This window comes from Rhodobacteraceae bacterium LMO-JJ12 (assembly GCA_021555075.1).
In the GTDB taxonomy this organism is placed as follows: domain Bacteria; phylum Pseudomonadota; class Alphaproteobacteria; order Rhodobacterales; family Rhodobacteraceae; genus JAKGBX01.
Genome location: JAKGBX010000002.1, coordinates 111,523 through 169,193 on the forward strand (window position 1 = coordinate 111,523; position 57,671 = coordinate 169,193).

General features: G+C 58.9%; 49 protein-coding genes (1 of these 49 running past the window's edge). 24 read left to right on the forward strand and 25 right to left on the reverse strand.

Annotation, left to right across the window (positions count from 1 at the left end; translation table 11 throughout):
- Positions 1-3: 3 nt before the first annotated feature.
- The 3 genes from LZG00_12595 to LZG00_12605 all read left to right on the forward strand — a co-directional run bounded on the left by LZG00_12595 (position 4) and on the right by LZG00_12605 (position 2,240).
- A complete protein-coding gene (locus LZG00_12595) occupies positions 4-819 on the forward strand; it encodes a trypsin-like serine protease (GenBank protein ID MCF3594836.1) in 816 nt (271 codons plus the stop codon).
- Entirely contained in the window at positions 816-1,637 is an 822-nt protein-coding gene (locus LZG00_12600; GenBank protein ID MCF3594837.1) for a trypsin-like peptidase domain-containing protein, read from the forward strand. Before LZG00_12595 ends, LZG00_12600 begins: the two co-directional genes overlap by 4 nt.
- Before the next feature lie 126 nt (positions 1,638-1,763).
- Positions 1,764-2,240, forward strand: a complete 477-nt coding sequence (locus tag LZG00_12605) for an Hsp20 family protein (protein ID MCF3594838.1) — start codon at positions 1,764-1,766, stop codon at positions 2,238-2,240.
- 126 nt (positions 2,241-2,366) lie between these two features.
- Here the strand turns inward: LZG00_12605 and LZG00_12610 are convergent, their stop codons facing one another.
- The 3 genes from LZG00_12610 to LZG00_12620 form a co-directional block, all read right to left on the reverse strand.
- On the reverse strand, positions 2,367-4,403 hold the full coding sequence (locus LZG00_12610; GenBank protein MCF3594839.1) for a VWA domain-containing protein: 2,037 nt from the start codon (positions 4,401-4,403) through the stop codon (positions 2,367-2,369).
- Positions 4,400-4,936: a sigma-70 family RNA polymerase sigma factor gene (locus LZG00_12615; protein ID MCF3594840.1), complete on the reverse strand. Its 537-nt coding sequence runs from the start codon at positions 4,934-4,936 to the stop codon at positions 4,400-4,402. The genes LZG00_12610 and LZG00_12615 overlap by 4 nt, the downstream gene beginning before the upstream one ends.
- A gap of 99 nt (positions 4,937-5,035) precedes the next feature.
- Complete coding sequence (locus tag LZG00_12620; GenBank protein MCF3594841.1) at positions 5,036-6,514, reverse strand: NAD-dependent succinate-semialdehyde dehydrogenase; 1,479 nt, start codon at positions 6,512-6,514, stop codon at positions 5,036-5,038.
- Between the two features lie 100 nt (positions 6,515-6,614).
- Between LZG00_12620 and LZG00_12625 the strand changes: the two genes are divergently transcribed.
- Positions 6,615-7,406 carry an alpha/beta hydrolase gene (locus LZG00_12625; protein MCF3594842.1) on the forward strand — a complete coding sequence of 264 codons (792 nt, stop codon included), beginning with the start codon at positions 6,615-6,617 and terminating at the stop codon, positions 7,404-7,406.
- A 57-nt stretch (positions 7,407-7,463) separates the two neighbouring features.
- On the opposite strand, the gene LZG00_12630 is transcribed toward LZG00_12625, so the two are convergent.
- The gene (locus LZG00_12630; GenBank protein MCF3594843.1) at positions 7,464-8,453 is read right to left on the reverse strand and encodes a P1 family peptidase; all 990 of its coding nucleotides are present in this window, start codon (positions 8,451-8,453) and stop codon (positions 7,464-7,466) included.
- Between the two features lie 153 nt (positions 8,454-8,606).
- Between LZG00_12630 and LZG00_12635 the strand changes: the two genes are divergently transcribed.
- Complete coding sequence (locus tag LZG00_12635) at positions 8,607-9,815, forward strand: aminopeptidase P family protein (protein ID MCF3594844.1); 1,209 nt, start codon at positions 8,607-8,609, stop codon at positions 9,813-9,815.
- A 310-nt stretch (positions 9,816-10,125) separates the two neighbouring features.
- Here the strand turns inward: LZG00_12635 and LZG00_12640 are convergent, their stop codons facing one another.
- Positions 10,126-10,941: a cyclase family protein gene (locus LZG00_12640; GenBank protein ID MCF3594845.1), complete on the reverse strand. Its 816-nt coding sequence runs from the start codon at positions 10,939-10,941 to the stop codon at positions 10,126-10,128.
- Between the two features lie 227 nt (positions 10,942-11,168).
- Between LZG00_12640 and LZG00_12645 the strand changes: the two genes are divergently transcribed.
- The 10 genes from LZG00_12645 (at position 11,169) to LZG00_12690 (ending at position 22,510) form a co-directional block, all read left to right on the forward strand.
- Positions 11,169-12,245 (forward strand): hypothetical protein, encoded by a 1,077-nt coding sequence (locus LZG00_12645; protein ID MCF3594846.1) that lies wholly within the window; start codon positions 11,169-11,171, stop codon positions 12,243-12,245.
- A gap of 82 nt (positions 12,246-12,327) precedes the next feature.
- The gene (locus LZG00_12650) at positions 12,328-13,476 is read left to right on the forward strand and encodes a hypothetical protein (protein MCF3594847.1); all 1,149 of its coding nucleotides are present in this window, start codon (positions 12,328-12,330) and stop codon (positions 13,474-13,476) included.
- Between the two features lie 75 nt (positions 13,477-13,551).
- Positions 13,552-15,486 (forward strand): ATP-binding protein, encoded by a 1,935-nt coding sequence (locus LZG00_12655; GenBank protein MCF3594848.1) that lies wholly within the window; start codon positions 13,552-13,554, stop codon positions 15,484-15,486.
- 133 nt (positions 15,487-15,619) lie between these two features.
- Positions 15,620-16,966, forward strand: a complete 1,347-nt coding sequence (locus tag LZG00_12660) for a hypothetical protein (protein ID MCF3594849.1) — start codon at positions 15,620-15,622, stop codon at positions 16,964-16,966.
- 4 nt (positions 16,967-16,970) lie between these two features.
- Positions 16,971-17,246: a hypothetical protein gene (locus tag LZG00_12665; protein ID MCF3594850.1), complete on the forward strand. Its 276-nt coding sequence runs from the start codon at positions 16,971-16,973 to the stop codon at positions 17,244-17,246.
- 18 nt (positions 17,247-17,264) lie between these two features.
- Positions 17,265-17,927: a DUF1523 family protein gene (locus LZG00_12670; protein MCF3594851.1), complete on the forward strand. Its 663-nt coding sequence runs from the start codon at positions 17,265-17,267 to the stop codon at positions 17,925-17,927.
- Between the two features lie 286 nt (positions 17,928-18,213).
- Positions 18,214-19,029, forward strand: a complete 816-nt coding sequence (locus LZG00_12675) for a class II fructose-bisphosphate aldolase (GenBank protein MCF3594852.1) — start codon at positions 18,214-18,216, stop codon at positions 19,027-19,029.
- Complete coding sequence (locus tag LZG00_12680) at positions 19,026-20,570, forward strand: FGGY-family carbohydrate kinase (protein MCF3594853.1); 1,545 nt, start codon at positions 19,026-19,028, stop codon at positions 20,568-20,570. Before LZG00_12675 ends, LZG00_12680 begins: the two co-directional genes overlap by 4 nt.
- An 18-nt stretch (positions 20,571-20,588) precedes the next feature.
- A complete protein-coding gene (locus LZG00_12685; GenBank protein MCF3594854.1) occupies positions 20,589-21,728 on the forward strand; it encodes an iron-containing alcohol dehydrogenase in 1,140 nt (379 codons plus the stop codon).
- Positions 21,729-21,790: 62 nt separating this feature from the next.
- Positions 21,791-22,510 carry a phosphocholine cytidylyltransferase family protein gene (locus LZG00_12690; protein MCF3594855.1) on the forward strand — a complete coding sequence of 240 codons (720 nt, stop codon included), beginning with the start codon at positions 21,791-21,793 and terminating at the stop codon, positions 22,508-22,510.
- A 172-nt stretch (positions 22,511-22,682) separates the two neighbouring features.
- On the opposite strand, the gene LZG00_12695 is transcribed toward LZG00_12690, so the two are convergent.
- The 8 genes from LZG00_12695 to LZG00_12730 form a co-directional block, all read right to left on the reverse strand.
- Positions 22,683-23,870 (reverse strand): LicD family protein, encoded by a 1,188-nt coding sequence (locus tag LZG00_12695; GenBank protein MCF3594856.1) that lies wholly within the window; start codon positions 23,868-23,870, stop codon positions 22,683-22,685.
- A gap of 308 nt (positions 23,871-24,178) precedes the next feature.
- The gene (locus LZG00_12700; protein ID MCF3594857.1) at positions 24,179-24,577 is read right to left on the reverse strand and encodes a hypothetical protein; all 399 of its coding nucleotides are present in this window, start codon (positions 24,575-24,577) and stop codon (positions 24,179-24,181) included.
- 256 nt (positions 24,578-24,833) lie between these two features.
- Positions 24,834-26,057: a glycosyltransferase gene (locus LZG00_12705; protein ID MCF3594858.1), complete on the reverse strand. Its 1,224-nt coding sequence runs from the start codon at positions 26,055-26,057 to the stop codon at positions 24,834-24,836.
- The gene (locus LZG00_12710) at positions 26,054-27,043 is read right to left on the reverse strand and encodes a glycosyltransferase (protein MCF3594859.1); all 990 of its coding nucleotides are present in this window, start codon (positions 27,041-27,043) and stop codon (positions 26,054-26,056) included. Before LZG00_12710 ends, LZG00_12705 begins: the two co-directional genes overlap by 4 nt.
- Entirely contained in the window at positions 27,033-28,334 is a 1,302-nt protein-coding gene (locus tag LZG00_12715; GenBank protein ID MCF3594860.1) for a hypothetical protein, read from the reverse strand. The genes LZG00_12710 and LZG00_12715 overlap by 11 nt, the downstream gene beginning before the upstream one ends.
- A gap of 347 nt (positions 28,335-28,681) precedes the next feature.
- Positions 28,682-30,457, reverse strand: coding sequence for a sulfoacetaldehyde acetyltransferase (gene xsc, locus LZG00_12720; protein MCF3594861.1), 1,776 nt, complete (start codon positions 30,455-30,457; stop codon positions 28,682-28,684).
- A gap of 64 nt (positions 30,458-30,521) precedes the next feature.
- Positions 30,522-32,042 (reverse strand): PLP-dependent aminotransferase family protein, encoded by a 1,521-nt coding sequence (locus tag LZG00_12725; protein ID MCF3594862.1) that lies wholly within the window; start codon positions 32,040-32,042, stop codon positions 30,522-30,524.
- 354 nt (positions 32,043-32,396) lie between these two features.
- Positions 32,397-33,791, reverse strand: coding sequence for an aminotransferase class III-fold pyridoxal phosphate-dependent enzyme (locus LZG00_12730; protein ID MCF3594863.1), 1,395 nt, complete (start codon positions 33,789-33,791; stop codon positions 32,397-32,399).
- A 374-nt stretch (positions 33,792-34,165) separates the two neighbouring features.
- Here LZG00_12730 and LZG00_12735 point away from each other — a divergent pair, with 374 nt between their 5' ends.
- From LZG00_12735 to LZG00_12745, 3 genes are all read left to right on the forward strand, one after another.
- Entirely contained in the window at positions 34,166-34,474 is a 309-nt protein-coding gene (locus LZG00_12735; protein ID MCF3594864.1) for a hypothetical protein, read from the forward strand.
- A gap of 126 nt (positions 34,475-34,600) precedes the next feature.
- A complete protein-coding gene (locus LZG00_12740; GenBank protein MCF3594865.1) occupies positions 34,601-35,863 on the forward strand; it encodes a glycerate kinase in 1,263 nt (420 codons plus the stop codon).
- 211 nt (positions 35,864-36,074) lie between these two features.
- The gene (locus LZG00_12745) at positions 36,075-38,432 is read left to right on the forward strand and encodes a Hint domain-containing protein (GenBank protein ID MCF3594866.1); all 2,358 of its coding nucleotides are present in this window, start codon (positions 36,075-36,077) and stop codon (positions 38,430-38,432) included.
- A 43-nt stretch (positions 38,433-38,475) separates the two neighbouring features.
- Here the strand turns inward: LZG00_12745 and recR are convergent, their stop codons facing one another.
- From recR to LZG00_12775, 6 genes are all read right to left on the reverse strand, one after another.
- Entirely contained in the window at positions 38,476-39,069 is a 594-nt protein-coding gene (gene recR, locus LZG00_12750) for a recombination mediator RecR (GenBank protein MCF3594867.1), read from the reverse strand.
- 91 nt (positions 39,070-39,160) lie between these two features.
- The gene (locus LZG00_12755) at positions 39,161-39,505 is read right to left on the reverse strand and encodes a YbaB/EbfC family nucleoid-associated protein (protein ID MCF3594868.1); all 345 of its coding nucleotides are present in this window, start codon (positions 39,503-39,505) and stop codon (positions 39,161-39,163) included.
- Between the two features lie 33 nt (positions 39,506-39,538).
- Entirely contained in the window at positions 39,539-40,006 is a 468-nt protein-coding gene (locus LZG00_12760; GenBank protein ID MCF3594869.1) for a hypothetical protein, read from the reverse strand.
- A 32-nt stretch (positions 40,007-40,038) separates the two neighbouring features.
- Positions 40,039-40,581, reverse strand: coding sequence for a cytochrome b (locus LZG00_12765; GenBank protein MCF3594870.1), 543 nt, complete (start codon positions 40,579-40,581; stop codon positions 40,039-40,041).
- A 163-nt stretch (positions 40,582-40,744) separates the two neighbouring features.
- On the reverse strand, positions 40,745-42,496 hold the full coding sequence (locus tag LZG00_12770) for a DNA polymerase III subunit gamma/tau (protein MCF3594871.1): 1,752 nt from the start codon (positions 42,494-42,496) through the stop codon (positions 40,745-40,747).
- Positions 42,497-42,597: 101 nt separating this feature from the next.
- The gene (locus LZG00_12775; protein MCF3594872.1) at positions 42,598-42,975 is read right to left on the reverse strand and encodes a DUF202 domain-containing protein; all 378 of its coding nucleotides are present in this window, start codon (positions 42,973-42,975) and stop codon (positions 42,598-42,600) included.
- A 136-nt stretch (positions 42,976-43,111) separates the two neighbouring features.
- Between LZG00_12775 and LZG00_12780 the strand changes: the two genes are divergently transcribed.
- The 6 genes from LZG00_12780 to LZG00_12805 all read left to right on the forward strand — a co-directional run bounded on the left by LZG00_12780 (position 43,112) and on the right by LZG00_12805 (position 50,904).
- On the forward strand, positions 43,112-43,954 hold the full coding sequence (locus tag LZG00_12780; GenBank protein ID MCF3594873.1) for a neutral zinc metallopeptidase: 843 nt from the start codon (positions 43,112-43,114) through the stop codon (positions 43,952-43,954).
- 91 nt (positions 43,955-44,045) lie between these two features.
- Positions 44,046-44,567: a protein phosphatase gene (locus LZG00_12785; protein MCF3594874.1), complete on the forward strand. Its 522-nt coding sequence runs from the start codon at positions 44,046-44,048 to the stop codon at positions 44,565-44,567.
- Between the two features lie 301 nt (positions 44,568-44,868).
- Positions 44,869-45,954 (forward strand): TRAP transporter substrate-binding protein, encoded by a 1,086-nt coding sequence (locus tag LZG00_12790; GenBank protein ID MCF3594875.1) that lies wholly within the window; start codon positions 44,869-44,871, stop codon positions 45,952-45,954.
- 118 nt (positions 45,955-46,072) lie between these two features.
- Positions 46,073-47,071 (forward strand): TRAP transporter small permease subunit, encoded by a 999-nt coding sequence (locus tag LZG00_12795; GenBank protein ID MCF3594876.1) that lies wholly within the window; start codon positions 46,073-46,075, stop codon positions 47,069-47,071.
- Between the two features lie 16 nt (positions 47,072-47,087).
- Complete coding sequence (locus LZG00_12800; protein MCF3594877.1) at positions 47,088-49,748, forward strand: TRAP transporter large permease subunit; 2,661 nt, start codon at positions 47,088-47,090, stop codon at positions 49,746-49,748.
- Positions 49,749-49,809: 61 nt separating this feature from the next.
- A complete protein-coding gene (locus LZG00_12805) occupies positions 49,810-50,904 on the forward strand; it encodes a CoA transferase (protein ID MCF3594878.1) in 1,095 nt (364 codons plus the stop codon).
- Positions 50,905-51,020: 116 nt separating this feature from the next.
- Here LZG00_12805 and LZG00_12810 read toward each other — a convergent pair whose 3' ends face one another.
- From LZG00_12810 to LZG00_12835, 6 genes are all read right to left on the reverse strand, one after another.
- Complete coding sequence (locus LZG00_12810; GenBank protein MCF3594879.1) at positions 51,021-51,368, reverse strand: RidA family protein; 348 nt, start codon at positions 51,366-51,368, stop codon at positions 51,021-51,023.
- Positions 51,369-51,457: 89 nt separating this feature from the next.
- Positions 51,458-53,734 (reverse strand): NADP-dependent malic enzyme, encoded by a 2,277-nt coding sequence (locus LZG00_12815; protein ID MCF3594880.1) that lies wholly within the window; start codon positions 53,732-53,734, stop codon positions 51,458-51,460.
- A gap of 175 nt (positions 53,735-53,909) precedes the next feature.
- Positions 53,910-54,875, reverse strand: a complete 966-nt coding sequence (locus LZG00_12820; protein MCF3594881.1) for an ornithine cyclodeaminase family protein — start codon at positions 54,873-54,875, stop codon at positions 53,910-53,912.
- A gap of 32 nt (positions 54,876-54,907) precedes the next feature.
- A complete protein-coding gene (locus LZG00_12825) occupies positions 54,908-56,071 on the reverse strand; it encodes a DSD1 family PLP-dependent enzyme (GenBank protein MCF3594882.1) in 1,164 nt (387 codons plus the stop codon).
- 14 nt (positions 56,072-56,085) lie between these two features.
- Positions 56,086-57,051: a pyridoxal-phosphate dependent enzyme gene (locus LZG00_12830; GenBank protein MCF3594883.1), complete on the reverse strand. Its 966-nt coding sequence runs from the start codon at positions 57,049-57,051 to the stop codon at positions 56,086-56,088.
- On the reverse strand, positions 57,051-57,671 hold the 3' portion of the coding sequence (locus LZG00_12835) for an aminotransferase class V-fold PLP-dependent enzyme (GenBank protein MCF3594884.1). It continues 570 nt past the right edge of the window; only the last 621 of its 1,191 coding nucleotides appear in the window; the start codon falls outside the window, past its right edge; the stop codon is at positions 57,051-57,053. Before LZG00_12835 ends, LZG00_12830 begins: the two co-directional genes overlap by 1 nt.

Here is a 57,671-nt window from a genome sequence, read left to right on the forward strand (position 1 = left end):
ACCATGCTGCGCCTGTTTCTGATTGCCCTGTTTGCCACGATCGCGACGACTGCCGATGCTGAAGACGCACGGTTGAAGAGGCTGGCGACGGGTGATGACAATCGCGGTTGGGAAGCGGTTGGGCGGCTTGATATTGACGGAAAACGGTTTTGCACCGGCGCGTTGATCGCACCTAATCTTGTACTGACTGCTGCACACTGTCTGTTTGAGAAAGAGAGCGGTGTGCGTATTAACCATGAAAAGATCGAATTTCTGGCGGGTTGGCGAGATGGCCGAGCTTCGGCCTATCGTTGGGTAAAGCGCGCGGTGGTTCACCCGGAATATTCTTATTCGGCTCGGCTTGATGCTGTCCGTGTGGGTAATGATGTGGCGCTATTGGAGTTGCATCATCCGATCCGCAACACTCGCGTCGTTCCGTTCGAAACGGACAGTCCGCCGCACAAGGGTGACAAAATCGGCATCGTGTCTTACGCGCGGAACCGGTCCGAGGCGCCGTCGATGCAGGAGGTGTGTTGGGTCAAGGATTGGCAGACGGGCGTTCTGGTAATGACCTGTGATGTCGACTTCGGATCGAGCGGCGCACCGGTGTTTGTATTCGACGAAGCAGGAACGCCGCGAATCGTGTCGGTCGTATCGGGCATGGCGGTTGTCGATGGTGAGCGGGTGTCCTTGGGAACCCAGCTTGAAGAGCCGCTGGCCTTGCTCAAGGCCGAACTGGCAGCGAACAATGGCATGTTTACCTCTGCGAGCCGCCCGAAAACCAAGCGGTTGAACGTGGGCGCGCGAGGGGATACGGGCGCGAAGTTCGTCAAGCCATGAATCGGTGGGCAATCAAGACGCTGGCGCTGGTTTTGCTTTTTCAGCCGGTGCAGGCGATCGCAGACAACAGCAGTTTGATCCGCCTCAACCAGCGCGATGCGTTACTTGGCTGGGAAGCAGTCGGGCGCGTTGCGATTGGCGATGATGGATATTGCACCGGCGTTCTAATCGCGACCGATCTTGTTTTGACGGCCGCGCATTGTGTTGTTGAACCAACGACAGGCACATTGCGCGACGCCGAAAGCCTGACCTTTCGTGCGGGTTGGCGCGAGGGTGCTGCGATTGCCGAAAGCAGAATTTCAAGAGTTGTGGCGCATTCAAACTATGTTCCCGCCAAGGGAATGAGTTTTGAAAATATTCGGTTTGATGCTGCTTTATTGCGGCTGGAGAAGCCAATACCGTCGGCAACGGCAGCGCCGTTTGCCTTGCACGGTCCGGCAAAGACCGGTCAACGTGTGAGCGTGGTGTCTTATGGCAGAGGACGTGACTCTGCCCTTTCCTGGCAGCGTGTTTGCGGGTTGTTGGGGCGTCAGAGCGGAATAATGGCCTTCAATTGCGACGTGACCTTCGGGTCGAGCGGTGCGCCGGTTTTCGTAACCGACGGGCGGCGCGCGCGCATCCTTACTTTGGTTTCATCTGGTGGATCGCGCGATGGCATGACCATTGCCTATGGCATGGAACTGCCCGAAGTGGTTGCGCAATTGAAACGAGACCTGCGTACGCTCGGGCCGATACGCCCGGCTGTCACACCTGTGAGGCGTATACGGGTGGGGGGATCGAACAGTGCCGCAAGTGGTGCGAAATTCGTCAAACCCTGAGGGCTTGAAATCACCTTCCGATGATCCCAAATCCTGACTATCGGGGCGCCTTTCGGGCCCCGGCAACCAGAGGCCTGTCCCAGATGGGAAGGCGAAAACTTGTTATCGCTCAATGGAGGATGACCCATGCGTAACCTAGATTTTGCACCGCTTTACCGCGCCACTGTCGGCTTTGACCAAATTGCAGACATGTTCGACCGGGTGTTATCCGGCGAAGTGGCACAAACCACCTATCCACCCTACAACATCGAAAAGACCGCCGATGATGCCTATCGCATTTCCATAGCGGTCGCCGGATTCTCTGAGTCTGACCTATCGGTCGAGCTGAAGGACGGCGCGCTTATCGTTTCGGCACGCAAAGCTGAGGACGCCGAGGAAGGTCGCACCTTCCTGCATCGCGGGATTGCGACCCGTGCGTTCGAACGTCGTTTTCAACTGGCCGATCATGTGCGCGTGGTAGGTGCAGCCCACGCCGATGGCATGCTGCATATCGAATTGGTAAAAGAGATCCCCGAGGCGTTGAAACCGCGCCGGATCGAGATCGCCAAAAGCGACAGCGTCGACGTCGACAAGGACGTGGTCGACGCAAAAGCCGTCAACTAAGGCAGTGCCTGTTTCCGGGGTTGACCCGGAACCAGCGGCTAGAAGCAGTGAGGCCCCGGATTGATCACCGGGGCCTTTATTCATGTCGGGGTATGAAACTCGGCCGTGCGGCCAAAATCATCCATTCTAGTGCGCGAGGCTTGCGGCCAGGCGCATCAGACGAACCGCTTCGGCGCGATAGCCGAACGGATCATCTCCGCGAGAAGCGGTGGCAAGGGCGATGGCGTCGTCAAAGCTCCAATCGCCGGTGTAGGCGCTATCTTGCAGAAGCTGACCAAAGCCAGCGATGGTCGTTGCAAAGCGCATATCGTCCGTAGCCTGCCTCGCGCCTGGAAGGATTGGCGTTTCAATTAGCTGACTGGACGAGGTGCCCGGCGCCTTGTAGCGCAGTTTCAGGAAGCCAAGCTCGGCAGAGGGTTTGGCGATGCCCTCGGCGGTGGTGGTGCCATAGCGCAGCGGATCGGTGAGCCGGGCAGGCGAGTCTGTCGGCGTAATCTCGTAGATGGCCGTGACAGAATGGCCAGCGCCGATATCACCGGCATCGACTTTGTCATTGTTGAAGTCCTCGCGCTTGAGGGCGCGGGTTTCATAGCCGATCAGCCGGTATTCCGAGACTTGCGCCGGGTTGAATTCGACCTGGATCTTCACATCGTTGGCGATGGGGAAAAGCGCGCCTGCAAACTGATCGACCAGAACTTTCTGCGCTTCGCTGAGCGTGTCGATATAGCTTGCATGGCCGTTCCCGTTCTGGGCCAGTGCCTGCATCGTGGCATCATCGAGATTGCCGCGGCCAAAGCCCATCACTGACAGGTAGGTGCCGCTGTCACGTTCTTCGGCGATGTAGTTTTTCAAGGCGTCAGGGTTGGACAGCCCGACATTGAAGTCGCCATCGGTGGCAAGGATTACACGGGTGACTTCGCCATCCTGCGCCATGCCTTCGGCCACGGCGTAGGCCTGCTGTAACCCGGCTTGCCCGGCGGTGGAGCCGCCTGCGCGCAGATTGTCGAGCGCGGCGAGGATGGTTTGGTGTTCGCTTGCCGGGGTGGGGGCCAAGACCTGCCCAGCGCTGCCCGCGTAGGTCACGATGGAGACCTGATCGGCTTCATTCAGACGCGGCAGCATCAACGCGAGGCTTTGTTTCAACAGCGGCAGCTTGTTGGCTTGGTCCATCGAGCCAGATGTGTCGATCAGGAACACCAGGTTGAGCGGCGGACGATTATCGGTTGCGACCGCGCGGCCCTGAATGGCGATATGGACCAACTCGGTGCCTTGGTTCCAAGGCGTTGGCATCACCGTGACGGTGGGTTTGAACGGCGCTTCACCGGCGCCGGGTGCAGGATAGTCGTAGGGGAAATAGTTGATCATTTCCTCGATACGCACGGCCTCATGTGGGGGGAGATGCCCGGCCATGATCGATGATCGCACCACGGCATAGGAAGCGGTGTCGACATCGATCGAAAAGGTAGAGACCGGGTTTTCGGCAGTGATCTTTAGCGGGTTCTGGTCGGCCTCGGGGAAGGCTTCGGTGTTTGCTTCAAGCGGTGGCGCAACTTGATCGCTCGGGGCGGGCGCGATGGCGCCGGAGGGATAGGGCTGCTGGATGTAGTCGTTGGTGTAGCCATTGTTCTGCGCGCTTTGCGCGTTGCGTTCAAGCTGACGCGTGGATGTCGGCTTTGACGCAAGTCGACCGATTGCGGCGCCTTCGCCGTCGGGTGCGGCGCTCAGCGGAGCATCGGCCAACGTCTCGCGCTCTTCGACCGGTTTGGGCAACGGCGGGGCGGGCTCGGCATCGGATTTCGCTTCCCTTTCGTCGCGCAGGGGCGTTGCGACCGGTTTCGGTGTGGTTGTGCCTTCGGACGTGCCCAACAGGTCGGGAAGGGGGCGGTTGGTCATCTGCGGCAAGGCGATCACGAGGCCGAGCGCGACTAGCGCTGTGGTCGCGGTAAGGGCGCCACGGGTGGTAAGATTGGCAAACATACGGGTCACTCCTCTGAAAAGCCCCGTTGCAGGGCGTTCAGAAGTAGGACGCGTGCGGTTTGCAGATTCTTGGAAACGCGCGAAATTTTTTTGCGCCAACGCCAGATGTTCGGCCTTTTTCGCCGGGTCAGGGGGCGGCGTGGCCTCGTTCAAAAGGCGTTTCAGATCTTCAAGATCGTCGGTCATGACTGATCCTCGCTCATGCGCAGGGTGCGCAGGTGTGTCTTGGCTTGCGATATGCGCCAGCTGATGGTGCCTTCGGAGACGCCGAGGATTTGCGCAGTCTCGGCGTGGGTGCGCTCATCAAGCACCAGCGCCAGCGTGTCGCGCAGATCATCGGGCAGGGCTCGCATCGCCTGCGCCAGCCAGTCCGCGGCCTCGGCGGCCTCGGTATTGGCGGCGCGGCGATTGAGCTCCCAACTGCCCCAACCGTCCGCGTGGCGCGCATGGGTGGCGGCGCGGCGGCGGCGATCATGGGACGCGTTCACAACCACACGCCAGAGCCAGGTGGTGAATCTGGCGTTGCCCTTGAAGTTGCTCAGTTTCGCGGGCAGCGCGGCGCAAATATCCTGGGTCAGGTCTTCAGCCTCGGCGCGTGCGCCGGTGAGGCGAAAGGCGAGACGGAATAACCCGTCGTAATGCCGCTCGATCAAGGACGTGAAAGCGGCGGCATCGCCAGCGGCGGCCGCAAATGCCAGACTTTCATCGCTTGTTCCCATACGCATCACAATTGATATGACGCGCGGCATTCGTCAATCCTTGGGCGCGATGCAAATATTTTTGGCCCCGGCGCAGAGCCGGGGCCAAAAAGACGACTTTTACACCGACAGGCAGACGTATTTCAGTTCGCAGAATTCATCGAGGCCATAGTGGCTGCCTTCGCGGCCCAAGCCGGATTGCTTGACGCCACCAAAGGGGGCAACTTCGGTCGAGATGATGCCAGTGTTTACCCCGACGATGCCATATTCCAGCGCCTCGGCGACCTTGTAAACGCGGCTGAGATCCTTGGCGTAGAAATAGCTGGCCAAGCCGAAGATCGTGTCGTTTGCCATGGCGATGACTTCGTCTTCGTCTTCGAATTTGAAGAGGGGCGCCATGGGGCCAAAGGTTTCGTCTTGTGCGACCTGCATGTCTTGGGTCACGCCCTTGACGATGGTGGGTTGAAAGAAGGTGCCACCGAGATTGTGCTGGCTACCGCCAAAGACCACTTCGGCGCCTTTTGATGTGGCGTCTTGGATGTGTTCGCGCACCTTTTCGACGGCGTCGGCATTGATCAGCGGGCCAAAGGCGGTGTCGTCTTCAAGTCCGTCTCCGACTTTCATTTGGGCCAGTTTTGCTGCCAGTTTCTCGGCGAATTCATCGTATACGCCGGATTGCACGTAGATGCGATTGGCGCAGACGCAGGTTTGACCGTTGTTGCGGAATTTGCACATGATTGCACCATCGATGGCGGCGTCGATATCGGCGTCGTCAAATACGATGAAAGGCGCGTTGCCGCCCAACTCCATTGAGCATTTCAGCACCTGGTCGGCGGCTTGACGCAAAAGGATGCGGCCGACTTCGGTCGAGCCGGTAAAGGTGAGTTTGCGGATGGTTGGGTTCTCGCAGAACTCTTTGCCGATCTCGGAGGCGCTGGACGAGGTGACGATGGAAAGCACGCCATCGGGGAGGCCTGCACGCGTGGCCAACTCGCCCAGAACCAGTGCCGAGAGCGGTGTTTCCTTGGCTGGGCGCGCAACTACGGCACAGCCTGCGGCCAGCGCCGGGCCGACCTTGCGGGTGATCATCGCGTTGGGAAAATTCCATGGTGTGATCGAGGCGACAACGCCGATGGGTTGCTTGATGACCATGATCCGTTTGTCACGCTGATGGCCGGGGATCATGTCGCCATAGTTGCGCTTGGCCTCTTCGGCGAAGAATTCGATGAATGACGCACCATAGGCGATTTCGCCACGGGCTTCGGTCAAAGGTTTGCCCATTTCGGCAGTGAGAATCTTGGCCAGATCTTCCTGGTGCTGCATCATCAGGTCGAACCAGCGGCGCAGCACGATAGCGCGCTCTTTTCCGGTCCATTTGGCCCAATCCTTTTGCGCCGCTTCTGCCTTGGCGATTGCGTCGGCCACCTGTGCACGGGAAAGATCGGCGACGTTGGCGATCACGTCGCCGCGGGCCGGATTGGTCACAGGGAAGGTTGCGCCGTCTTTGCCCTCGACCCAAGTGCCAGCGACATAGGCCTTCTCGCACAGCAATGTGGGATCATTGAGAAGCGATTTGAGATTGGTGGTGGTATCAAGCATGGCGAACCTCCGCTTTGTCGGTGAGTTGTCCTGAATTTACTCGCCAAGGGAAACCACCCGAGGATAGGATTGTCTAGGGCCAGAACGGGAGAAAAGCGCCATGGAACTGGATGATGCCTATGCCAACGCGGCCTATATTCCGGGGGGTGAAGCCTTTCCGGGGATGTGGCTGGAAGCGGCACGGAGTTTTGCATTTGTGCAGGGCGCGGCGGATCGGTTTCGCCCCGGGTTGCCTTATGGCACGAGCGGGCGGGCGCGGTTTGATCTGGTATTGCCAGAAGGACGCCCGCAGGGCCTGGTTGTCTTTGTGCATGGCGGTTATTGGCTGAACTTCGACCGTTCGTATTGGACCCATCTGGCAGCGGGGGCGCAGGCGCGGGGCTGGGCTGTGGTGCTGCCATCTTATGATCTTTGTCCGGCGGTTCGGATTGCCGAGATAACCGATCAGATCACCAGTGCGGTGCAGGTGAGCGCGGCGATGGTCGACGGGCCGATCGTTTTGAGCGGGCATTCGGCAGGAGGGCATTTGGTGGCGCGGATTCTGGAGCCAGGGCGGCTGGATCCGGAGGTGGCAGCAAGGTTGCAAAAGGTGGTTCCGATTTCGCCCGTGGCGGATTTGCGGCCATTGCTCAAGACCTCAATGGCGGCTGATCTACGTCTTGATGCGGCGGAAGCAGAGGCAGAAAGCCCGGTTTTGATGCGTGATCGGTTGGATGTGCCTGTGACGGTTTGGGTGGGGGGAGATGAGCGGCCTGCGTTTCTGGATCAGGCGCGGTGGCTCTCTGAGGCGTGGGATTGCGGGTGCGTGATTGCCGAGGGGCGGCATCATTTCGATGTGATTGAATCGCTGGAAGTTGCGGATAGTGATTTGGTTGACGTTCTGATTGGATAGGGGGGCGAGGGGCCAGCCCCTCGCGCTCCCCGGGATATTTCAGGCAAGATGAAAGGGTCAGAGGGATGACCAGCAGGGCATGATATCGCCTTCGGCAGGGGTGGCGGCGAAGACGGCGCGGGCGATGGCGCGGGCCATCACCGTTGCGGCGGCATGGCCGAGATAGAGCGTGTCGGCGATAGGGTCTTGCAAGGGTTTGGTGGCGGTGGCGGCGGCGAAGATCGCGTCGCCGTCCATTGGGGTGTGAGACGGGAAAAGCGCGCGGGCGAAGCCGTCGTGGGCGGCGGTGGCGAGGCGGGTGCATTGTGCCTGTGTCAGCGCGGCATCGGTGGCGATGATACCGATGGTGGTGTTGGCATGCAGGCTGAGCTTGGTCGGGGGGGTGTGCGAATCGGGGTAGGTTGCTGCGGGGCCGAGGCCACCGAATTCGTCGTCAACCTCAAAGGGGGCGGCCCAGAAATGCGGGCTGTTGGTGACGGTCGCCGAGCCGAGGGCGTTGACCGCGACGAGGGCGCCGACGGTGTGGCCTGAGGGCAAGACGATCGAGGCAGAGCCGAGACCGCCTTTGAGGCCCGCCGTAGTGGCGCCTGTTCCGGCGCCCTGAGAGCCGAGAGCGAAATCGGTGCCGGCGGCTTCAAGCGCCTGTTTTCCGAGGGATTTATAGGGGTTTTCAGCCCAGTTTTTATCGCCGCCGTTGATCAGATCGAAGAGGATTGCAGCAGGTACGATGGGCACGTTTTGATCGCCAACAGCGAAGCCGCGACCCATGGCGCGCAGGGCGTCGGCCACGCCAGAGGGGGCGTCGAGTCCGAAAGCCGAGCCGCCGGAGAGGACAAGGGCATCGACCTGTTCGACCGTTTTGTCGGGCGCGAGGAGGTCGGTTTCGCGCGTTCCCGGCGCGCCGCCCATGACGTGGACGCCGCAGGTAAATGGTTCGTTACCCAAGAGAACGGTGCATCCGGTCTTGATCGTGGCGTCGGAGGCGTTTCCAACGGTTAATCCGGGGACGTCTGTTATGAGGTTTCGGACACCTGGCCTAGCTGACATGATTAATTTCCCCTGTTTGCATTAAAACCATCTTGCCAGATCGCACGAGATCGGCAAGAGAGGCCGAGGCCAAGGGCGATGGCGTCGCCCATGATCGTGGCCGTTTTCAACAGTCCTGAACGCCGGGATCTTCTTTTGATTGAGGAGGTCATGATGACTGCACGTCCTGAAATGTATCGTTTTCATAATGGCGAAAAGGCCAAGCTGCAATTCTCTGAAGTCGAATATGCTGGGCGCATCAAGCTGTTGCGTCAGAGCATGGACGAAATGGGGGTCGCGGTGGCGGTGTTCACCTCGATGCATTGCATCTCGTATTACTCGGGCTTCACCTATTGCAGCTTTGGACGGCCCTATGCGTTGGTCGTGACCGAAACGGAATGTGTGACCATTTCGGCGGGGATTGATGCGGGGCAGCCTTGGCGGCGGTCCTATGGTGACAACATCACCTATACCGATTGGCAGCGCGACAATTACTGGCGCGCAATTCGCTCGGTGAGCGGTGAAAACAAGGTGATCGGCTATGAGGCGGACCACCTGACGCTGGCGATGCGCGACAAGTTGGAAGATTTTCTGAAACCCGTGACCATGGTGGATATTGCTCCGGCGGCGATGCGCCAGAGGTTGATGAAATCAAAGGCCGAGATTGCGTTGATCCGCGAAGGTGCACGGGTGGCCGATGTGGGCGGCTATGCGATCCGCGACGCCGTCAAGGAAGGGGTTCGCGAGATCGATGTGGCGATGGCGGGCCGGGATGCGATGGAGCTTGAGATTGCCAAGAGCTTTCCGGATGCCGAGTATCGCGATACCTGGGTCTGGTTCCAATCGGGGATCAACACGGATGGGGCACACAACCCTGTGACGGGGCGGGTTTTGCAGCGCGGCGATATCTTGAGCCTCAACACGTTTCCAATGATTTCAGGGTATTACACCGCGCTGGAACGCACGATGTTTGTCGGCGAGGTGGATGACGCCAGCCTGAAAATCTGGGAAGCCAATGTCGCGGCACATGAGTTTGGTATGGGTCTGTTGCAGCCCGGCGTGAGTTGTGCGGAAGTGACTTTTGCGATCAACAGGTTCTTCGAAGAGCGTGATTTGCTGCAATATCGCACGTTTGGTTACGGTCACTCGTTTGGTGTTCTGAGCCACTATTATGGGCGCGAGGCAGGGTTGGAGCTGCGCGAGGATATCGACACGATTCTGCAACCGGGCATGGTGATTTCGATGGAACCGATGTTGACCATTGGTGAAGGTAATCCCGGCGCCGGGGGGTATCGCGAGCATGATATTTTGATCATCAAGGACGATGGCAACGAAAATATCACCGGCTATCCCTATGGTCCTGCGTTCAACGTGGTTGGATGAATTAAAGCGTTTCGACCTATTGTTGGATCACAACAATATGGCGAAACGCGTGAAACCTATTGATCAGGTGGGCGTTTCGAGAACGCTTGTGATTAAAGCTTATCTCGAAACGCTTTAGGGAAACGCTTGCGCAAACGGCATAGGTCGGTGGGTTAACCGTTAACCTTTTTCGCAAAAATCAGGGGGGTGACATGCGGCTGCCATCTTGGCTGACTCGCGGCTGCCGGGGGTGAGCGTCCGGCAGCGTTAATCTTGAGTTAAACGGTGGTAAACACCCGGCCTGCGTCACTCGTGCAGGCCGGGGATGAGTTTACATCAAGGCGATAAGCCGGGCCGGGCCGCCGGTGCCGCCCTTGTGCTTGGGTGCACCGATCACCAGCGTTGCGCCAGAGGCCGGAACCTTGTCGAGATTGGCGATGCATTCGATCCCGAAACGCCCGGTCGGCAGCCATGCGTAATGGGTGGCGAAATCGGGCGACGGCCCGAAATCGAGCGAGAGCGTATCAACCGCGATCGACATCGCGCCGGTTTCTTCCATCAGCAGCTTGACCGCATCGACATGAAAGCCGGGAAAGTGCATCGCCTCGCCGTCAAAACCGCGGAACGCATCGGTATCGACCTTGGGGCCCCAGCCGGAATGCATCGCCACGCAGGCATTGGCCGGGATCTCGCCGTTGGCGCTGACCCATGCCTTGATGTCATCCGGTGTGACCTGGGCATCGGCATTGTCGGCGGCGCGCGCGGCGATGTCGATCACGCAGAGCGGCGCGACCAGTTGATTGATCGGGATTTCATCGACCGAATGACCATCGGCAGAAAAGTGTAGCGGCGCGTCGACATGGGTGCCGGTGTGTTCGTTGACGGTGAATTGCTTGAGGTTGAAGCCATGCTCGGCAAAATTGAACAATTGCTCGTCGCTATATTGCGACTCGCCGAAATAGGTCGGGAATTCGGCCGAATGTGTATGGCTCATATCGACCGGGCCGCCATGGGAGGCGGCGCGGGCCGGAGTACTGACCGCAGTGCCAATGGCGGCGGCGGCCCCGGCCATGGCGGCACCTTTGAAGAGGTCGCGGCGGTTGAGCATTTTGGTTTTGACGGCGTTCATGACGCAGATATCGCACATGGATTTTCTCCTTTTTGGTCCCTGTTGAGAAGATCAGCGTAGCATGGAGAAGTGAGTCGGGGAGAAAATCAGCGCCGTGGTATGGATTTGTTGACCAGCTTTGCCTTTCCCCTTCCCTTTACGCGTCGGGTTTGCGAAACTTTGCGCAAAGTGAGAAAACGGCAGATGTAAATCGGATTAACACTCCCCATATCTGCCTCAGCGTATTATTTGAAAGGGAGTATTGCATGGCGAATTTTGAAGCCCAGGTTGTGGAATCGCAAAAACAGGTGGCCGAGGCGCAAGCCAAGATCTCGGAGTTGACCAGTCGGATCGAGACTGCGCGCCAAAAGATGAAGACCGGCGATGACATTGCCATCGACATTGAAAATGCCACGCTTGAGGACGTGCATGCCCATACCGATTTGATGAACGCCAACATTGCCGAGCTGATCATGGGCCTGGATGATGTAACTTCGGCGTTCTCGCGTGATTTCGACGAGATGCGCACCAAGACGGGCTGGGAGTCTTTCGTTGGCATCTTCTCGAAGGCCAAGGCGGATTCATTGCGTGAAGAACGCATGCGCGGTGCGTCGATTGACGACAAGCTGCAGGATTTGATTTCGAAATCTGACGTGATTACCCGGCTTTTGCAAAACCAGCTTGATGTGTTGAGCACGCAAAAGACGCAGGTCGAGGCCAACCTTGGTGAGACGCTGGACGAGCGTGAGATGACGGTGGGGGCGTTGGAAAGCGTGCGGGCCGAGATTTTGGCGATGGACCCCAAGATCATCGAATTGGAGAACAAGATTTCGGTTGAGCAGGACGCCGCGGCGCGCACCAAGCTGGAAACCGAGCTGGCCGGGTTGAACAGCCGCTATAACGAGTTGGTGCAGGACGAGCAGGTCAAGCTGGCCAAAAGCCAGACGCTTGAGCGGTATATCGAGAAGGGTAAGACCTGGATTGACAGCTTGCAAAATCAGGCGGCGACACAGATGGTTTTGATCAACAAGTTGCAGACGGACACCAAGCAGCGGGTTGTTTTGTATGATGCTTTGACCAAATCATTGAAGACGGCGCAGCAGCAGGATGTGGCACACCGGATCAACGAAATTGGCGTGCAGACCGACAAGGAAGCACAAGCCAGCATGGCAGCCATCGGCACGGCGACCAACCAGCGGATGGCCGACATGATGGAAGCGCATGAGGGGCATATGGTCTTTGCGCGCGAAGTGTTGGAGCAGAAGGCCAAGGCGGATGAACGCTTTGCCCGCCGCTTTGCCGAGATCGTCGAGAAACACGACAAGAACCTTTACGGGGCGTGATGGGAGAAGACAGCAAAGGGCCACGCCCGTGTGTTCTCGGGCGTGAAACAGCCGCTTTGGCGAGCGGTGCAAGGATTGCGCCATGATGGATATCACCGACCGCCGCGATGATATTACGCTGGATCAGGATCATATCGGGCTGAAAGATACCTTTGCGTCGCGTCGGTATTTCAAGAAGTTCGAGACGATCACCGGACATCTGGCGCGGGTGGCCGGGCAGATGCAGGCCGAGGGGCAATTGAGCAAGCGCGAGGTCGAGGTGATGACGCGTTATGTCGTCGCCATCGGTTATACCTTCAAAGCGCTGAGCATGAAATATCTGCTGGTCGGGCGCGACACGGGGCGTTTTTTTGGCGCGCTGGAAATGGACCGGATCGAGAGCGGGTTTCCGGTGTTCAACGAGTTGTTGGTGATGGCCAATGACGCGGCGCAGGCGGCGCGGCATTTGGAGAACATGCCGGGGGTTGCGGCGCTCAAGGAACAGATGGTGCGTTTGATTCTGGGCGAGCGGGAATTGCCGACCAAGCTGCAATATGCGCTGTCTCAGCGGCTCTATTACGAAGAACTGGCCAAGGGTGATTTGTTCTGGGCGAGGAATGATCCGCAGGTGCAATGGATCAGCGGCGAGAGTCCGCGCACGCGTTATATGATCCATTGGGCGGTTTATGACAGCCAGGTGAACCTGCCGACGATTTACCTGATGGAGGTGGAGGATACCGGGCGCACTGCGCTGCCGCTGGATGAGCGGCGCTGGCCCGAGGTGCAGGCGCATCTGATGGCGCAATCGGTGGATGGGCTGAAGCTGGTCACGATTGCGCGCGGGTTTGATGAGGATTTTGACGATCTGCATCCCAAACGACTGCGCCGGTTTCATGTCGGGCCGATGTATTCGAATGCATATACCTTGCAGAATGGGCCGCTGCGCGAGGTGTTGCGCGATGCGCGCGCGCCCGAGGGGCAGGATTGGGCGCTGGCCTGGACGCTTGAGGAATTGGAGAGCGAACGCGTTACCGAAGTGCGTTCAGGGTGGTTTTCGACGGTGGAGCGCCAGATTTTTGCGCTTGATCCGTTTTCGGGGCGCGGCGTGGATACCGGGGCGACACGCACCGAACGGGCGATCATCCTGCCGCAGCGTCCTTATCAGGTGTTGGAAGAAAAGCAGCCGCCGGGATTTTCAAGTGTGCGCAAGTTTGTTGTCAGCCCGCAGGGGCGGGTTTTGAGCTATCGGTAGCGAATTTTCGATGAAAATTCGGATGCCTGCGGCGCGGATATTTTTGGCAAGATGAAGAATGGAATTGTATAAGATATGAGCCGGACAAGTGATTTGATGGAGCTGCGGGAAGAAGATATCCGCAAGCATTATGACGCTGCTGCCGCGATGCTGGAGGGGTTCGACCACACGCCGCGGATTGCCAAGGGGCATGATGCGCCCAAAGAGGAACGTTCGGCCGGGATTGGCACAAGGCGGCGGTTTCGGACCACGACGCCGGGGTTGGTGACACGCAGCACGGCGCGCCCCGAAGGGGTGCAATTGCTGGCGCGGATCGAGGCGGCGGATGGTGATGATCCGTTGGTGTCGCCGACGCAGGCGAGCGTGATGGCGGGGCTGCGCCGCGCCGTGGCAATAGCGCAGGCGGTGGCCGAGAATTATGGCGATGCGACGGGTTTGAGCGATTTGAAGCGCGCGAACCTGGAAGGAGCTTTGCCGCCGGATCGCAAGAATGAGTTTTCCGAGCTTCTGACCGCTGAGGCGCTGATCACGCTGCATGTGTTTGGCAACGCGACGGCGTTTCTGCTGACGCCGCATATGACGGAAGTTTCCGTGGTGGTGGGCGATGTTGAAGAGGTTTTGACCGACAATGGCCAGTTGGCCTTGCATGGCGCGCTGTGGGAGCTGGACCGCGACATTGCCGCGTTGGCCGGGGATGATGCGCGGCTGATTGCCTGCGTCTGTGCGTTTGCCGAGCAGTTGATGGAGAAGGTTGCCCTGCGCGCTCAAAGCGCCGGGCGGCTGGAGCCATTCGCGGGCGCGGCGTGGAAGGTGGAGGCGGATGATTTCGCCATTCGTGGATTCCAACCGGCGCGGGCGGCCAAGGGCAGCACGTTGACCATGACGTTCAAGCAGCCGCATGAGGTGGTGGGCAACCATATCGCCAAGTATCAATCCCTGCGCCTTGCCAAGATGCTGATGGCGTATGATTTTGAGCGACGGTTGAACCCGTTTGCCGAGTTGGGCGGGTTCATTTTTACCTTCATGGGCGATGGGATGCCGGGCACCGGGAAAACCACGCTGATCCAGATGATGGCGGGGTTGATCAAGGGGTATTGCGATACGGCGGGCTATCCGTTTCGCTATCAGAACCTCAGCACCGAGAGCATCGACAGCTATCAGGGGAAATCGGCGCAGAACGCCAAGGCGTTTATCAACAATGTGATTGACCCGAGCGTGATCGGGTTTGGCACGATTGACGATATCGATCAGTTGGCCGGGAAGCGGGGGGACCGGCAGAGTTCGGCGGGCCAGTTGGAGATTACTGCCGTTCTGATGGAGAGTTTTGCCGGGGCAAATACCGTGGTTCGGGGCAATTGCACCTTTGGGATGTTTTCGAATTACCCGGAGAATGTGGACGATGCGTTGCGTCAGCGTGCCGGGGCGCGGTTCCTGGTGGATGGGCCGAAGAGCCGGGAGGATTATATTGATATCCTCGCGCTGTTGATGGGCAAGCATCATGATATTCCGCTTGGGCAGCATGAATTATATGCGGCGCAGGAGATCAAGAAAGCCGTTGCGCGCAGCTTTGAGAGCCACAATCAGCCGCATGAAGAGGGGTTGGTGCGGGTTTATGAGCGGGTTGAGAAGGATATCGGGCGGCTTGATACGATTGCCAAGCTGGGCACATACCTGAAGGGAATTCAGGAGGCCGATGCACGCTTTACCGGTCGCGCGATCAAGAACATCACCGACGCCGTGAAGGTGCGGGCGATGGATTTCGAGCTGCCCGACGAGTGGATGGAAGAGCCGGATCTGTTCTTGTTCAAAGGGTATGAAGAGAAATTGGGGATGATCGAGGAGCTGCGCAAGCCGATCACGGTCGAAATGGTTGTGCAGGAGATCAACCGCTATGCGGATAGCGAGTTCCGCTATGCCGACAAGTCCGACGAGGTGGCGATTGAGAACATGGTGCGCGAGTTTGGGCGTCAGGAAGAGGCGAAGAGAAGGTATTTGGAGGGGAAGGGGTGACGCTTAGAAACGTCCTCAAAGGGAGCTTCCCTGCGGCAACGCCGCGATGCGCCCGACCCGCCCCCATGGGCGGGCGCATTGTGCACCCACCCTCGGGCCGGGCGCATCGCTTTGTGATCGAAGGGCATGACGGATGAAACGCCTCATTGAAAAGGGTCTGATGTTTGGCAACCTCATTGAGGTGGCCTCGCCTGCGTTGATTGAGCGGTATAATCGCGCGCTGGAGCATCTGACCGGCAAGCGGACGGCCTTGAGCGATTTTCATGTTGATATCTCGGGGTATTCCCCGGAGATCGGGCAGGAGCTAGGCGATCATCTCTATCTTAATCAGGCGGGGGTGAACCGGCAGTTTATTCTGTTGACGACCGAGCAGAAAACCGCGCCGCTGCTGAATGCGAAGTTTTCGACCAGCCGGGGGATTTTGCGCCAGTTTATCGAGGAGAATGAGGCGCAGTTGTTTGCGCTGACCGCGCGCGATGCAGTTGGCGGCGAGTTGGTAAACTCGGTCTATGCGGTGGAGGAGCCGGTGCGGCTGTTTGATCTGCGCAAGGTTGTGGTTGAAGCAGATACCACGGAAGGCACCGTGCGCCAGGCGAAAAAGCTGGGTCAGATGGTGGACCGCTTCAAGGAGGAAGAGGACGCCTGGTTTGATGATGTTCTGATCGCAGAAATGATCGGGATGGCCAAGAAAACCGGCGATGTGACACGCAATTCATTGCAGCTTAAGCATATGGAGTTTTCGCAGGAGAATTTCTGGACCGCGCATTTTGGCGGGCTTTACCTGTTTCGCGGGATGGATCACCCGGCGGTGATTTCGAGCGGCGAAAAGGATGAGTTGGGCAAGCTGCCGATCAAGTATACGTTTGATTTGAAAGACCGGAACCAGATTGCCAAGTTCTTTGAATACAACGATCTGGTCGAGCCGATTGTAAAGGTGCGCGGGATAGATGCCGCCGCGATCCTGCGCCAGAAGATGGATTTTATCGTGGTGGATGCCGCACAGGAGGCGGGTGTGAATCTGGCGGGCGCGACGCGGGCGGATATTCGCGCGCTGGCGCGGCGTCATGCAAGCGACCTGCCGGAGGAATTTCGCGGGCTGGCCGAGATGCTCAAATGGGCCGAGGACGGCGGGAAATGGCCGCGTATTACCAGCGATCACCCGGCGTATTTCTATACGCTGAGGGCGGGCAACCACGCGGACCGCGATCTGGTGAATATGCTTCTAAGTGAGTTGGCACCCAAGGACGTGCGCCAGTTGTTCATCTGTCACAAGGAGTTGTTCTACAAGCTCTATGCGACGTGGAGCGAAACCAAGAAGTCATACGTAGCCGACTTTCTCTACCGCGAATATCAAGTGGACAAGTTGGGAACGCGCAAGGCACTGTTCGGCCATGATGCGCCGATGGATGATGACCGGCCCGTGCCGCGCGAAGATCTGATTGAACGGGTCGGGCCGTGGGGCGCGGTGAGGGGGAGGTAAAACGATGGGGTTGATCCGGCTGATTTTCTTTGGCGGCATCGGGCTGACTATTGTGTATTTTCTGATTGCGATTTATTCGCGATCAATCCGGCGAGAGAAGCTGGAAGATCGTTGGGCGGCGGAACATGGCGACAGCGGGGATAGCGCAGAGCGTGCGGCCTTTATCGAGGCGGGCATGGCGAAGTATGATCGGTCGATCCGGCCCAAACTCTTGTTGCTGGTTTTCGTGGTGCCGACAGTGTCGGTGGTGGTGATTCACGTTCTGACGACGTATTACTAATACTAAAAAGGGGGCGATATGCGCCGCATCTGGACTGCACTGAAGATCGTGATCTTTTTGATCATTTTCGCATTCTTGCATTACGTGCTGCCGCAGCATGATGTCGGGCGTGTGACGTCGACCGAGGTAATCAGGTCGGATTTCACCGGGATCAACCGGATTTTCTATGCCCAGGCGGATAGCGGTGCGGCAGAGTTGGCGACGCGTGATTTGCGGCTGATCAACACCGAGATCAAAAAGACCTGGTTTTTGGGGTTCGGGCAGCGCGACAGCACCAAGGTGATGGTCTATCGCAATGAGGATACGGGCTGGATCTGGCCACCCTATTTCAAGTTTGATTCATCGGATTTGCAAGCCGAAGCGAACGCGGCGAGTGTTCAATCAATGGGGCCGGATCAATGGGTGGTGATCACGCATTATGGCTGGCGCAACAAATACCTGACGATTTTTCCCAACGCGATTGGCATCAGGAAGGTTGAGGGGCCGGATGTGACCATAGTCCCATGGTATAATATCTTTTTCTTTGCCTTCGTGATCTTCATTTTCTTCCTTGTCCGTGGGATGTGGCGGCAGTTTCGCGAACGTTCGATTGATCCGGCCTGGGAGGATGTATCGGAAAGCGTGACAGAGCAGCAGGGGCGGGTTTCGCGTTGGCTGGGGACCTGGAAACGCAAGAAATAGGCGGGGGTAGGCCGCAGACCCGCCTAAGTCATTTCGAGATAGACCGTGAATCACGGGTTAGACTCAGAATGATCTAGGGGTTTGTCGGCAACGGCTATCAGAAGCGGCCGGTTGGACGTTCGAGGGCGTTTGACGGGCGGCAAATGGTTGTGAGCCGACGCATTTCCAAGTAGATCAGGTTCACCGGTGTGAATGGGGCTGACGGATTCATCCTTTAGCGGCTCTAAGCAAGTCATGCGAAAGGGAATTTAAGTTGGTGAACATTCGTGATTGCCTGATCTCTGCCATGGATTCTTCCTCCGCCGTAGTTGCCATCAACGCCCCCAGCTTCGACGCTATGGTCGGCATCGCAAAGGCGAGCGCGGAGAGCGGCCTTCCGGCAATCATTCAGGTGTCGGCCCGCATCATCAAGCAGCATGGTGCCCCGGCGGTGTATGCCTGGTATCAGGCGGCGACCAGTATCCATTCTGGACAATGCTTTCTGCACCTTGATCATTGCCACGACGACGACATTCTGCGCGCCTGCATCACTGCGGGCTGGGACATGGTGATGTTTGACGGCTCGGGACTGCCGATTGGGGAAAACTGTGCGCAATCGCGTGAGATTTCGGACTTTGCCCATGCGCATGGGTGCGCCGTTGAGGGCGAGGTCGGACAGATCGGCGGAGAAGAAGACGGCCATGAGGCAACGGCCAACTATGCCCCGGACGCCGACATAGAGGCTCTGTCCAAGGATGGTGGGTTGGATTGCATCGCGGTCGGGTTCGGCAATGTGCATGGTGACTATGCGACCAAGTCCAATCTGCGCTGGGACATCTTCGAAGGCGCAAGGGCGCTTACCGATCTGCCGCTGGTCCTGCATGGTGGCAGCGGCCTTTCAGACGCCGAATTCCTGCGTGCAATCCGTGCCGGAGCCGCAAAGATAAACATCTCGACCGAGTTGAAGAAAGCCTATGTGCGCGCTCTAGCGGACCCGGAACTGCAGAGTCGGATCGCCAGCGATCCTTCGGCCCTGCACACCCGCCTGAGCGAAGAAAGCCGACGGATTGCTTTGTCCTACATGGCGCTCTTCTCCTCCATTTCAAAGGATCCATCATCGTGATTTTGGTCATCAATCTTGGGCTCAAGAGCATCCGCGCTATCCTGTTTTCAGAAGACGGCCAACGTCTGGCCACTGCTGCGCAGCGGGTCAATTCCAGGCTGGTCGGCGACCGTGTCGAACAGGACGCGCTCGAATGGCGCAAAAAGCTTTACGAAGTGGTGCGCCAGGCCATGGATAACACCTACTCAAAGGTTGATATCCGCTATGTGACAGTGTCGTGCTCGGCGAGCTGTCTGGTGTCTGTGGACGAAAATCTGGAGCCTGTGGGCCGGGTTATGATGGTCTCTGACAAGCGTGCTGATGATCAGGGTAAACGTATTTCTGCCGACCCTCTGTTTCAGCGACTGGCGGAAACCTATGGGTATTCGGCGTCGCAGTATAGCCAGATGTCGCGCATGCTATGGCTGAAAGAAAATGACCCCGGTCAGTTTGCTCGTACCCATGCCTTCCTGGCGCCGAACGATTACTTGATCGCCCTACTGACCGGTGGGCAGCTGGTGACAGACAGCCTCAATGCCGAGAAATTCTTTTACGATACCGAGGCCGGGAGCTATCCAGACGATCTTTACGCGAATTATGGTCTGTCGACGGATACCTTGCCACGTTGCGTTGATATCGGCACCAATATCGGCGCGATGTCGGCGGGTGTCGCTGCTGAAATGGGTCTTCCCAATACGCCTGATGTGGTCGTAGGCACCTATGATGCGATTTGTTCGGTCTTTGGTACTGGCGTTAGCGCACCGGGCCAGATCTGTGATGTGTCAGGCACCGTGACATCGGTGCGGATGTATTCTGACACGCCCTTTGTCGACCCCAAGCGTCGCATTATGAGCCAGCATTTCCCCCCCAGTAATGGTTATTTGATAGGTGGTTCGAACAACCTGGGTGGCGGGCTGATTGAATGGGCCAAGACATGTTTCTACAAGGATACGTCAAATCCCTATGAATTGATGCAAACCGAGAGTTCAGGCGGCACGGGCGTTGCGGGTGCGACGCATTCGGGCATCGTGTTTCTGCCCAACCTTTTGGGGGCCCGCGCACCCAGTTGGAATGGCGATGCGCGTGGTGTATTTTTCGGCATCGAGCGGCACCATGATCGTGGCGATATGATGCGCGCGATTTTCGAGGCGATTGGATTTTCGATTCGTGATTTTCTGGAAATTTTCCAAGAAAGCGGCACGAAACCCGAGATGATTACCGCCAGCGGGGGATTGGCCAAGATCACGATTGCCAACGAGATCAAGGCCACTATTTCGGGTCTGCCCTATCATTACATGGATGAGTTTGAGAGTACGAGCCTTGGCGCCGCCATCATCGTGATGTGTGCCGTAGGTATCTTTCCGTCCTACTCTGATGCCTGTCGCCAGATTGTCGTTACGCGCCAGATTTTCCTGCCGCGAGCGCATGACAAGTCCTATTACGAAGACATGTATGGGCTCTATCGCGAGTTAATCGCTGCGGCCGATCCGCTTTTCTTGAAGCGCCGCGAAATCTTGTCACGGCACCGCGGCCAAGCTGCCGAGTTCATTGAAAATCTCTAGGACTTGAAGGAACAGACCATGCCCATTCCAATTGGTACGGCGACCCGAACTCTTTTTGGTGGAGGTGCGCGCCACGAACTGGCTCTGCTTCTGGATAGCGCCCAGGACCCCAGAGCGCTTGTGGTGGCTTCGACCTCATCGCTTGGCCGGCCGATGGTGGCTGAACTGCTGCAATCTATCGAAGCGGTTGCGAAAACCACCATCTGGGATCAGGTCAGCCCAAATCCGCGGACGCAAGACATCGACGCTTGTTTGGTTGCACATGGCGAGCAGACATTCACCCATGTCATCGGCATCGGGGGGGGGAGCGCGCTGGATCAGGCCAAGGCTACGGCCATGGCGTTGCATTGCGATATGGCGATGTCCGAGCTTCTTGCTTTGAAAGGCGGGTTGCCGCAACGCGATAACACGCTGGTGTTGGTGCCCACCACGAGTGGCACCGGAGCGGAACTTAGCTATGGTGCAATCCTGACAAATCAGGAGACCGGCGAAAAGTTGGGGCTGCGCGGGGCCTCTAATGCCGCAGATTATGCCTTCGTTGATCCCGAACTGACCTGGAGCACACCACGAGATGTGTCCATGGTCACCGGTTTCGACGTGCTGACGCATGCTTTGGAAACCTGGCTGTCGACTGCGGCCACGCCTTATACCAAAGACCTGTCACGCGGGGCTATTGCGCGGGTTTTCAAGTGGCTGCCGGTGGTCTTTGAGGATCCCACGCATGTTGAGGCGCGCAGCGAGATGGCCTATGCCAGCATGGTCATGGGGATCAATCTGGCGCTGTCGACCACATGTCTGCCCCACCGGCTGCAATACCCTATCGGGGCCGCCACCGACACCGCCCATGCCGCAGGTCTGGCGGCGATCTATCCAGCATGGATGAACAACGTGTTGCCGCATGCCCAAGAAAAGCTGGAGGAGTGTGCCGATTGGATCGGCCTGCCGCAGGATGGTGACAATCGCGCCGAGGCCTTTGTGGCTGCGGTGAACGGGTTGTTGGCGCAGATTGGCCTGACCCCCAGCCTGTCCGATCTGGGCGTGACTGCGGACATGGTGGCGCGGTTCCCCGGCGAGGTTACCGGCCGTTTGGATACCGACCCCGGATATGGCGGGCCGGACGATATCGAACATATCTACAAAGCCGCCTGGGTTGGCTGACCTTCTCTTCTGCCGGGCCGACAAGGCTCGGCGAACCCCTTTCCAGCAATAAGGATCCCCTCATGAAAGCCGTCATTCTTGCCGCCGGAAAAGGCACCAGAATTCACACCATTACCAATGGGGGGCCTAAGAGCCTGCTGCCGTTGGGCGACAGTACGCTGATTGGTCAATCGCTCAAGATTTTTGCCGATCAGGGCGTGACAGAGGTGATCGTCATGACCGGCTATCGCCGCCGGGACATCGCCGAATATGTCGCCGAACATTGGTCAGGCAAGTCCGAGATCGTGTTTAACCCGCATTTCGACAGCACGAACGTGCTCTATTCGTTTTGGCTGGCGCTGCCCTATCTGGCGGGAGAAGATTTTATCTTTCTTCATGCCGACACCGTGTTTGAGCCCGAAGTCTTTGCCCGCTTGTTAGCACATGATGAAAACGCGGATATGGTCTTTGCCGTGGATAATCACCCGTGCGAAGAAGAAGAGATGAAGGTGCAGGTCACCAATGGCCACATCACGCTCGTGACCAAGCAGATGCCATCCGATAGCGCTGACGGTGAGTTCTTGGGGCTGGCGCGGATTTCCGGACGCCATATCGGAGGCCTGCGCCGTCATGCCGAACTGCTTTTCGAAGAAGGTAACTTTCAGGCATTCTTTGAGCTGGCGGTTCAACGCATGATCGACGAGGGCGGCGTGCGGGTCGAAGTCGCCGATACCTCGGGCCTGAAGTGGCGGGAAGTGGATTTCGTCGAAGACTATGAAGCCGCGCGCGAGATGTTTGGCTAGGGCGTGTTGGGAAAATTCACTTTAAAGCGTTTCGAGATAAACTTGGATCACGAGTTTGTCTCGGAACGCCCACAAGATGGATATGTTGCGCAGCCTTTCCACTTAACCCTGTCTCAGGTTTAAGTAGAAACGCTTTAGCTTGTGCGCCAGCTTTCGCTTTGGGGCGGTATCGTTACTTGTCGTAGAAGTTCTTGTCCGGCGTGCGCCACTCGGGGCCATAATAGCGTGCGATCGCCTTTTCTGATGAGGCGGGCGCTTGGTAGGTCTTGCCGCGAAACTCCAACTCATCCATCGGAAAAATCTCGGACCGGGGGCAGGTGACGGTTTTGTAGCTATAGAGCGTGACGGTCTCGCCGTAGTCCACCCCAAGGAACACGTCGAAAGCGCGCCGACCCAGCGATACGTGCCTGTGGTGCGGATAATTGCCCACGACGCGACCCCCGGCCTCTTTCAGGATATCGGCCATGCGTTGGGTGTAATCGGGGATGGTCGCGTCAGCCATAGCAGGCAGAATGCAGACCGTGTCGATATCATCGTCATGCGGAATCAACTGATTGTCGCGGATCACCCCCAGAAGCGTGCCGAAGAAGATGAACGACGGATAGTTCATGGCATTAAGCTTGCTGAGGAAGCCGTGCACATCGTCTAGATGCGTATCAATCTCGGCCTCGCTCCAGAAGCGGAAGGTACGCATCGCGCCGTGATGGGTCAGCTCGTGGTCTTGTGGATACAGAATTTTGCGATTCAGGCTTTCCTTGAGCATTGCCACTGCGGCGACACCATGATGGCGGCGAAACTGGGTTAGTCGCGAGATCAGATCGGGATTGGGGCGTTTGATATGGCACACTTCCGCGATTGACCAGACTTCCTCGATTATCGCGGCCTCTTTGGTATTGTCGGCGTGAGAATTTTCCGGTCGCGGGCCGCCTTTGGCTGCAATGAAGGCGTCGACTGTGGCATTGCAAAGTGCTTCGATGTCCAGTGATGCCAGAGGCGTGCTGTCCATCTGGAAGAACGGATAACTGCGGTCGCCCGATATGATCGAGACCTCGACCTTGCCCTTGACCGGCATGAAGTGACGAAAGCCGCAATAGGCGCCGCCTTTGCGCGGGAAATGCGTGGTGTTGTTATTTGTCACATCGGCTCGGTCGACATTCATCTCAAGCCGCCGTTCGCCGTTCTCGTCCTTGATCTCAAGAACGGCCGGCACGTTCTCTTTCGACAGGATCCAGCCGGAAATGGAGACCTCATCGCCGTTGAGTATCTGGCCGCTTTTCGGTGAATCAAGCCCGACGATCAGGTTTCCAGGACTCCCGAAATCAGTATTACGCTCAACCTGGACAATTTTCGCAATGTTCACTGGGTCAGTCCTGTTTTCATCTGTTGTTACGCGTATACTCAAAGAGGTCACCTAAAGGCGATGGCTTTTCGAGAAATTTTTGTTGGCTGAAAGTCCTGCTTTGGGATCAGTTGCGCGGGGCAGGCAGGGGGCGGCGGCGCATAAGGGTTGATTTTTTGGTTATCGGCAACGCTGGGTGATTTATGTGGTAACCTTTGGCCGCGCTCTGAACCAAATTCGAGAAATGGCCCCGCGCTTTACCTTGGTTTCACCAGATCCAAGCCAACGCAATGCGGCGCACGCGCGCTCTTAACGCGTCGTTGATCGACCTATCTTTGCCGTCTGAGGGCAGCCCGCAAGCGCCGCACGGGGTAGGTGAGCCGATAGATTGGCGAGGTCTTGATAGCATTGACCCAAGCCTCAAGCTCGGCCAGCTTCTGGGTGACGCGGTTCTTTTCGGCTTGAACCTTTTCGTTCTCGACCATGTATTCGATGAGCTTTTCATGTGTCGCGGAATGGCTCTGACGCTGCTCGCGCAGGTTGGCCTGGGTGATGCGGAGCTCTGCATGGCAGGTTTCCAACTGTCGTTGGATTTGCTGCATCATCTGCAACAGCATGTCCTTCTCAGCCGCTGACGTTGCAACGTGGATTTGGTTTTCGTAGCGAAGCTCTGCCACGGCGCCAGTCAACCGTTCGTTATCGGGTGTTGCAGTGCTTTCAGTGCTCATTGTCGTTCTCTATTCACATCGGCGCTCAGAGCACTGTCACCTGCCCCACGGCCCTGGATTAACGGGTATCGAAGACGATTACAGTTTTGTGTCAAATTTGTCTACTGCGCAGGCCAAGCAAACCTTCTTGTTCGGATCGAAACTGCTAGGACTGGAGAGTGCAGAACAATCGGGAACGGGTATATCAAAGAGAGGGAACCGGGCAGCCTGCTTAACGCACCTGTCGCCGCGGTATTACCACGGCGACGAGGGCGGTCTAGAGAGCTGAAGTGTGGATGGTGCGCAACAGTTCGAGATAACGCTCTGCGATCTGTTTCGGATTGTGATCGTTGCGAATTTCGGTCAGTGCGCGAAGCGCCTGCGAGCGTGAGCGCTCCTCAACGGCCGCAATTGCAGCCCCTACAAAGGCGGCGACGGTGTAGTCCTCGGCCACATGACCAAAGCGGTAGGTGTGAACGAATTCCTCGCAGCCATGGCCCGGCCCCACGATGGGCTTGCAGCCATACGCCCCGGCTTCGATCAGGATGTTGGGCCAGTTGTCCTCGTTCGAGCAGGTCAGCATCAGATCCGATTGTAACAGGATCCTGCTCAGATGTGCGTGGTCGGCGATCCGGCCATGCGCAACGTGTGGCATGTCGACTGTACCCAACAACCCGCGCAGTTGCTCATCAACATGGCCCACGACATCAAGCGTGAATTCGAGGCCAAGAGCGTGTTGCGCGTTTTGGCGCGCCAATTCGGCCAGGCTTTGTATCGCCAGCGCCATCTGTTTGCGCCCTTCGACCAGCGAATCCGCAATCAGCAGGATGCGTATTTTTGTCGACGGCTCGGGCACATCGGGAGGCAACATAGGCTGATATGCGTTGCGCAGCACATGGGCGCGATTTTCGGGTATGATGCCGGTCGCCACGGCCTGATCGCGCAAATATTTGCTGGGGGCCGACAGGTGGACGTTGGGAAAACTGAAAATTTCCTGCTTGATGCCCAGGTTTCGCTGAATCAGCAGCGGGTTGACGTGGGCGGTATCCACTTGCGGACAAGAGACGCAGCCGCTGGCCAGCTTCTTGCAGGTGGCCGGATAGTGACAGCCGCCGGTGATGTAGTGAAAATCGTGCAGCGTAAACAGCAAAGGCGTGCCGCTGGCCGCCACCGAATGCAGTTCTGCCAGGCTGACAAGAAAGGACGCCCAGTGTACGTTCACCAAGTCATAGCCACATAGCAGATCGATCAGCCAGCCGCGGGAGTATCCGGGGTATTCGACGGTAAAATGCGTGTCGCTGATCGTGCGGTTCGACATGCTGGTTTGGGGCGCCACGTCTAATGGTAGCTTGCCACCCATTGCCACGCCGTCGATGAACTCGGCGCTTACATTATTATCGTGATTCAGCGCTTCGCAAAGTCGCATGGCTGCAATTCCCGCACCACCACCCGATGCGCTGGACAGGACGGCAACCCGAGTTTTTTCGGCTGTCGCGTTCATGATGTCTCCGTCGATGCGTCCGTCAGGGCGATGTCCTTGTTCAGCAGAAGCGCCTGATTGGCGGCGACCTCGTCCTGAAGCGCGCGACAGCGCATTGCCCAGAATTCGGCTGAGCCCTCGATCACTGGTTTGGAGTCAACAGACAGGCCCCCGCCATCCAGCGTCTCGCTTGACTCGTTGAAAAGGCTTACCAGAATATCGAGCGTATGGCGCGCCTCGCTGAACCCGCCATGGCGGGCCTGAATAAGTGCCAGTTCGGTAATGGATTCGCCGCGTTTGCCGCGCGTCTTGCATTCTTCGTGATAGACGCTGTACCCGATATCGACTGGAATGTGGTGAAACTTGTATTTGGAGGCCATGCCCAAAAACAGGTCCGCATCCATGGCGTAATGCAGTTCTTCCTTGCATGGCCCTGCGGCATCCCAGGCGGTGCGTGAAAAGAACACGCTGGGTTGTACGAGATGGTGTGTCGCGTAATCCAGCAGGTAAGAGAATTCGAGCTTTTCAGGCGCAAACACAAAATGCCGGATCGGAGTGAAATCTTTTTCGGTCATATAGGCGTTGCCGACCACCACTTCGGTGCCTGGATTGTCGCGGAACGCCCGGCGAACGGCCAAAAGCGCACCCGGCAAGATTATGTCATCCCCGTTGAGCCAGTAGAGGATCGGCTTGGTGGCGCGGGCGAAACCCTTGTTTATGGCATCCGACTGTCCGCTGTCGCGTTCGCTCACGATAACGGCAAAGCTATCTTTGTAGTGTTCAACGATGTCACGGGTGTTGTCGGTGCTGCCACCGTCCATCAGAATAAGTTCTATCCCGTTAAGATCATTGCATAACAGGCTGCGAATGGTCTTCTCAAGAAAGGCCCCCGCGTTATAGATCGGGATCACGACTGACACGCCCGGCAGATCCGGTTCGGACGGTTCGATCACCAGTTTTGCTTCCCAAGGCAAAATCGATTCTTGGGATAAGGGTTCAGGCAGCATGACGAACACTCCTCAAGAGATTGTCGATTTCCGCGATTAGTGCGCGTTCGTAATCGTTTTGACAGGCTAAGCAAAGGTAGTCGTAAAGCCGATCGTTCAGAATGGTGTCAACGCTCAGAAGTTCGCGACCGAAAAGTTGGGCAAATTCGAGACGCGCACTTGCCGGGGCATCAGCCATATTGGTACGTATCTGCGTGACCGCCTCGCTATGGCGGTTGTTGGCTGGGTAAGTGTCGCTTGTGTTGGCGGCAAGGCCCGGTTTGCACATCAACTCAAACAGGATTGCCAGCAAGGTTTCGGCGAAACGATGATGTGTGCTCTGGCTGCGAACAAAAAACTCGGAACTGGAGGAAAAATCGAACTCTGCGCCATGCAGATGTGCTTCCGCCAGGTTGGCCATCAAGTAAAAGTTGTAATTCCATTGCGCCCACGGCAGCATGTCACAGAGGCGTCGACAGATGCGCAACGCCTCTGGTGAGGCGTGCTTGGTCGGGCCGGGCTGGCGGTAATAGGTGGCGCGGATGAGATTGGTATAACCCGTATATCGGTCGCAATCAGACCTGATCTTTTGGGCGAATTCCGCCGCAGCCTGGCCGTAGCTGTCTGACTGAACTGTCCCCAGCTCCTTGAGAACAGGTACATATTGGTGCAGCTCATCCACCTCACCATAAGCCTGAGGATGGCTTTCATGCAGCAAGAGGCCACTGTCCATGATGGCCCCACCTACTTCGCGGCTGCAGATGACTGAACCCATCAGGTAATCCCACCCCGGCACCCCAAAACACATCCGCGCAGCCACCGGTAGCTGGCCCAGGATGGTGTTGATCTTGCGCAGCGCCAAGGGGCTGATCATGAAGATATCCAGCCCCCCGCGATAGGGCCTGCGGCATACGAATTCAGTCGCTTCGACCTTCGAGGTTTCCTCGCGGCAAAGTGCCACGGCCGGTGAATCGGACAAGTAAGCGTTCACAAACCCCGTATCGCGGATGGCCGGGTAGATGTCGGAATTCACCAGAACTATCGGGCTTTGAGGATACATCAGCTGCAAGCGGTTCAGAAGCGGTCTGATCCGCGGAACCGCCTTACCATAGTCCACCGCGCCGGTTTCACGCTTCTTGACGTTCAGGATTGCCTCTTCCGGCAGCCCAGCGGCAGTCAATTCCTTGATTTCGGCTTTGGTATTTATGCTGTGAACATCGAACCCAAGCGCCGTCCACGCCTGAAAGCAGCGCATCTGATGCGTCAGCCGCGAAAACGGGTTTATGGATGTCACAACGACGGGCTTTTGCATGAAATCACCCCAAGAATTGATCGAGGATATATATGATATTGATCAATGTTCTATTCCGGTTAGCGTCCCATTGCATGAAACGTCGGATATCGCAAGTCAAGCCGCTGAATAACGAGGTGTGTCACGCCTACTACAACCAGTTGCCCTGGTTGTAGGCGGGTCCGACGTCAGGCGGCTATCGGTGCTGACTCATACCCTGCTTGCTGGATCGCGGCGCTTACGTCGGCCACGGGCAGCGATGTCTCGATGATCACGTGTGCATGGAGCGTCGAAAGGCTGCGGCCTCTGTGATGGAGGCCGCGCGCGGTTGGTGGGGCGACCCGCAAGACCGCCCGGTCTTATGTGCCTCAGACTTGTTGCGGGCGCATGTCGGCGGCATCGACCCCGGCCACGGTGACTGGCTTTTTCATGGCGTCGCGGCGGAACGGTTCGCCCAGTTCCTGATTGATCATCGCTTCGATCAGCGTGGTCTTGCCCGCCTTCTGATCCTTGATCGCCTGGTCGAGCGCAGCGGTCAGTTCGTCCATTGTGCGCGCCACAACTCCTTTGAGGCCGCAGGCCTTGGCGATGGCGGCATATGAAACCTGCTCGTCCAGTTCGGTGCCGACGAAATTGTCATCAAACCAGAGGGTCGAATTGCGCTTTTCCGCACCCCATTGATAGTTCCGGAAGACGATCTGAGTGATCGCGGGCCATTCGGAGCGGCCAATCGCAGTAAGCTCGTTCACCGCGATGCCAAAGGCACCGTCGCCGGAGAAGCCGACCACCGGCACATCGGGGCAGCCGATCTTGGCGCCGATCACGGCAGGCAGGCCATAGCCGCAGGGCCCAAAGAGGCCGGGGGCGAGATACTTGCGCCCCTCGTCAAAGGATGGGTAGGCGTTGCCGATGGCGCAGTTGTTGCCGATGTCAGAACTGATGATCGCCTCGCGCGGCAGGGCGGATTGGATCGCGCGCCATGCCATGCGCGGGCTCATCCAGTCGGGTTTGTCAGCGCGAGCGCGTTGGTTCCATGTGGTGCCGGGATCGTCGTCTTCATGGTCCATCCCGGCAAGTTGCTGCGCCCATGTGGTTTTGGCCGCTGCGATGGCCGCGCGACGCGAGTCGCGGTTTTCGTCGCCAGCGTTATCGGCGAGTTGATCGAGGATGCCCTCAGCGACCTTGGCGGCGTCGCCGATGATGCCGACGGTGACCTTTTTCGTCAGGCCGATACGGTCAGGGTTGATGTCAACTTGGATGACTTTGGCGTCCGCTGGCCAGTAGTCCATGCCATAACCCGGCAAGGTTGAGAAGGGATTGAGGCGGGTACCGAGACAGAGCACGACATCGGCGTTCTTAATCAGCTCCATGCCTGCTTTGGACCCGTTGTAGCCAAGAGGGCCGGCAAAAAGCGGGTGGCCGCCGGGGAAGGCGTCATTGTGTTGATAGCCGACGCAGACGGGCGCATCGAGCCGTTCAGCCAGCGCGATTGAGGCCGCGATGCCGCCCTTGGAGAGCACAACACCGGCACCATTGAGGATGACCGGGTTTTTCGCGGTGCTTAGCAGCGCGGCGGCGGCGGCGACCGAATTGGTGCCGCCCGGTGACATCTCGAATTCGATCGGTTCGGGGATTTCGATGTCCACGATCTGAGTCCAATAGTCGCGCGGGATATTGAGCTGGGCCGGGCCCGAGAGACGTTTGGCTTGTGAAATCACCCGGGTCAGGACCTCGGCGACGCGGGACGGATCGCGGACCTCTTCCTGATAGGCGACCATGTCCTCGAACAGCTTCATCTGCTCGACTTCCTGAAAGCCGCCCTGACCGATGGTTTTGTTGGCCGCCTGGGGCGTGACCAGCAGGAGCGGCGTGTGGTTCCAATAGGCGGTTTTGACGGCGGTGACGAAATTGGTGATGCCGGGGCCGTTTTGGGCGATCATCATCGACATCTTGCCGGTGGCACGGGTATAGCCATCGGCCATCATGCCCGCGCTGCCTTCGTGCGCACAGTCCCAGAAAGTGATCCCGGCCTTGGGGAAGAGATCGGAAATCGGCATCATGGCCGAGCCGATGATGCCGAAAGCGTGCTCAATACCGTGGCGCTGAAGCACTTTTACGAAGGCTTCTTCGGTGGTCATTTTCATGGGTGCGATCCTTTGGGCAGACGGGTTGCGGGGCGAGCGGTTGGCGCGCCGGGTTGGCACGAAATTAGGGTCTTCGCGCAAACGGGGTTAGAGCCAGATGGGTTTGCGGAATAGTACCAGATTGGCGAGATTCGGCCAATACCTCGGCCAGAATCGAGATGCCTTCGGCAATGCGCTCAGTGGGAATGGAGGAATAGCCGAGCCGGTAGTGACAGCGCCCGCGATCGGCGTCGGCAAAGAAGGCATGGCCCGGCTCGATCAACACGCCGCGGGCGCGCAGGCGGGCGTCGAGCGCTTGGATGTCGATATGCCCCGCCGCGCGCATCCAGAACGAAGAGCCACCGAACGCGCCGCTGCCGTCGACGCTCAGACCATGTGCGGTGATTGCTTGGCTCATGGCTTCGCGACGGCTGCGCAGGGTCTCGCCCATGCGGCGGATCAGGCTGTCGTAGTGGCCAAGCGACAGGAAATAGGCAGCCGTGCGTTGGGTGTGGCCCGGCACATGGCGCAGCACCGAGGCCCGCAAGGCGCGCGCTTCGCGGATGAAAGGGGGCGAACCGACAAGGAAGCCGAGCCGCAGCCCCGGAAAGAGCGATTTCGAGAACGAGCCGACATAGATCACGCGCCCGTCGCGATCGAGTGATTTCAGCGCCGGAGAGGGCGGCGAAAGGAACGAGATTTCGAACTCGTAATCATCCTCGACGATCACCGCGTCGAGTTCGCGGGCGCGTTCGAGCAGCGCCTGGCGACGGGTGAGCGGCATGGTGGCGGTTGTCGGGCATTGATGGCTGGGGGTGGTGAAAATCACATCGGTGTCGTCGGGCAGGGCCTCTGGCGGCAGGCCATCTCCGTCAACCGCCACAGGGGCCACATGACAGCGTGATTGGCCGAGAATGTCGCGCAAGGCCGGATAGCAAGGGTCTTCGATGGCGGCTTTGCGGCGTTGGGTCAAAAGCACCTGTGCCGCCAGCCACAGCGCATTCTGCGCGCCCATGGTGACGAGGATTTCCTCGGCCCCGGCCAGGATGCCCCGGCGCGGCAGGATGTGGCGGGCGATAAACGAGACCAGCTCGGGATCGTCCTGATCGTAGTAATCCGAGGTGAGCGAGGCGAAGTCCTTCTGGCCCAGCGCCTGAAGCGCGCATTGTCGCCAGTTGGCGTGATCGAACAGGCGCGGGTCGGTTTGGCCATAAACGAACGGATAGCGATAGGAGGACCAGTCGAGCGGTTTGACGGGAGTTGCCCCGCCGGAAAATCGCTGACCGATGACACGGGTCCAATCCACTGCATCCTGGCGCGGTGATTGCGGCGGAAAGGCGGGCGGGTCGGGCGCTTCTTCGGAAACGAAATACCCCGAGCGGCCACGAGCGGCGAGATAGTCAGACGCGACCAGTTCGGTGTAGGCCAGCGTCACGGTAATGCGCGACACGCCGAGATGCGCCGCCAGCTTGCGCGATGAGGGCAGTTTTTCACCGCGTTGGAAACGCCCGGAAAGGATACCCTCGGCCACCATCGCTTGAATGCGCGCCTGCAAGGTGCCTTGCGCGTCAGGATCGAGAAAGAAGGTATCTACTGAAATTGTCATAAGGCGCAACGTAGGCTGGCCTTACGCGCGGCGCAATCTGGTCTTAAAGCGTTTCGAGATAAACCAGACTCACGGGTTGATCTTGGAACGCTCGCGGCATTGATTTGCAGCGCGGTGTTTTCGCTTAACCCGGTCTCAGCTTTAAGCAGAACGCTTCGGAGATAGCGATAAAGAACACGGGCAGAAGCCGCGGCATGTTTTCATCTTTCCAAAATACGCAATTCGTCGGTTGCGTCTTGCGCTCCGATTGAAGTGGCGGTGAAAGCCCGAAACCCATGAAAAGGGGGGCCGAGCGAAGCGAGGCCCCCCTTGAGCGACGCGCGAAAGCGCGGCGCAATTCCTTACAATTTGGCGTCAGCCAAAGACGCGGGCCAGCGCGGTATCGACCGCATCGGTGATCGCGTCGATATCGTCAGACTTGGCAATCAGCGCAGGCGAGAAGCAGAGTGTGTTGTTGAAGCCCGGCACCGAGCGGTTTGTTGCGCCGATAATCACGCCTTGCGCACCGCATTCGCCGACGACCTGTGCGACTTCCTTTTCGCTCACCGGTTCTTTGCTGGTGCGATCTGCCACAAGCTCGGCCCCGAGAAACAGGCCCTTGCCGCGCACATCGCCGATCACCTTGTGCTTTTCCATCAGCGCCAACAGGTTCGACTTCATCCGCTCGCCCATCAAAGTGGTGTTTTCCAGCAGGTTTTCATCTTCGATGATGCGCATGTTTTCCAGCGCCGCCGCCGGGCCGGCCGTGCAGCCGCCGAACGTGGAGATGTCGCGGAAATAGTTCAGCGGATCGCTAGCGTCGTCCTTGAACATGTCGAACACCCGCTCGGTGGTGACGCAGCAGGCGATGGCGGCGTAGCCCGAGGCGACGCCCTTGGCCATGGTCACGAAATCGGGCTCGACGCCGTAATGCTGATAGCCGAACCATTCGGTGCCGGTGCGCCCGACGCCGCAGACCACCTCATCGATATGCAAGAGCACATCATATTTGCGGCAGATCTCCTGCACGCGCGGCCAATAGCCCTCGGGCGCTTCGATGACGCCGCCACCTGCGGTGACCGGTTCAAGGCAGAGCGCGCCCACGGTGTCGGCGCCTTCGCGCAGGATCACCTCTTCGATCTGGTTTGCGGCCCATTCGCCATAGCTTTCAGACGTGCCATCCCAGCCCTGTTGCGCGCGGTATTCCATGCAATGGGGCACGCGCACGAAATCGGGGGCGAAGGGGCCGTATTGCACATTGCGCTCGTCCTGGCCGCCGCACGACATCGCGCCGATGGTCGAGCCGTGATAATCGCGCTCGCGATAGAGGATCTTGCGCTTCTTGCCGCCGTAACGCTTGTGCGCGATCTGGCGCACCATCTTGAAGGCTTTCTCGTTTGCCTCGGAGCCGGAATTGGTGTGGTAGACCCGCGTCATGCCGGGCATTTTCGAGATCAGTTTTTCCGAGAACAGCGCGCCGGGGACCGAACCGGCTGAGCCTGCGAAATAGTTCAGCTTGATCAACTGGTCGCGCACCGCGTTGGCGATGCTTTCGCGGCCATAGCCGACATTGACGGTCCAGACGCCACCCGACACGGCATCGAGAAACTCTTTGCCGTTCTGGTCCCAGACGCGCATGCCCTTGCCTTCGATGATGACGCGGGGTTCGCCGGTCTCGAAGGGTTTGTGCTGTGTCAGGTGGTGCCAGACGTGGGCGCGGTCGGCGTCGACCACATGGCTGATGTCATTTTCGCTAAGGTGTCCGTCCATGGTGTGTTCTCCGGAAGGGCCGCGGCGGGGGTCAGGCTGGGCTGATCGGGGCGCGGGCTTGGGTGTGAAGCTCTGCTAACAGTTTCAGCCTGAAAACGGCCAAAGTCGATAGCGCCAGTTGGAAGTGCTTATAATGCCAGAGGGCGCGGCGACCGCATGTTCGGTCCGAACGACAACAGATGTGCAGCAGGCGAAAGGCGGGGATCGGATAGCCCTGTGTCAAAGGGGCTAAAGGGAAAAAGGGTATGATAAACTGCACGTGCGCCACCGGCAAGAAGAAGCCCATTGAAGGTCAGAATCCGCGGCGATGATGTTTCGAATCAGCAGATATGACACCATGAAAATCCCTGAATATTGATGAAGGAGTTATTAAAATGAGCTATTTCGTGAAGACTGCCGCAGTCGCATTCGGTTTGTTCTGGCTGGCAGGTGCAGCATCTGCGCAAAACGTAAGTCAGAGCCAGCTTGTTGATGAAGCGGGATCGGGAGCCTATCCTGTGACGATCGTCGGCAGCAACGGACTTACCTATCGTTGTCGGCGTGATCTGGTCGTGGTGGATGGCAAACGGGTTCGTTATTGCGTTGCCGCGCTCAGAGGCGGATTGGCCCCGAATGCCGGTATGGGCGTCGCGGCTGCTTTGGCGCTGGGTCTTGTTGCCGTAGCGGCCTCTGACGACAGCTGAACCGGGCCAACGAGACCACCTGCCGGGTGAAATTGCGGTTTCCAATCTGGTATGTGCATGCACGGTGGCTGGAAGGGGTTGTGCAGTTCAGGCGTTGCGCGTTCATTGGTCCTGGGAGGGACGATGATGAATGTGCGTCACCGTGAGCTTTTGGAAAAGATGTTTGCCGCAGCCGTGGCCGCAGCAGAGCCGGGGTCGGCCATGGCGGAGCTGTTGCCCGAGGCGCCAAGCGGCAAGGTGGTGGTGATCGGTGCCGGGAAGGGCGCCGCGCAAATGGCAGCGGCGTTTGAGGCGCTTTGGGATGGGCCGCTGAGCGGGGTGGTCGTGACCCGCTATGGCTTTGGCGCAGAATGTCGCCGGATCAAGATATTGGAGGCGGCGCATCCGGTGCCGGACGCGGCCGCAGAAGCGGCGAGCGCGGCCCTACTTGATGCTGTGAGCGGCCTTGGCGAGGATGATCTGGTGGTGGCGTTGATTTCGGGCGGTGGCTCGGCGTTGCTGGCGGCGCCGGTCGCGGGGCTTGGGCTTGCGGATGAGATCGCACTGAATCAGGCGCTTTTGGCCAGCGGGGCGCCGATTGGGGCGGTGAATGCCGTTCGCAAGATGTTGAGCCGAGTGAAGGGCGGGCGGCTGGCACAGGCGGCGGCGCCTGCGAAGGTCGTGAGCTTTATCGTGTCGGATGTGCCGGGGGACAACCCCGCAGAGGTGGCCAGTGGGCCGACCTTTCCGGGGACAAGCGGGCGCAACGAGGCGCTGGCGGCGGTACGCGACTATGGCATCGTTTTGTCAGATCGTTTGATGGGTGCGTTGCAGCGGGCCGAGGCCCCCCCCCTGCCGGATGATCCGGTTTTCGCCAACCATGAGGTGCATGTGATTGCCAGTGCCGCCAAATCGTTGGAGGCGGCGGCGGAGGTGGCAAATGCAGCCGGTTTTGCACCCGCGATCCTGTCAGACGCCATTGAGGGCGAGGCACGCGATGTAGGCCGGGTTCTTGCGGCGATGGCGCGAGAAGTGCGCGGGCGGGGCCGACCGTTTGAAGCTCCGGTGGCGATGCTGTCGGGGGGCGAGACGACTGTGACCTTGCGAGGGAAGGGAGGGCGCGGCGGGCGCAACAGCGAATTCCTTCTGGCGTTTGCCTTGGCGATCGAAGGGCAGGAGGGCATTGCCGCAATGGCAGCGGATACCGATGGTATCGATGGCAGCGAGGATAATGCCGGAGCCTTTGCCGATGGCCAGAGCGCCGCGAGGATGCGCGCGGCGGGGGTTGATCCGGCCGAGGCGTTGGCGCGCAACGATGCCTGGGGAGCGTTTGAAGCGATTGGCGATCTGTTCGTCACCGGGCCGACGGGAACCAACGTCAACGATCTGCGGGTGATCCTGATTCCTTAGCCTTCCTGTTGCCTGCTTATGGTCACATGGTTGCCGGAAATCGCAGACAATTGCCGCAGTCGCGCCCTTCTCGTGCCTCTGTGTGATGCTTTCCTGAATGCTGGAAGATGCCGCCCCCGTTTTCGGGGGGCGGTCGCTATCTGTGATGGTCATGCGCCTCGAAGCGCAGTGGCCGGCGGCGGGCCGAAGCAGCAATGGGGAAAGACGGGCAATGCCAGAGAAGAAGCTCGATTACATCGTTGAAGGCGGCGCGGGCGATGACCTGATTGACGCGGGATATATTGGTGACCCGGACGGTGATCAGATCGACAATGGCGATGCCGCCGATGGCAGCGAGGATGATTATGTCGAGGCGGGCGACGGCAACGACACGATTCGGAGCGGCGCGGGGGACGACAGTGTCCTTGCGGATTTGGGCGATGACAGTATCGAAAGCGGCGCGGGCAACGATACGGTGCGCGGCGGCATGGGCGATGACACGATCCTTGGCGGGATCGGTGATGACAGCCTTTATGGCAATGAAGATGATGACAGCATCGAGGGCGGCGACGGCGCGGATTCGATTTATGGCGAAACCGGCGATGATTTTGTCAGTGGCGGCGCAGGCGACGATCACCTTGAGGGCAACGAGGGCAACGACACGATTTACGGCGGCTCTGGTGATGACTGGATGCGCGGCAGCTATGGCGACGACAAGTTGTTTGGCGGGACCGGTGACGATTATCTATGGGGCGGTTTTGGCGACGACATTTTTTATATCGAAGACGATTTCGGCAATGACACGGTGGAAGGTGAAGGCATTGATGAGGTTGCGGGCGACACGCTGGATTTCAGTCGCGTTACCGACGACCTGACCATTGATCTCAGCCATGGTCACCCCGAGATTGGCACGTTTAGCGATGGTACTTGGACCGGGCAGTTTAGCGAAATTGAACATATCATCCTTGGCGGGGGGGATGACACGCTGATCCTTGCCAACGGGTCAGGGGCCGACAGCGTTTACGCATTCGAGGTGCCCACCGACAACGGCGACGGCACGTTTAGCGGGCAAGACCGGCTGGATGTGACGGCGCTGACTGACCTTGAGGGCAACCCGGTCAATGTCGAAGATGTGACGGTGAGCGATAGCAATGGCGATGGCACCGGCGACGCGGTCCTGGGATTTCCTGGCGGTGAGAGCCTGACGCTGAAAGGGGTGTCGCCAAGTGATGTGAGCACGCCAGCGCAGTTGATCGCGATGGGTATTCCGGGGGTCGCAAGAAATTTCCGGGTGGAAGGCACGGACAGTGCCGATCTGATTGACGCCACCTATGCCGACGATCCCGAGGGCGACCGGGTGGACAACAACGACCACAGCGATGGTTCGAACGATGACTACATCGAGACTGGCGCGGGTCGCGATACGGTTTATGCCGGAGAGGGCGATGACACGGTTCACGCGGGCGGGACGTCGGATGCCAACCTGATTTATGGAGAGGCGGGCAATGATGTCATCACCGGGGGATCGGGCGACGATACGATCTATGGCGGCAGCGGTGATGATGCCGTTTTCGGTTTTGACGGCAACGATTCCCTGTTTGGCCATGACGGTGACGATGAGCTTGATGGTGGCGCGCGGGATGATGTTATCGAAGGTGGTGCGGGCAATGATACTCTGATCGGTGGGGCGGGGAATGACAGCCTGACTGGCGGCGCCGGGTTCGACCAGATATTCGGCGGGCAGGGCGATGATACCCTTTGGCTCGCGGAAGGCGACAGCGCCTATGGCGGCGATGGTGACGATCTGTTCCACGTGGTCGTTACCGGTGAGGCGGGTACGAACAACGCCACGATCGTCGGTGGCGAGGGTGATGAGACATTGGGCGATACGCTCAATTTTCATGGTCAGACCCATTGGGACGATATCAGCTATACCAATCCCGACCCGGGTGCGGGCGGCGGGATGAGCGGATCTGCCACGCTGGCGGATGGGTCTGTTGTGACCTTCTCGGAGATCGAAAACGTTATCATCTGCTTTACCGCCGGAACGCGGATCGCCACCGAGCAGGGCTTGCGGCCTATCGAGGATCTGCGGGTGGGCGATATGGTGGTGACGCGCGACCATGGATTGCAGCCCGTGCGCTGGGCCGGGCGACGCAGCGTGCCGGCTGAAGGGGCTCTGGCGCCGGTGCGGTTTGAGACGGGTGTGTTGGGCAACCGCCGCCCGCTCTTGGTGTCGCCGCAGCATCGGATGCTGATCGAGGGGGCCGGGGCGACCATGCTGTTTGGCGAAAGTGAAGTTCTGGCCAGCGCCAAGCATCTGGTGAATGGCGGATCGGTGGCGGTCGTGCCGGGGGGGATGGTGAGCTATGTGCACATCCTGTTTGACGATCACGAGATCATCTATGCGGAAGGCGCGCCTTCGGAGAGCTTCTTTCCCGGCGAGACAGGTCTTGATGCGGTGGCAGAGGCCGCGCGCGAGGAGTTGTTCACGCTGTTTCCCGAGTTGCGCGACCCGGTGCGCAACTATGGCGAGACCGCGCGGATGTGTTTGCGCGGGCATGAGGCGGGGTTGCTGCGGCTGAATTGAGCTGTGGCGGGGTTATACTGCTGCCGTACGCGGATATTGCCTGTCAGATCTTCTTGCGGGCTTTGAAGGCGGCCGCGATCGTGCCGTCATCGAGGTAGTCGAGTTCGCCGCCGATCGGGACGCCCTGGGCCAGGGTGCTGATCTGCACAGTTTCTCCCAATTGATCCGCGATGTAATGCGCCGTGGTCTGGCCATCAACCGTGGCGTTGAGAGCGAGGACAACTTCGGTGATGTCTTCGGTTGCGATGCGGTCAATCAGCTTGGGGATGCGCAATTCGTCAGGGCCGATGGCGTCAAGTGCGGAAAGCGTGCCGCCGAGGACGTGATAGCGGCCTTTGAAAGCGCCGGTGCGTTCCATCGCCCAGAGATCGGAGACATCCTCGACCACGCAAAGTTCGCCGTTGCTGCGCTTGTTGGATGTGCAGATATCGCAGATGTCAGCGGTTCCGACATTGCCGCAATTGAGGCATTCGCGCGCGGTATGGGCAACCGATTGCATGAGGTCGGCCAGCGGGTGCAGCAGGAGCGCGCGTTTGCGGATGAGGTGCAGCACAGCGCGGCGTGATGAACGGGGGCCGAGGCCCGGGAGCTTGGCCATCATCTCGATCAGGGCGTCGATATCGCGGGTGGAGCTCATGACCGTGCCTTATGTGCTCTTGGCTGCGGGTGGGGGTGAGGGGCCAGCCCCTCACACTCCCCGGGATATTTTCGGCAAGATGAAAGCGGGATCAAAAGGGGAGCTTCATGTCGGCGGGGAGGCCCATTTCCTCGGTGATCTTGCGCATTTCCGTCTGGGCGCGTTCCGAGGCTTTGGTTTGGGCGTCCTTGATCGCGGCGAGGATCAGGTCTTCGACCACTTCCTTTTCGTCCGCGTTGAAGATCGACGGGTCGATATCAAGGGTCTTGAGTTCGCCCTTGGCCGTGCAGGTGGCCTTGACCAGACCGGTGCCGCTTTCGCCGGTGACCATCATGGAGTGCATGTCTTCTTGCAGTTTCTCCATCTTGTTCTTCATTTCGCCGGCGGCTTTCATCATCTTGGCCATGTCACCCATGGACCCCAATCCTTTGAACATTTCGTGTCTCCGTTTGGATGGCAGTGTTGGTGTCTAAATACGTGTGGCGGGGCGTTCGCGCAACCAGAGCAGGGCGAGAAAGATCAATGCGGTGACTGTCAGCGTGGCGCAGGCAATGATCGGGAGGGTTTGGGGGCCGACGCAGCCTTCGGTAATCGCGGTGCGGGTGAGATCGTCAGGCGGTAGCGAGAGGGCCGTTCCGATCAGCGCGGCGAAGAGCGCGGTAATGGCGAAATAGCGTTTCTGGGCGGTAAGTGCTGCGAGGGTGAGCGCGCCGAGCAACCCGAGGCCCGGCAGGGAGGTGAAGAGAAAGACCAACTCATCAAGCCCGGTGGCCGGGCCGAGGGCGGGGCTCCAATCGGGGCGTTCCTTGTCGCAGACTTCGGCCAGGGCCGAGGTGGGCAGGAGGGCGAAAAGAACGATCAGGCGGGTCAGCATAGGATGGCGTAATATCACCCACAGAGTGGTGGCGCCATCGGCGTTTTGGTGTCGGGCGGCCAAATCGTTCGGCCGCCCGAAGGGTCTGTTTTCGCTCAGGTGGCGGATTTGCCCAGCATTCTTCCCAGGGTCGCGTCGCGATCCGCGAAGCTGTGTTTCAGGGCGCCGGCGACGTGAAGCAGGATGGCGGCAATCAGAACTTTTGCGGCCAAGCCGTGCATGCCCCCTGCGAAGTTGGCCAGAGTTTCGTTGATCGCGACGGGGCGGCCGTCGGCGCCGAGGCTGGCCGCGAGGAGTTCCAGATTGAAAAGGGACAGGCCACGCCCGCCAAAGATCGAGCCGAGCATGCCGGAAATCGGCATTACGAGCGTGCCGATGATCAACACCCAGTGGACCACCCGCGCAAGAGTGTGTTCCCAGGCTTTGCCCTTGCTGACGGTCTCGGGCCAGCCTTTGCGCAGGCGAACGACGACACGCAGGACAATGAACGCGAAAAGCGCGATGCCAAATGATTTATGAAGCGGCATCAGGCTGCGAGCTTCTGTATTCTCGATATAAATCCCTACCGCCATGATGGCGATCATGCCGAGGCCGACAATCCAGTGCAGTGCGATTTCGGTTTTGCTGAGCGGTGTCATCTTGCCCTCCTTGAGGCGCTTTTGTGGTTTCAGACGAACGCCAAACGCAGCGAGGCGGAGGTTCCGTCGCAATAAACTGTGAGAAAACGGGGGTTTGTCAAAAGGTCGCACCTGACCGCGGGCGCAAGGTCTGGTCGAGCAGAAAACGGGCGGGAGGGGTGCCTTATCCTTCCTCGAAAGGATCCCACTCGTCTTCGACCTCTTGCAAGGCTTCGACCTGTGCTTTGGCAGCGAGATCGGCGGCGGTGCGGATGGTTTTGATCTTGGCGTTGGGGAAGGCCGCAAAGACGGATTTGACCAGCGGATTGTCGAGAGCCTGCGCCTTGAGTTTGTTCTCTTCGGCGTTGCGCGTTTCAAGCATTGAGGGCGCGCCGCCTTCGTTGACAACCGAAATGGCCCAGCGATTGCCGGTCCAGCGTTGGAGGGCGGAGCCGAGGCGCTGGGCGAGGTCGGTCGGGGCGGTAACCGTGGGTTCGAAGGTGATGCGGCCGGGCTGATAGCTGACGAGGCGCAGGTCTGCTTCGACATCCATCAGGAGTTTGCCGTCGCGTTGGGTGCGGATCAGTTCGATGACGTGGTCGAACGTCGGGTAGTGGGCGAGCGTCTGATCAACGGCCTGCGCCAGCGCGGCAGAGGGGCCACCGGAAACACCGCCGGAGGGGGCGGAGTGCGACGCTGTAGCCTGAACGGAGCCGCCACCGCTTCCGCTGCCACCGGGGCCACCGCCCTGGGGTGGCGGGGGCGGTGGAGTCTGGTTGTTGAGTTGGCGCACCAGATCTTCGGGGGTGGGCAGATCGGCCACATGAGTGAGGCGGATCACGGCCATTTCGGCAGCCATCATCGCGTTGGGAGCCTGTGCGACCTCGTCAAGCGACTTGAGAAGCATCTGCCACATGCGCGTGAGTGCGCGCATGGGAAGCGCGGCGGCCATTGTCTGGCCTCGGGTGCGTTCATCAGACGAAACGGTAGGGTCTTCTGCCGCCTCGGGGGTGATTTTCACCACGCTGATCCAATGGGTGATCTCGGCCAGATCGCGCAGCACGGCCAGCGGATCGGCGCCGTCGGCATATTGGGCGGAAAGCTCGGAAAGCGCGCCTGCTGCATTGCCTTTCATGATCATGTCAAAGAGATCGAGGACGCGACCCCGGTCGGCGAGGCCCAGCATGGCACGCACCTGAATGGCCGTGGTTTCGCCAGCGCCGTGGCTGATCGCCTGATCGAGGAGCGAGGTGGCGTCGCGGGCGGAGCCTTCGGCGGCGCGGGTGATCAGCGCGAGGGCATCGTCGGCGATTGCGGCACCTTCGGCATCGGCGATGCGGCGCAGCATGGTGATCTGATCTTCGGGCTCGATGCGGCGCAGATCGAAACGCTGACAGCGTGACAGAACCGTAACCGGAACTTTGCGGATTTCGGTTGTGGCAAAGATGAATTTGACGTGTTCGGGAGGCTCTTCCAGCGTTTTCAGCAGACCATTGAAGGCCTGCGTCGACAGCATGTGAACTTCGTCGATGATGTAGATCTTGTAGCGTGCCGAGGCGGCGCGGTAGTGCACGGAATCTATGATCTCGCGGATATCGTTGATGCCGGTGCGCGAGGCGGCGTCCATTTCCATTACATCGACATGTCGGCCTTCCATGATGGCTACGCAATGTTCGCAGACACCACAAGGTTCTGTGGTGGGGCCGCTGGTGCCATCCGGGCCAATACAATTTATGCCCTTGGCGATGATCCGCGCGGTGGTGGTTTTGCCGGTGCCGCGAATCCCGGTCATGATGAAGGCCTGAGCGATGCGGTCGGCTTTGAACGCATTCTTGAGCGTGCGCACCATCGCCTCTTGTCCGACGAGGTCGGCGAAGGTTTCGGGCCGGTATTTGCGGGCCAGCACCTGGTAGTTTTTCTCGGGCGTGTCGCTCATCGAAGACTTTCGCGGGATTCGGGAGTGTGATCTGGTTCGTCCGCCAACCTATGCCGTGCCGGGCGGCGCGTCTACCGGATTGGCCTTGGGTTTTGCTCGGTTCAGATTAGCCACAAGACTACGCCAATGGCGATGGTGCCAAGGCAGAGTAACACGGCGATACCGGTGAAATCGCGGCCCTTTCGGGCTTCGGCGGCATGTTCGGTGAGTTGGTCATAAGTCTTGTGCGCATTGTTGCGGGCAGACCAGAACAGCACGAGTGCCACCACGAGAAACAGCGTGGCCGCAAGTTTGGCCAGCCATGTCGGCTCGAACGGGCCGAACACGGCCTGAAGCCCGATGGCGATACCAAGCGCGCCCATGCCTGCGCCGATCCAGCTTGCGAAGGTGCGCTCATTGGCCATGATGGTACGGTCTTCGGCCCAATCGGTACGGTTTTCAGCTTGCTTGTTGCGGTTGTCGTCGGGACGTTTGTTCATCGTGCAAAGTTAGGGTGGCACGCACGGCACGTCCAGTGGCGCTTTGGAAGGCTGTGGGGGCGGAGCAATGATTCTTGGCAATAGTCGGCAGAATCGGTCAGTGTGAAATTGTAGTTAGAGTAATTGGAGACGAGTTATGCGATTGCGAGGTGTGCGCGCCAGCCGCAATGTGGAAGACCGGCGGCGCAGGGGCGGCAAGACCGGAGCCGGGATCGGCGGAATCGGTCTGCTGGTGGTGCTGGCGATTGGCTATTTTGCGGGCATCGATGTGACGCCGCTGCTTGACGGGCAATTGACCGGCGGCGGGGAGCAGCGCGCGCCACGTGAACTGTCGCCAGAGGAAGAGAGGGCGGCAGTGTTTTCGTCCAAGGTGCTGGCGACAACCGAGGAGGTCTGGGGCGCGCTCTTTCCCGAGACGTTCGGGAAGGAATACACCCCTCCGGTTCTGGTGCTTTATAGCGGGGTCACGCAGAGCCCATGCGGCGGAGCCAACGGGGCGACGGGGCCGTTTTATTGTCCGGCGGATCGCAAGGCTTATCTCGATACCGAGTTCTTTGCCACGATGGCGCGCCAGCTGGGCGCAAAGGGTGATTTCGCTGCCGCCTATGTGATAGCGCATGAGGTGGCGCATCATGTGCAAAATGAGCTGGGCATTCTGCCCAAGGTCAATGCGGCGCGTCAGCAGGCCAGCCAGGTGGAAGCCAATGCGCTGACAGTGCGGCTGGAACTACAGGCCGATTGTCTGAGCGGTGTGTGGGCGCGCGCGGTGGGTGGATTGCTGGAGCCGGGAGATCTGGAAGAGGCGCTGAACGCAGCGCGCCAGATCGGCGACGATACGTTGCAACGCAATGCCGGAAGGGTGCCGCAGCCACATACGTTTACCCATGGCACGAGCGAACAGAGACAACGTTGGTTCGCGACCGGATATGAGGGCGGTGATGCGAACGCATGCGATACGTTCAGCGCGCGCAGGTTATAAGCTGCTGGAATTTGTGGCGTTTCCTTGGGGGAGGGGGCGATGTGAGAGTTATAGGGTTGGATTGGTTTGAATGGTCGGGAGGCGCGTGCGCATGTCGGGTCTGGTGATCTATGCCTTGCCCGTGGCGGGCGGCACGCTTGCGCTGGCCTCGCTTCCCGGTCGCGGCGGAGATTATCGCGGTGATCTGGAGGTGTTTCACGAATGGCAGCCTGGCATCGTCATTTCGATGACGACCAAGGAGGAGATGGTCACGGTCGGCGCGGAGAATTTCAGCTGGGACATTCAGGCTATGGGCAGCCGGTGGCATCATCTTCCGGTGCCGGATTTTGGTGGGCCCGGGAGCGAGATCGAGGCGCGCTGGCCAGCGGTGAGCCAGAGCGTTCTACAAGCCCTAAGAGGTGGCGGACGGGTTATCGTGCATTGCAAGGGTGGTTGCGGGCGCTCGGGTATGGTGGCGCTGCGGCTGATGGTGGAAAGCGGCGAAGACAAGTTACATGCGCTGAACCGGCTGCGGGGGCTGCGCGATTGCGCGGTCGAAACCAAAGACCAGCTGAATTGGGCCTTTGCCGGGCAACCGATGGCTGATCCGAGACAGTCAGAGCAGGACGCCTGAGCGGCAACGCGAGGCTTACGCTAAGTCAACACCTGCGCTCACTTTCCCTAGAGTGACGGAACACTTGCTAATCCCGACAGGGGGGGGCAGGTCATAAGATACGAATTTTGCTGGAAAAAAATTCCGGGCAGCCAGCCTTACCAGGCGTTGAGATAGCCGGGTCCTGGTAAGGAAAACTTACCAGAATGCCAAAAAAGCGCTTTATATAAAATAAAGACGTGCTTACTAATTGCTGCCACGACGCGGGCCAGATTTGGCCTTTGTCGCGAAAAAACAAAAAATGTGTCTGGGAGGATACGATATGGAACGTCGTAAATTTTTGAAGGGTGCCGCACTTGGTGCCGGTGCCGCCGCATTGGCGACGCCTGCGCTCGCGCAAGGTGGCAAGCAGATGACCATCGTGTCGACATGGCCACGGGATTTCCCTGGCTTGGGGGTGTCGGCCCAACGCCTTGCAGCGCGAATTGCACAGGTGTCTGATGGCGCGTTCAACGTTGAGTACTTTGCCGCGGGCGAGCGTGTTGGTGCGTTTGACTCGTTTGACGAAGTGGCCAGCGGCAACAGCCAAGCCTATATCGGCGCTGATTATTATTGGGGCGGCAAGCACCCCGGTTTCAACTATTTCACCTCGGTTCCGTTCGGAATGTCGACCCAGGAATGGCAAGCATGGATTGCATTTGGCGGTGGTCAGGAGCTTTGGGACGAGCTGTCGGGCGAATATGGTCTGAAAGCTTTGATGTGCGGCTCGACCGGAACCCAGGCGGGCGGCTGGTTCAACAAGGAAATGGAAAGCCCGGATGACTTCAAGGGCCTGAAGATGCGTATGCCGGGCCTTGGTGGTCAGGTTCTGACCAAGATGGGCGCCTCGACCGTGTCGCTGCCGGGTGGCCAGATCTATGAAAACCTTGTTTCTGGTTCGATCGAAGCAACCGAGTGGGTTGGCGCCTATAATGATTACTTCATGAAGTTCTATGAAGCGGCCAAATACTACTATACCGGCGGTATGCATGAGCCAGGTGGCGGTCTCGCTCTTGGCATGAACAAGGAATGGTGGGAATCGCTCTCGAGTACCGAACAGGCGATCCTCACGGCCTGCTCATACGAAGAGCAGCTTTTGTCGCATTCGGAAGCTTGGGCGAAGAACGGTGAATACATGACCAAGCTGGTCAATGATCACGGTGTTCAGGTTCGTGCTTTCAACGACGATATCTGGGACGCATTCGGTGATGCGGCAGCCGAAGTCTTTGAAGACGTCCGGGCGCATTCGCCTCTTGCGGCCAAGATCGATGAAAGCTTCCAGGCGAAGCTGAAAGAGATCGGCGGGACGTTGGCTGCCTTTGAAGGCACCTTCCTCAACCAGCGTAACCGTGTGCTGGGTCTGACCTGAGTCCGCGTGTGAACACATTCGAGCGGGGCTGCGCGTTTGGCCCCGCTCGTTCTGTATTCAGATGCAAAAGGATAGAGGCGGCGCGTGCTGATTGGCACCGGCAGGGACGGAGGACTCCATGAGATCCGCAGTTAAGGCACCGGGACTTCGAAAAGAGGGCGATCCGGCGCCGATTGTACGGCTATTCGGTTGGGGAATGTTGGCCGCTCTGGCCGCGTTTCTGATCAATAATGTATTGATCGTCGGCTGGGGCGCGCCGAGCTTGAGAGACTATTTCGCGGGAACTGCGGGATCGTTGGGGCTTGTTCCGGTGGTGATTTACGCGGTGTGCTTCTTGCTGGCGGCGGGGTTTGTATTGATGACGCCGCGCCGGGCCTTGCGTTGGGATTCGATGCAGATTCACAAGTTCAATTGCTACTTGATCCGGGTCTGTTTCTGGAGCGTGCTTTTGGTGGGCGTCGTGGATGCCACCATCGCGGTCCTGCGGGTCGAGAGCCTGTTGGATCCGTTTTTCAGCGAACAGATGGTCAAGGATCTGGGGCGGGTGCAGTTCGTTGCGCCAAACATTCATATTCCTCTGATCGGTGTGGCGATTGTTTTGGCGATGTTCACGCGCACGTTGGGATTTCAATGGCTGGCGCTGATGATCGTTGCGGCCGAGCTCCTCATTGTTCTGTCGCGTTTCGGGTTTTCTTATGAGCAGGCGCTGATGGGCGATCTGGTGCGCTATTGGTATGCGGCGCTGTTCCTGTTTGCTTCGGCCTACACCCTGTTTGATGACGGGCACGTCAGGGTGGATGTACTTTACGCCGGGTTCGGTGCGTCCAAACGCGGATTCGTGAACGCCTGGGGCTCGATCTTTCTGGGAATGTCGACGGCCTGGGTGATCATCTACATCGGCTTCAATGGTAAACAATCCATCATCAACAGCCCGGTGGCGAACTTTGAAATCACGCAATCGGGCGCAACGGGTATGTTCATCAAATATCAGATGGCCGCCTTTCTGGGCATTTTTGCCGCCACGATGCTGATCCAGTTCATCAGTTTTTTCCTAGAATCCGTCGCCAATTGGCGCGACCAGCCGGGGCAACGCACAGTGACCCCGACAGGCCACTGAGAGAGATAACGGAACCATGGAACTATATTTCCTCGCCCTGCTGATCCTGATCATGGCGTTCGCGCTTGGCTCTGGTTATCCGGTGGCTTTCGCGCTGCCGGGTGCTGCCATCATCACTATTGGAGCCGCCGCCGGCGCCGGGTATCTCTTTGCGGGATCGACCGACGCCTATTTCCATTCGGGTGGACCGCAACAATGGCTATCGGCCGGCGTGACCAACCTTCGAGGGGTCTATTGGGAGGTTGAACGAGATACGCTGATCGCCATCCCGTTGTTCATCTTTATGGGCATCATGCTTCAGCGTTCAAAGATCGCCGAAGATTTGCTTGTGACCATGGCGCGGCTGTTTGGGCCAGTGCCGGGTGGATTGGGCATTTCGGTGGTCTTTGTAGGCGCGCTTTTGGCGGCGACGACCGGGATCGTGGGTGCGACGGTTGTGGCGATGGGGTTGATTTCGCTGCCTGCCATGCTGCGCAACAATTATTCTCAGAGTCTGGCTACGGGCACGATTGCCGCAAGCGGCACGTTAGGGCAAATCATTCCGCCCTCGATTGTCCTGATTATTCTGGCGGACCAGTTGGCCAGCGCCACCGATCAGGCCAGCACCGCGCGCAAGGCGCTGCACAAGCTGTCGACCGGCGAGATCAGTATGCCGTCGGAGTTCGATGTTGCCTCGACCAGTGCGGGCGAGATGTTTCTGGGCGCATTCGTGCCGGGCATTCTGCTGGTCCTGATCTATATGGCGTATATTTTGATCTATGCGATGATCAATCCCAAGGCCGCCCCTGCGGTGCATACCAAGGGCGGTTTTGACAAGGGGTTCTGGGGGCAGGTCGCGTTGACGCTGATCCCGCCTTTGACGCTGATCTTCCTCGTTCTGGGCTCGATCATCACCGGGGTTGCCACGGTCAACCAGGCCGGCGCGATTGGTGCGGCGGGCGCGTTGATCATGGCGGGCTATCGGCTCAACCAAGGTGGCGGGCGTTTGACCTATGTGCCCGCGTTGATGGCGATGGCGGCGCTTGGCTTGATGGCATTTGCGCTTTCGAATTATGAGATGAACCTGAAATCTGCTGATACGCCCGAGGATTGGTTTGGCATCTGGTTGGGTCTGTTCGCATCGGTTGCCATTCTGGTTTCGCTGATCTGGAGCGGGATGCGGGTTCTCAGGATCGAGAACACCATGCAGGGCGTGATGCTGGAAACGGCGAAGACGACATCGCTGGTTTTCATCATCCTGCTCGGTGCGGCGATGCTGACTGCGGCGTTCCGCGCCTTTGGCGGTGAGGATCTGGTTCGCGAGTTTCTCAACAGCCTGCCGGGCGGATTCTGGACCCAGTTTCTTATCGTGATGCTGGTGATCTTCCTGCTTGGGTTTTTCCTCGATTTCATCGAGATTGCCGTGGTGGTCGTGCCGATCGTCGCGCCAATCCTTCTGGCCGATCCGAGCGCCAATATCACCGCTGTGTGGCTGGGCGTAATGATCGGTCTCAACATTCAGACCAGCTTTCTAACGCCACCATTCGGTTTTGCGCTATTCTATCTGCGCGGGGTGGCACCGCAGAGCGTGAAGACGACGCAGATGTACAAGGGCGTTATCGCGTTCATCTCGTTGCAATTGGTGGCGTTGGCGATTGTCGGGCTTTATCCGCCGTTGGTGAACTATTTGCCGAACCGGGTGTCCTTTCTGTCAGAGACCGCACCACCGCCGCGGAACCCCAAGCTGCAATACTGCATCGAGGAATATACCGGCGGCATTCTGGCGCAAGGCGGCGGTCCGGTGCAGGTGATTGCCACGGCCAAGACGCTGGACCTGTCGGTTTTGCCCAAGTCGCTTGGTGGGGATCTGACCAAGGGGATTGAAAGTGGCGAATTGGCGCTGGCCAGCCTGCAAACAGCGTTTGGCGCGGAGAAAGCCGTGAATGCCGCGGCAGAAGAATACCGTCCGCTGCAAATTCAGGTCCGGGCGGTGGAAAAGGAAATCCGCAAGCTTGAGGAAGAAGCTGATGAGTTGCGCGTCCTTACCGGTCGTATGCGCGAGGAGGCTCAGGCCGAGCGGCGTGCGCGGCTTGAGGCCAGACGCGAGCAACTACTTGCTGAGGCAGAGCGCAAGGCGCAGGAAATCCCGGAGAGATGGGAGGAAGTCCACAAGGTTTTCGCCGAGTTAACCGACGCCGAGCAGAAGGCGCGCAACACCTATCGGCGCGAATCCGGACAGGCTTGGGAAGCAGCGAACGAGGTGGTTTCAGTATTGGCTGCCAATGAGGCGTTTGCAGCGTTGGAGCAGGACTTGATCGTCATGGGCGACTATATCCGCACGGTGCCGGAAGACGACGCCAACGCCGAAGACACGGTTAAGGCGCTGGAAGACAAGTTCAGCGATGTGGCAGGCGCAGGCGATGTAAAGTCTGCGCTGGGCAAGGCGCGCCGTTCGATGCGGGCGAAAAAGTTTGATCGCGAGAAGGCGCTTGAGGACTTTGACAACGCCCTGGCCGAATATGAGGAGCAGAAGGTCTGGCGTGCACAGGCCGCCGTGTTGCAGCCGGAATTGGAAGTTTATCTTGAAGGCATTCGCGGTACTCTGGGTATTCGTATGCAGGATCGGCTTAGTCGCGAACAGGCGCTATATATGGCCGCATGCAGTGCAAAGCACCGGGACATTTCATTGAATTTCTGATTTGATGGCGATGCCTCGGCACGCCCCGGGGAGTTGGACTTAATTTTTCGGGGGTATGCCCATGTTGAAGGGTGTTCGCATCGTTGAGGTTGAGGGGCTTGGCCCTGGGCCATTTGCTGCAATGACACTGGCCGATCTGGGCGCGGATGTGATCGTGGTGCACCGCAAGGGTGGCAACCCAGCGCCGGTTGTGCCGGAGCGATCGGTGCTGGATCGGGGCAAGCGCTCGATCGAGTTGGACCTGAAGGATGCGGGCGACCGCGAGGTTTTCAACAAGCTGGTGGCGGGCGCCGACGGGTTGATCGAAGGATTTCGACCGGGTGTCATGGAAAAGCTCGGCATAGGGCCTGAGGCGTGCCACGCGATCAATCGCAAGCTGGTCTTTGGCCGGATGACGGGCTGGGGGCAAGAGGGGCCGCTGAGCCATGCGGCGGGGCATGACCTGAATTACATCTCGCTGTCCGGCGCGCTTTGGTATGCCAGCACGCCGGACGCGGCGCCGGTGACTCCGCCGACCCTTGTGGGAGATATTGGTGGCGGGGCGCTCTATCTCGTAGTGGGTATGTTGGCGGGGATCATGAATGCGCGCGCCACCGGTCAAGGCACGGTGGTGGACGCGGCGATCTATGATGGTTCGGCGCATATGATGAACCTGTTGATGGCGTTGCGCCAGAACGGTGGCTTTCCCGAAGCGCGTGGGCAGGGGATGCTAGATGGGCCGCATTGGAGTCGGACCTATCGCACCGCAGATGGCGGCTGGATGTCGGTGCAGTGTCTTGAAGCGAAGTTCTACGCGACTTTTCTTGAGCTTCTGGGGCTGGGAGAGGATGCGGATTTCGCGACGCAGTATGATTCAAGAAGTTGGGCAAAAGCGACGGACCGGTTGAGCGAGATTTTTGCCAGCCGGACGCGGGAGGACTGGACCGCGCTTTTCCTTGGAACGGATGCCTGTGTTGCGCCGGTTTTGTCGCCCGATGAAGCGCACGCGCATGATATGAATAGCGCCAGGCACGCTTGGGGAGAGGCGGAGGGCGTATTGCAGGCCGCCCCCGCGCCACGGTTTGCGGGTCAGTCGGAGTGGACGCCAGCGCTCGGGCCGGAGCGTGGCGCGCATACGGGCGAGATTTTGGCAGAGTTGGAACGCTCGTCGAAGTGATTGCCAAGACAAGCGATGAAACGCTCGGCGTGTGATCTTCGAAGATTGCACGCGCCCGCCCGCGCGGAGCGCTCCGCGCGGGGATATTTATGGCAAGATGAAACAGGGCGTTTCGTTCAGGTTTCGGGCATTGCGGCGGTGATGATGATTTCCACCTTCAGGGCATCGGTGGCCAGGCGAGCTTCGCCGCAGGCGCGGGTGGGAGCGTGGCCTTCGGGAACCCAAGCGTCCCAAACTTCATTCATCTCAGCAAAATCAGCCATATCCCTAAGCCAGATTTCGGCTTGAAGCATGTGGTGATTGTCGGTTCCGGCTTCTTTCAGGAGGGCGTCGACCTGGGCGAGGCAATCTCGGGTCTGATCGGCAACGGTATCACCTGCGCCGACCTGGCCGCAGAGATAGACAACGCCGTTGTGGCGAACGATTTTGCTCATCCGCTGTCCGGTGTGCATGCGGTCAATCATGGGGGCATCCTTGTATTGTCAGGGTGTGTAAGTCAGCGCGCAACATTGCGCGCTGACATCAGCAAGTCAACGCCGGAGGGGGCGGTGGTTTAGCCGTAGCTGGCCACGGCTGACCCGGCCAGAGCGGCGATGTTGAGAAGCCCGCGCACCGTGATTGCCGGGGTAACGATGTGAACGCGGTTGCCCATACCCATGATGATGGGGCCGACTTCGAGACCGCCAGCCACGGATTTGAGAATATTGCGCGTGGCCCCCGCCGCGTCTGAGTTTGCATAGATCAGAACGTTTGCCTTGCCCGTCAGGCGACCACCGGGAAACAGGCGCTCGCGCAGGTCAGGGTCGAGCGCCGCATCAGTGTGCATTTCGCCTTCGTATTCGAAATCGTGGTTTTCAGCGTCGAGGATCTCGAGTGCGCCACGCATGACCCGGCCCGAGGCGCTATCAAGATTTCCGAATTGTGAACCCGAGCAGAGGGCAATGCGCGGTGTAATTCCAAAGCGGCGCACATGGCGGGCCGATGCAACGACAACCTCGGCCAATTGGTTGGCGTCAGGTGTGATGTTCACATGCGTGTCGGCTATGAACAATGGCCCCGGATCGAGGACCATCAGCGACAGGGCGCCGATCGGGTGCAGGTCGTTATTGGCGAGAACCTGAGTTGCGTAGTTGAGATGCCAGCGATATTCGCCAAAGGTGCCGCATATCATGCTGTCAGCTTCGCCGCGATGCACCATGACGGCGGCGATTGCGGTGGTATTCGTGCGCATGATGGCCTTGGCTAGATCGGGCGTAACACCCTTGCGGGCCATGATTTCATGATAGGTCGACCAATAGTCGCGGTAGCGCGCATCGTTCTCCGGGTTCACCAGTTCGAAATCAATGCCGGGGCGGATTTTCAGCCCCTCGCGCTCGAGGCGGGCTTCGATTACTTCGGGGCGGCCAATCAGGATAGGCGTGTCGATGCCGTCTTCCACGATGGTTTGTGCGGCGCGCAGAACGCGCTCCTGTTCGCCTTCGGCAAAGACGATCCGGCGTTTGGTGGCGCGGGCGGCATCAAATACGCGGCGCATGATGGAATAGGATTTGAACACCTCGCCTTGTAACCCGGTGCGGTATTCATCGAGATCGAGCGAGCGGGTTGCGACGCCGGATTCGATTGCTGCGCGCGCTACCGCGGTTGCGATTGTTGGTAGCAGGCGGGGATCAAACGGCTTGGGAATCAGGTAGTCCGCCCCGAAGGTCAGTTTCTCTCCGCGATAGGCGACGCCAACTTCGGCTGATGTGGTTTCGCGCGCCAGACCGGCGATGGCGACAACGCAGGCGAGTTTCATCTCATCGTTTATCTCGGTCGCGCCCGCATCGAGCGCGCCGCGGAAGATGAAGGGGAAACAGAGCACGTTGTTGACCTGATTGGGATAATCCGAGCGGCCGGTTGCGATCAAAGCGCCGGGGGCGGCTTCGCGGGCCTCTTCCGGCATGATTTCGGGCGTAGGGTTGGCCAGTGCGAAGATGATCGGGTCTTTGGCCATTTTGCCGACCATTTCCTTGGTCAGAAGGCCCGGGCCGGAAACGCCAAGGAACAGATCGGCGCCCTCCATCGCTTCGATCGTGGTGCGCTTGTTTGTGTCGCGCGCAAATTCCCGTTTTTCGGAGTTGAGATCGTTGCGACCTGTATGAACTACGCCTTTGCTGTCGAGCATGGTGATGTTTTCGGGTTGAACCCCCATGACCATGAGCATTTTCAGGCAGGCGATACCGGCAGCGCCCGCGCCAAGGGCGACGACCTTGATGTCTTCCACCTTCTTCTTGGCGACGATCAGGGCGTTGTAGGCCGCAGCAGAGGCAACGATGGCAGTGCCGTGCTGGTCATCATGAAACACCGGGATGTTCATTTTTTCGCGGCAGAGTTTTTCGACGAGAAAACATTCGGGCGCCTTGATGTCTTCGAGGTTGATCGCTCCAAAGGTCGGCTCGAGCTTGGAGATGATTTCGGCCAGTTTCTCGGGGTCGGCCTCATTGACTTCGATATCGAAGCAGTCAATTCCGGCGAACTTTTTGAACAACACGGCCTTGCCTTCCATCACCGGTTTGGAGGCCTGTGCGCCGATATTTCCCAGCCCCAGAACGGCGGTGCCATTGGTGATGACCGCGACGAGATTGCTTTTGGCGGTATAGAGTGCGGCGTCAACGGGGTTTCGGGCGATTTCCATACAGGCTTCGGCCACGCCGGGGCTATAGGCGTTGGAAAGATCGCGGCCAGTGGTCATCGGCTTGGTGGCGCGGATTTCAAGCTTACCGGGCTTGGGAAAGGCGTGATAGTTCAATGCTTCCTGGCGTTTGTCGGTATTGCCGTTGTCCGATGTCATGCTTTTCTCCCTCTCAAGCCTTTTGGTACTCTTGCCTGCATCAATGATCGCAGGAGTCTCCATTAAGGTGCAGGCGGGCCGCAACATCCACAGATTTCTGATGCTGTTTTTGAAATGCGCTGAACATTACGCCGAGGATGGTGTGCGTGGCGACCGGCGCGAGAGGTGAGCGACCTCAGAAGTCGACGCTTATGGCAACGCCTCGTTCGATAGCGAGATCGACCACTTTGGAGGCAACCGCGAGATCTTGCAGGCCAACGCCGGTGCCGTCAAACAGCGTGATTTCGTCGTCGGAGCTACGGCCAGCGTGATCGCCGTTGATGACCGCGCCGAGTTCGGTAATCGCGGACGCGTTGAGCGAGCCATTGGCAATGGCATGCTGGGCTTCTCCGATGCTGATGGATTGCGCGATTTCGTCGGTAAACACAGTGGCGCGCGCGACGAGCGCGGATTCGACCTCTTGCTTGCCTTTGGTGTCGGTGCCCATGCAAGCGATGTGCGTGCCGGGTTTGACCTGAGCATGTTTGAGGACTGCAGATTGGCTGGAGATGATTGAGATGATCACATCCGCCTGCGCACCGAAATCGTCGAGGCTGACGCTCTCAAACGGTAGGTTGAGGTCGCTGGCCAGTTTTTCCAAGACGGTCAGCTTTTCCGGTGTGCGGTTCCAGGCGACGATTTTCTCAAAGGGGCGTTGTTCGGCAATTGCCTGAAGCTGAAAACCTGCCTGATGCCCAGCGCCGATAATGCCGAGCACTTTTGCATCCGGTCGTGCCAAATGGGCGACTGATACCGCTGCGGCCGCCGCTGTGCGCAGAGCGGTCAACAAGTTGCCGCCCACAACGGCGCGACATTTGCCGGTATCGGCATCGAACAGAAAAATCGTCGACTGGTGGTTTGTCAGCCCCTTTTCGGCGTTGCCGGGCCAATAGCCGCCGGATTTGAGGCCGAGATCGAGCGCCGCCCGGTCAAAGCCGGATTTGAAACCGTAAAGCGCGTCGGCATGGCCGATCGCTTCGCGAATGACCGGGAAGTTGTAGGCGGTGCGTTGAGCCATCGAGGCAAACACCTGCTGCACAGCGTCAAAACTGTCTTGGCGCGTGATCAGCCCGGCGATGGCCTGTTCGGGAACGATATACATTGGCGTCTCAATTCTGAAAAAGTTGGCGGGGGTTAATATGCCTTGCCACGCGCAGAGACCGGCCAGAGGGTTTCGACCTTGCCATTACGCACGCCGACATACCAATCGTGGACGTTGCAGGTCGGGTCGCAATGACCCGGCACGAGTTTGAGTTTGTCGTTGACCTTGAGCGCGCCGTTTGGGTCCGAGACGACGCCATGTTCATCCGAACATTTGAGATATTCGACATCTGTGCGGCCATAGACAACCGGCAGGCCGGAATCGACCGACTGGGCCTTGAGACCTGCGTCGACGATGGCTTTGTCGGCTTTGGAATGGCTCATCACGCTGGTCAGGACGAACAAGGCGTTTTCCCATTCGCCATCGTCGATACGCTTGCCGGTTTCGTCGAGGATGCGGCCATAATCGGCGTCCATGAAGGCATAAGAGCCGCACTGAAGCTCGTTGTAGACGTTCGATGTGCTTTCAAAATAATAGGAACCGGTTCCGCCACCGCCGACGATATCGCACACTAGACCATTGCTTTTCAGCCCCTGAACCGCATCGGCGACTTGGGCGATGGCGGCGTCGATCTTGGTCTTGCGATCCGCGTAGAGATCAAGGTGCTGCATCGCGCCTTGATAGGCTTGGATGCCGGCGAATTTCAGGTTTGGGGCGGCGTCGATCAGCTTGGCGATGTTGACCACGTCCTGGGTCGTGCTGACGCCGCAGCGCCCGGCACCGCAGTCGATCTCGACCAGTGCCTCCAGCTCGGTGCCGTGCTTTTGCGCCGCCGCCGACAGAGCGGCGACGTTTTCGGGATCGTCAACGCAAACCAGAATACGCGCGCCTAGTTTGGGCATGCGGGCGAGGCGGTCGATCTTGGCTGGGTCGGTCACCTGATTGGAGACCATTACATCCTTGATACCGCCGCGGGCGAACACTTCGGCCTCTGACACCTTCTGACAGCACACGCCACAGGCGGCGCCCAGTTCTTGTTGCAGCTTCAGAACGTCCACTGATTTGTGCATCTTGCCATGGGCGCGGTGGCGCATGCCGTGGGCCTTGGCATAATCGCCCATTTTCTTGATGTTACGCTCGAGCGCGTCGAGATCGAGGATGAGGCAGGGGGTTTGAATATCGGCCTCATCCATGCCGGGCAGCGCCGGCACGTCAAAGCCGACTTCCAGATTGTCGAGGTTGGCTGGTGCGGTCATTGGTGTTGCTCCGTTCATTTGATCCAAGGCAGGGCGTCGAGATCGACATTGCCGCCGGTGATGATGACGCCGACACGTTTGCCTTTGAACGTTTCGGAGTTCTTGAGGATTGTCGCCAGTGGCACGGCCGAGCTAGGCTCCATCACGATGCGGAGATATTTCCAGGTGAGTTTCATTGCGTCGATGATGTCCTGCTCGGATGCGGTGAAGATATCCGAGATGTGGTTGGAGACGAAATGCCAGGTCAACTCTTTGAGCGGCACTTTTAGCCCATCGGCCACGGTTTCAGGGGCGTCGTCGGCGATGATATGCCCGGCTTTGAAGCTGCGATAGGCATCATCGGCCTGTTCGGGTTCGGCGGCGATGATCCGGGTCTCGGGAGCGAGTGTGGACAGCGTGAGACAGGTTCCCGAGATCATGCCGCCGCCGCCAATGGGTGCTACGACCAGATTGAGACCGCCGGTTTGCTCAATCATTTCCTTTGCGCAGGTTCCTTGCCCGGCGATCACGCGCGGATCATTGTAGGGATGCACGAATTCGCCCCCGGTTGCGGCCTGAACCTTTGCGAATGTTTCCTCGCGCGACGTGGTTGAGGGGTCGCATTCGGTGATTACGCCACCATAGCGTCGCACGGCGTCTTTTTTGGCCTTGGGTGCGGTGTGTGGCATGACAACATTGCACGGGATGCCGCGACGGCCAGCAGCGTAAGACAGCGAAAGCGCATGATTGCCCGACGAGTGCGTGCATACGCCCTTTTGTGCCTGTGCATCGTTTAGTCCGAACACGGCGTTTGAGGCACCGCGCACTTTGAACGCTCCGGCCTCCTGAAAGTTCTCGCATTTGAAGAAGAGCTGCGCGCCGGTTAGTTCGTTGAGGTAATCGGAGGTGCGGATCGGCGTGTGATTGATATGCGGTTTGATCCGCTCATGCGCGTTTAGCATGTCGTCATATGTGGGGATATACATTGCCATATCCTTCATCACGCTGCATCTTGCTGCGCGAGGGTGCGATTGGTGCGGTAGTACTCCTGTGCGGCGGCGACACCGGACCCAAGGGTGATGTCGAGGCCGAGATCGGCCATGCACATTTCGGCGCTGGCGATGCCCGACAGGGTCATGACATCAGTCAAGCTTCCAAGATGGCCGATGCGGAACACCTTGCCCGCAACTTCGCCCAAGCCGACGCCAAAGGCTACGCCATAGGCGTCGGCAGCATGGGTCACGATATCGGTGGCGTTGAACCCTTCGGGCGTGCGGATTGCGCTGACCGTGTCGGAGTAGAGGTCTGGTGATTGCGCGCACAGCCCAAGCCCCCAGGCCTGCACGGCGGCGCGAACACCTTCGGCGATGCGATGATGGCGGGCGAACACGTTCTCCAGCCCTTCGTCGAGCAGCAGCTTGCAGGATTCGTTCAGCCCGTTCAGCAGTCCGACTGAGGGCGTGTAGGGGTAGGCGTTATTGGCGTAGCCTTTGCCCATGTCGCGTATGTCAAAGAAGGTGCGCGGTAGCGTAGCGGTCTCAACAGCCGTCATAGCCTTGGGCGAGAAGCCGACAATTGCCAGCCCGGCGGGCAGCATGAAGCCCTTTTGCGAGCCGGTCAC

Excerpts from the sequence above, each read along its gene's own strand:
- LZG00_12805 (MCF3594878.1), top strand. The coding sequence starts at position 49,810 with ATGTTGAAGGGTGTTCGCATCGTTGAGGTTGAGGGGCTTGGCCCTGGG.
- LZG00_12635 (MCF3594844.1), top strand. The coding sequence starts at position 8,607 with ATGACTGCACGTCCTGAAATGTATCGTTTTCATAATGGCGAAAAGGCC.
- LZG00_12625 (MCF3594842.1), top strand. The coding sequence starts at position 6,615 with ATGGAACTGGATGATGCCTATGCCAACGCGGCCTATATTCCGGGGGGT.
- LZG00_12630 (MCF3594843.1), bottom strand. The coding sequence starts at position 8,453 with ATGTCAGCTAGGCCAGGTGTCCGAAACCTCATAACAGACGTCCCCGGA.
- LZG00_12730 (MCF3594863.1), bottom strand. The coding sequence starts at position 33,791 with ATGGACGGACACCTTAGCGAAAATGACATCAGCCATGTGGTCGACGCC.
- LZG00_12820 (MCF3594881.1), bottom strand. The coding sequence starts at position 54,875 with ATGTATATCGTTCCCGAACAGGCCATCGCCGGGCTGATCACGCGCCAA.
- LZG00_12660 (MCF3594849.1), top strand. The coding sequence starts at position 15,620 with ATGAAACGCCTCATTGAAAAGGGTCTGATGTTTGGCAACCTCATTGAG.
- LZG00_12615 (MCF3594840.1), bottom strand. The coding sequence starts at position 4,936 with ATGGGAACAAGCGATGAAAGTCTGGCATTTGCGGCCGCCGCTGGCGAT.
- LZG00_12740 (MCF3594865.1), top strand. The coding sequence starts at position 34,601 with ATGAATGTGCGTCACCGTGAGCTTTTGGAAAAGATGTTTGCCGCAGCC.
- LZG00_12810 (MCF3594879.1), bottom strand. The coding sequence starts at position 51,368 with ATGATTGACCGCATGCACACCGGACAGCGGATGAGCAAAATCGTTCGC.
- LZG00_12765 (MCF3594870.1), bottom strand. The coding sequence starts at position 40,581 with ATGACACCGCTCAGCAAAACCGAAATCGCACTGCACTGGATTGTCGGC.
- LZG00_12775 (MCF3594872.1), bottom strand. The coding sequence starts at position 42,975 with ATGAACAAACGTCCCGACGACAACCGCAACAAGCAAGCTGAAAACCGT.
- LZG00_12690 (MCF3594855.1), top strand. The coding sequence starts at position 21,791 with ATGAAAGCCGTCATTCTTGCCGCCGGAAAAGGCACCAGAATTCACACC.
- LZG00_12705 (MCF3594858.1), bottom strand. The coding sequence starts at position 26,057 with ATGAACGCGACAGCCGAAAAAACTCGGGTTGCCGTCCTGTCCAGCGCA.
- LZG00_12800 (MCF3594877.1), top strand. The coding sequence starts at position 47,088 with ATGGAACTATATTTCCTCGCCCTGCTGATCCTGATCATGGCGTTCGCG.
- LZG00_12745 (MCF3594866.1), top strand. The coding sequence starts at position 36,075 with ATGCCAGAGAAGAAGCTCGATTACATCGTTGAAGGCGGCGCGGGCGAT.
- LZG00_12675 (MCF3594852.1), top strand. The coding sequence starts at position 18,214 with ATGGATTCTTCCTCCGCCGTAGTTGCCATCAACGCCCCCAGCTTCGAC.
- LZG00_12780 (MCF3594873.1), top strand. The coding sequence starts at position 43,112 with ATGCGATTGCGAGGTGTGCGCGCCAGCCGCAATGTGGAAGACCGGCGG.
- LZG00_12620 (MCF3594841.1), bottom strand. The coding sequence starts at position 6,514 with ATGCTTGATACCACCACCAATCTCAAATCGCTTCTCAATGATCCCACA.
- LZG00_12610 (MCF3594839.1), bottom strand. The coding sequence starts at position 4,403 with ATGACCGACGATCTTGAAGATCTGAAACGCCTTTTGAACGAGGCCACG.
- LZG00_12770 (MCF3594871.1), bottom strand. The coding sequence starts at position 42,496 with ATGAGCGACACGCCCGAGAAAAACTACCAGGTGCTGGCCCGCAAATAC.
- LZG00_12670 (MCF3594851.1), top strand. The coding sequence starts at position 17,265 with ATGCGCCGCATCTGGACTGCACTGAAGATCGTGATCTTTTTGATCATT.
- LZG00_12600 (MCF3594837.1), top strand. The coding sequence starts at position 816 with ATGAATCGGTGGGCAATCAAGACGCTGGCGCTGGTTTTGCTTTTTCAG.
- LZG00_12650 (MCF3594847.1), top strand. The coding sequence starts at position 12,328 with ATGATGGATATCACCGACCGCCGCGATGATATTACGCTGGATCAGGAT.
- LZG00_12790 (MCF3594875.1), top strand. The coding sequence starts at position 44,869 with ATGGAACGTCGTAAATTTTTGAAGGGTGCCGCACTTGGTGCCGGTGCC.
- LZG00_12785 (MCF3594874.1), top strand. The coding sequence starts at position 44,046 with ATGTCGGGTCTGGTGATCTATGCCTTGCCCGTGGCGGGCGGCACGCTT.
- LZG00_12815 (MCF3594880.1), bottom strand. The coding sequence starts at position 53,734 with ATGACATCGGACAACGGCAATACCGACAAACGCCAGGAAGCATTGAAC.
- LZG00_12595 (MCF3594836.1), top strand. The coding sequence starts at position 4 with ATGCTGCGCCTGTTTCTGATTGCCCTGTTTGCCACGATCGCGACGACT.
- LZG00_12640 (MCF3594845.1), bottom strand. The coding sequence starts at position 10,941 with ATGTGCGATATCTGCGTCATGAACGCCGTCAAAACCAAAATGCTCAAC.
- recR (MCF3594867.1), bottom strand. The coding sequence starts at position 39,069 with ATGAGCTCCACCCGCGATATCGACGCCCTGATCGAGATGATGGCCAAG.
- LZG00_12655 (MCF3594848.1), top strand. The coding sequence starts at position 13,552 with ATGAGCCGGACAAGTGATTTGATGGAGCTGCGGGAAGAAGATATCCGC.
- LZG00_12710 (MCF3594859.1), bottom strand. The coding sequence starts at position 27,043 with ATGCTGCCTGAACCCTTATCCCAAGAATCGATTTTGCCTTGGGAAGCA.
- LZG00_12645 (MCF3594846.1), top strand. The coding sequence starts at position 11,169 with ATGGCGAATTTTGAAGCCCAGGTTGTGGAATCGCAAAAACAGGTGGCC.
- LZG00_12725 (MCF3594862.1), bottom strand. The coding sequence starts at position 32,042 with ATGACAATTTCAGTAGATACCTTCTTTCTCGATCCTGACGCGCAAGGC.
- LZG00_12830 (MCF3594883.1), bottom strand. The coding sequence starts at position 57,051 with ATGAAGGATATGGCAATGTATATCCCCACATATGACGACATGCTAAAC.
- LZG00_12735 (MCF3594864.1), top strand. The coding sequence starts at position 34,166 with ATGAGCTATTTCGTGAAGACTGCCGCAGTCGCATTCGGTTTGTTCTGG.
- LZG00_12825 (MCF3594882.1), bottom strand. The coding sequence starts at position 56,071 with ATGACCGCACCAGCCAACCTCGACAATCTGGAAGTCGGCTTTGACGTG.
- LZG00_12685 (MCF3594854.1), top strand. The coding sequence starts at position 20,589 with ATGCCCATTCCAATTGGTACGGCGACCCGAACTCTTTTTGGTGGAGGT.
- LZG00_12715 (MCF3594860.1), bottom strand. The coding sequence starts at position 28,334 with ATGCAAAAGCCCGTCGTTGTGACATCCATAAACCCGTTTTCGCGGCTG.
- LZG00_12795 (MCF3594876.1), top strand. The coding sequence starts at position 46,073 with ATGAGATCCGCAGTTAAGGCACCGGGACTTCGAAAAGAGGGCGATCCG.
- LZG00_12665 (MCF3594850.1), top strand. The coding sequence starts at position 16,971 with ATGGGGTTGATCCGGCTGATTTTCTTTGGCGGCATCGGGCTGACTATT.
- xsc (MCF3594861.1), bottom strand. The coding sequence starts at position 30,457 with ATGAAAATGACCACCGAAGAAGCCTTCGTAAAAGTGCTTCAGCGCCAC.
- LZG00_12605 (MCF3594838.1), top strand. The coding sequence starts at position 1,764 with ATGCGTAACCTAGATTTTGCACCGCTTTACCGCGCCACTGTCGGCTTT.
- LZG00_12755 (MCF3594868.1), bottom strand. The coding sequence starts at position 39,505 with ATGTTCAAAGGATTGGGGTCCATGGGTGACATGGCCAAGATGATGAAA.
- LZG00_12700 (MCF3594857.1), bottom strand. The coding sequence starts at position 24,577 with ATGAGCACTGAAAGCACTGCAACACCCGATAACGAACGGTTGACTGGC.